Here is a 57671-nt window from a genome sequence, read left to right as displayed (position 1 = left end):
TGAACAAGATTTTGCGGTTCAGTTTAGCGTCGTGTTATTAATGATTATTATTTGGATTGCACTTTACTTTGCTGGAAGTATTGGCAAAGCCTCAAGTATTAAAGAGATGCACGCCCTCAATGATTTTATGTATGGCGTCTTAAAAAAAGCAAAGCCTTAATTGCAGAAACAACCAAAGCTTTTAAACCAACTAACTCAAACCTATTTTTCCAAATAGAATTCTGTTGCAAATATGACACCAAAAAGTTACCTAAGTGTTACCTAAACAACAAGTTATATTTATCAAATTTAGTTATTATATCCAAAGCGTTTAAGCTGATTGGCATTACTACGCCAGTTTTTATTCACTTTCACATATAGTTCGATATGTATTTGTTTTCCGAAGAAAGCCTCTAAATCTTTTCTAGCTTCCATACCAACACGTTTTAAAGCGCTTCCTTTATGACCAATAATAATACCTTTTTGAGTCTCACGCTCTACCATAATGACTGATCGTACTCTAATAATATTTTCTTCTTCAAAAAACTCTTCAGTATCCACTTCTACTGCATAAGGAATCTCCTTTTTGTAATGCATGAGGATTTTTTCACGAATAGTTTCATTGATGAAGAAACGCTCAGGTTTATCTGTTAATTGATCTTTTGGATAGAACGGTGGTGAATCTGGAAGCAAATCAATAATACGATTAAATACTTCTTTGACATTAAAGCCTTCTAGAGCAGAAATTGGATAAATTTCGGCATTAGGTACTTTGCTTGTCCACTCCTGAACTTGAGACTCCAATTGTGCTTGGTCAGATTTATCAATCTTGTTTAATAACAATAATACAGGAATTTTAGAGGCTTTTATTTTATTGAAAAAAGCTTCATCTTTCAAGGCCTGCTCACCTATTTCCACCATATAAATCAGTACATCGGCATCTTCAAAGGCCGATTTCACGAACCCCATCATGGATTCTTGCAATTCATAAGCGGGTTTTATAATACCTGGAGTATCACTTAAAACCATTTGAAAATCATCGCCATTAACAATACCTAAAATACGATGTCTGGTGGTTTGTGCTTTTGAAGTGATAATGGATAATTTTTCTCCTACAAAGGCATTCATTAATGTGGATTTTCCAACATTAGGATTCCCAATAATATTTACAAAACCTGCTTTATGGTTCATAGTGCACTATTTTTTTATGCTGCAAAGTTACAACTTGAAGCGCTTATTCCTTGTAAAATATAGAAACAAAAAAAAAACAGGAAGTCAAACCTCCTGTTTTATATTTATAATTAAGTAAACACTAAAACTACTTAACCTCTAATAATTCGACCTCAAAAATTAAAGTTTCATAAGGTTTAATAGGACCGCCTGGTCTTGGTTTAGCGCCATAAGCTAGATCTTGAGGGATATAAAAAATGTATTTAGAACCTTCAGTCATGAGTTGTAAACCTTCGGTCCAACCATCAATCACATCAGACACTACAAAATCTATAGGCGCTCCCCTTTCCACAGAGCTATCAAACACAGTGCCGTCGATTAAAGTCCCGTGGTAATGCACGGTCACTTTAGAATTTGCCACTGGTTTCACACCAGAACCTTCTTTTAAAACTTTATACTGCAAACCGCTAGCTGTTGTTTCAACACCTTTCTTTGTCTTGTTTTCTTCTAAAAAAGCAATACCAATTTCATTATTTTTTTGAGCCGCTTCATCTAGCTTAGCGTCCTCAAGTTCTTTCTTCTTTTTAAAATAATTTCTAATCGCATTAACGGCATCATCTTGAGATAACAGCACATTTTTAGATTCCATAGCATTTAAAAATCCTTGCATAAACACCTGATTATTGAAGTCGTCAAAACTGGTTTTTACATTTTTTGCGATATCCATACCTATGGCATAGCTCACAGAATCGATTTCGGTTTTTATTTCATTTTGTGCAAAAACACAAGGATTAAAAACCAATATGAGAGCAAGAATTTTAAAATATTTCATGTTTTTAATTTAGGTGAATGACGCAAATGTAAGGAAACTATTTGCAGTAATAAACTCAGGGCACTTCCTTATTTGATACCTATAAAAAATAAAAAAACAGGAAGCAAAGCTTCCTGTTTTAAATATCGTGTTCAGTTAAAAAAACTTACTTTACTTCTAATAACTCAACGTCAAAAATTAATGTTGCGTATGGTTGAATAGGTCCGCCTGGTCTTGGATTTGCACCATAAGCCAAATCTTGCGGTATAAAGAATTTGTATTTGGCACCTTCAGACATTAGTTGTAGGCCTTCAGTCCATCCTTTAATCACCTGTGTTACACCAAACTCTGCAGGCTCTCCTCTATCTACTGAACTATCAAAAACAGTCCCGTCGATTAAAGTACCGTGATAATGTACTTTTACTTTAGAGTCTGTTGTTGGTTTTTCTCCTGTACCTTCTTTTAAAACGATGTATTGTAAACCACTTGCAGTAGTTTGAACACCTTCTTTTGTTTTATTTTCTTCTAAGAAAGCAACACCTTCTTCTTTGTTTTTCTCACTAGCTTCAGCACGTTTAGCCGCTTCTTCTTGTTGTTTCTTTTGAAAGTATGTTCTAACAACAGCTGCTGCCGTTGGCTCATCCAATAAGATATTAGTAGAATCTAAAACATTCATAAACCCTTGAACAAAAAGTTCTTCATCAAAATCATCAAAACTAGCTTTCACATTTTTTCCAACATCCATCCCAATGGCATAACTAACAGAATCTATCTCTGTTTGTATAGGCTTATTAGAAGTTGTCTTTTGATCACAAGATAACACTAGTAAAACTAAAGTTACTAGACTTAAAAATTTCATTACTTTCATTTTAACATTTTTTGTTATTCGAAGCCAAATGTAACAAAATTATAGGGACAAAAAAAAGAATTTACCTGATGTGCTATATGTGTAATAAATTAGTTTAAAATAAAAATTACAAAGCGCGCTTCCTTGAAGACGAACACCTCTAAATTTTATGAATCTACCTATGTAAAACTAGCAAATCAACACCTTAGCATATCCTTAAAAAGGACGCAAATAAGTAGTAGTAAAGCAATTATTAAAATTTAACTTTTCGTAACATAAAGTCACGTTCTTACTGCCGCTATAAGTAATCCCTAATCAACTGATAGCAATACCATTCACTATTTAAGAAACAAATAAGTAAAAACTCAGAATTACGGCATGTCCTACTTAAAAATCACAACTGTTAAAAATTAACATAATATTAGGAGATTTGTTGAAATAACGTATATTTCGGGCATAAACAAAACACCACAGCCTTTCTCAAAGATATTGTTTTAAATATCTTACAAGGCAATAACCCAACTCAACCAACTGGAGTTCTTATACATTTTGAAGCTTATATCCACAAGCTTTGAGTGTCTAATTGGTCCGACTAAACTTATTGTAATGAAAAGAATAATTAAAACTAGTAGCCTACTATTTTTTTTATCATGCTTCACGCTAAGCTGGTCTCAAAGTCAAATTGCTGAAAACCCATATAATATTGTAGACATTTATAATGCCACTAGGCAGAATTATGATGTTGCAGAAATGATCACACCGCTTAGCTCAGACGATATTAAAAACGATGAGAACATTGTTTACAAAAAAACAAACCAACGAAAATTAGAACTAGACGTTTATTCTCCAGCACAAAAGTCTCGAAAACTACGGCCTGCTGTGATCTTAATTCATGGGGGTGGTTGGCTAACTGGGCAAAAAGAAAACCAACGTGTTATGGCACAACACTTAGCGTTAAATGGCTATGTAGGCGTTTCCATATCATACCGACTTAGTTTAGAAGCGAGATATCCTGCAGCCGTATTTGATGTAAAAGATGCTATCAAATGGGTGAGAAAAAATGCCAAAAAATATAAAATTGACCCGGATAAAATTGCGGTATTAGGAGCTGATTCTGGAGGACTTCTAGCTACTTTAGCTGGTACCACAGGTAAACTTGAAGTTTTTAGTACCAAAGGAGATGAATCTGATGAAGTTCAAGCTGTTATCAATTTAGACGGTATCGTCTCGTTAGTGCATCGTAACGCCCCTTTAGAAAACAGCATGGCAAGCATTTGGTTAAATGGGTCGCGCGACAAAAAAGAAAAAGATTGGAGAACAGCTTCTCCATTAACCTATGTGGGAGAAAACACGCCACCTACACTATTTATTAATAGTACTAACCCTGAATTTCAGGCTGGAAAATCAGACATGACTAAATTATTAAAGATATTCCAAACCCATACGGAAACATACACCATACGAAACGCTCCTCCTGCTTTTTGGCTTATGAACCCATGGTTTGACATCACCTTAAACTACTGTGTTGAGTTTCTAAACAAAGTATTTGAGCAGTCATAATATTGGTTGATAGTTATAAGGTGATGGTTTTTGGTTGCCATCATTAATCTTCAAATAAAAAAACTATATCTAATTTGAAACTCAGCGCAGTCCTCGATGAAGCCCTGCGTAATACCTCTATGAAATATAAGTGCAAAAAAAAACTGTTCAGCCTTATGAAAAAGCTAAACAGTTTAAACTAACCAAACATTTTTATGAAAAACGAACCACCATTTTACATTAACACTGCAAAGTTGCACAAAAACTGAAGTGGATTTTATGACAAATGTCATAACCCCTTGAAAACACTGTTAAAAATGCGTTAATTAATAGTTGTGATTACAACAAACATTCATATCTAAAAATCTAAGTTTTCACCTACCAACTTGATGTAAAGTCAATGCAGGTGGTGCTTTAGATCTATAAAAAACACCTTATTTACCTTTGGTTTTTACTCTATTTTCATTTGACAAAAAAGAATAATTATGTTTAAAATAAAGAAAACACCTTTAAACAAGAACCATAGTACTAAATAATCATCAATTAATGACTTAACTGAATAAATTATTAAAAAATTAGATAAGCATACTTATTATAATAATATATCTTTAATTTTGATTGAATAAAACTTTACTAACCATGAAATACACTTTCACACTGCTTGTATTTGCCCTGCTATCAATAAGTGCCTTTTCTCAAACGCCCGTGCTTAACAAGAAAAATGAAGTAGCCTTTGTTGTAACCGATTTAATAGACGGCTCCTTTCAGTTAAAATACGAACGCGTAATAAGCGATCACTTTTCGGTAGATTTAGGTTTAGGATATAAAGGTGAAAAAGGTCTAATAAATCTATCTGGATTAGATACCGAAAAAATTAAAACAAGTGATCTCACCTATACCGGTATTAAAGTGGTTCCTGAGGTACGCTATTATTTAAACAATATTCGTCAAACAGGAATGACTGGGTTTTACCTTGGTGCTTATGTTAAATATTCTCATTTCAAATCAGACCTTGACGGTGAATATGTAGATGACGCAGGCACACCCTTTGATTTAGAATTTGACGCCAATATTGACATCACTTCCGTAGGACTTATGGTTGGTTACAAACTTCCTATTTCTAAACGATTTTCCATAGACTTTTTAATTGCAGGACCAGGATCAGGCTTCTACAATATCTCTATAGAGAACCAAAGAGATCTTCCAGATGAATTTTATGACGACTTAAATGAAGCCTTAGAAAAATATAGCTTATTTGATTATTTAAACGGCGATTTTAGATTTAGTCAAGTTAAAAGAAGATCAGATTTGAGGTTACTTTCTTTTAGATATGGAGTTTCATTAACATACGCATTTTAAAAACAAGCATTAAACATAACCAAAACCATGAAAAAAGTATTCTTAATAGGTTTCACCCTTTTCACCATATCCAGCTCTAGTCATGCTCAGGCTGCACTATTCGCTTTACTGTTTGGTGACAAAGTAGCTACCGAAAATTTTAATGTCAGCCTAGAAGCTGGCGGCACCTTTATGGGCTATTCTAATTTAGAAGATTCCGAACGCTCAAAAATGGGCATTAATTTTGGTATTGGCGGTAATATAAAACTAAACGAAAACTGGTTTATTTGTCCGAATATATACTTCCTAGCAAAACGTAATTTATTTCTGAATCACTTTTCATTAGACTCCGGAAACCCTGCACTCGATGCTAATTTTACCGATATACCCACAAAAATCACCTTAGATTACATTGATGTTCCTATTTTCTTTTCTTATCAAACCAATAACAAAAAATACCGCTTTAGTTTAGCACCTCAATTTTCATTCCTTCAAAAATCCAGAGGTATCTTTGAAAGATCAGAAGGAGATTTTACTCAAAACTTTGATGGGTACACGCGAGATGTAGACTATGGCATGATGGTCGATTTCGCCTACGTTTTAGGAAAAGCTCACAAAGGAAAAGGTCTGATTATCCACCTGAGATATTACCATGGATTTACAGATGTTTTGAATGACCAAATTAGCACCGCTGATAACCGTTCTAATTACCTATCTTTACACCTTAGTTTGCCTTTTATCACCGATGAATTGGCAGCAAAAAATTTAGAACAAGAATCAGAATAATTTAAACAATTAATTCCCTTTTTACAAATGACACAATTCAAAACGCTACTCCTTATCTTGGTGGCAGCATTCTCATTACAAGCATGTAAATCAACAAAAGTACTCAACTCATGGAAAGCAGAAGACTCTATAGTCGAGCTTTTTAAAACAAAAAATATATTAGTTATAAGCCGCACGGCAAACACTCAAAGTCGTATTGCTTTTGAAGTTGAAATAGCCAATGCGCTTAGAGAAAAAGGCCTTAAAAACGTTACCGAAAGCTACACAAGAGCTCCTGAAATTCACCCTGAAGTTGAAATGAGTGAAGAGCGTGTTGCTTTTATTAAGAGCATCTTAGACAGTGAAGGCTATAATGCCATTGTCATCACATCCATAAAAGATAAAAAACAAACCATCACAGAATCTTCAAACGGTGTTTATATGGGGATGGGCTTTGGCTACCCTGGTTACTACGGTGGCTTTTATGACTACTACAGAGCGCCATATGCTTACGGTGGGTATTACGGTTCGTTTGGCGGCTATATCCCAACTTCAACCTCAACTTACGTGAGTACTGATTATGTTTTAGAAACTGTAGCTTATAATTTAGACGAGCCAGCAGACAAACAACTTGTTGCCGTAGTGACTACAGAATTAAATGATCCCAACGATGCTCAAAAGGCAGCTGAAAACTTAGTACCTAAAATCATGTATAGCTTGAGTGAATAAAGCTTAACTTATCATTTTTATAAAAAAAGTCCTTTGAAGTTTAAACCTCAAAGGACTTTTTTTATGTTCCAATTTTCATACAAAAAATGAAAAATTACGTACATTTAAGCTAATTATACCAATTATGATTTAATTATGAAAACAAGAAAGACCCTTCAACTAATAATTCTAGCCTTTGTATTAACGATAGTATCTAGCTGTAGTTCAAAAGTAGAAAAAGAAAACACCGTTTCAACCGAAGCAGAAACACCTAAAGAAGTTAAAGATCCGCTTCCGTCATGGCAAGAAGGCCCAACTAAAGAAGCTATAAAATCTTATGTGACAAATGTAACGGCAAAGGGTAGCTCAAATTTCATTCCCGTCGCGGACCGTATTGGAACTTTTGATAATGATGGTACCTTATGGAGCGAACAACCGGCTTACTTTCAACTTTTCTTCGCCATTTCTAGGATTAAAGCCCTAGCTCCTGAACACCCAGAGTGGAAAAACAAACAACCCTATAAAGCAGTACTTGAAAATGACATGAAAGCCTTGATGGCTTCAGGTGAAAAAGGGCTGCTTGAACTTGTAATGGCCTCACATGCCGGAATGACTGCTAAAGAATTTGAAGGTATTGTAAAAGACTGGATTTCAAAAGACATACATCCTCGTTTTAAAAAACCTTTTAACACCTTGATCTATCAACCCATGCTAGAGCTTTTAGATTATTTACGTGCCAATAATTTTAAAACTTACATTGTTTCTGGAGGTGGTGTAGAGTTTATGCGCCCTTGGGTTCAAGAAGCTTATGGGATCCCAAAAGACCAAGTGGTTGGTAGTAGTATAAAAACTGAATTTGTCATGGAAGACGGTAAAGCAAAAATAATAAGATTACCCGAACTTGATTTTATAGATGACAAAGCAGGAAAGCCTGTTGGAATAAACAAATTCATAGGAAAAAAACCTGTGTTTTCTGCAGGAAATTCAGATGGTGATTTGCAAATGATGCAATATGGTGACTCTAACAAATATCCTTCCTTTCAACTTTATGTGCACCATACTGACGGAGAAAGAGAGTGGGCGTATGACAGAGATTCCCACATTGGACAATTTGATAAAGGACTAGATTATGCTACTGAAAACGGTTGGACCATTATTGATATGAAAAAAGATTGGAAGGTCATTTACCCGTTTCAGTTAAACGAAACTAAAAACTAAAAATAATGACACCATTTGAATCTGTTTCAGCTTTAAAAGAGCAAATGTCAAAATCCATAATCGGACAAGAAAAACTGATTGATACTATAGTACTTGTTCTGCTTGCAGATGGCAATATGCTACTTGAAGGCTTACCTGGTTTGGCTAAAACAAGGGCTATAAATGCCTTAGCTAAAAACTTAGATTGTGGTTTAAGTCGAATACAGTTTACACCTGATTTATTACCATCGGACATTACTGGAACCGAAATCTACCTACCTAATGAAGCCGAGAAATTTATGTTTCAACAAGGGCCTATTTTCAGTAACCTCATTTTAGCCGATGAAATAAACAGGGCTCCTGCAAAAGTACAGTCAGCTCTACTGGAAGCCATGGAAGAGCGCCAAGTTACCGTTTCAGGGAAAACCTATAAAATGGAAGAGTTATTCATGGTTATGGCAACTCAAAACCCTATTGAACAGGAAGGAACTTATCCGTTACCCGAAGCGCAAATGGATCGTTTTTTAGTCCATACCATTATTGGATATCCTGATGATGATGCCGAGCTAGAAATCATGCGCCTTAACAAAAGAGAAGCTGCTCCACACACGGCTAAAACAACTATAAAAACAATTCCGCAGCAAGCCATATTTGATTCTAGAAAAGAAATTTCACAAATTAAAGTTTCCGAAGACATGGAAAAATATATGGTGAGCCTAATTTCTGCAAGTCGATATCCTGAAAAATATGATGCCGAACTCGCTAAACTTATCGATTTCGGGGCAAGTCCGAGAGGAACAATTGCTTTAGATCGTTGTAGCAGAGTACATGCTTGGATGCAAGGTCGTGACTTTGTTACTCCAGAAGATATTCATGGTGTAATAAAAGATGTACTACGACACCGAATCGCTGTGAGCTATAAAGGTAGAGCCGAAAATATTACAGCCGATCAAATTATAGATAAACTTATTGAAGTTGTTGCTGTAGTGGCCTAAAGCCTATATTTATGAAATCACCCAAGCCTATTGATAACGAGAATATTTTTCTTACTCTTGAACATCTTTTGAAGTTCGAGCTAATAAGTTCTATCGTTAATTTCAGCTCTGGCAAACAAAAATCAAATAGTGTATTATCTGGTCGTTATGCTTCCAAGTTGCGAGGCAGAGGATTAGATTTTGAGGAATCTAGGCCTTATGTTTTAGGTGATGATATTAGAAAAATCGACTGGAACGTCACAGCTAAAACTGGTGGCACGCACACTAAAATATTTACAGAAGAAAAAGAAAAACCTGCCTTTATTTATGTTGATCAAACAGCGAGTATGGGTTTTGGTTCCAAGAAAAAAACGAAATCGGTTGTTGCCGGCGAACTGGCTTCAATTTTAGCTCATAAAATAAAAAAGGGTTGCGATCGCGTTGGCGGCATGGTAAATTCTGGAGAAACTTATGAGGTGGTTACACCTAAAAGAGATTCCAGAAATATTATTTATTTTTTACAGAAGATAATTGAAGCCAATCAAAAGATATATGAAGCTGGTCATTTTGAGTTTGAAGACAATTTAACAGAAATTATTTCAAAAATAAACAACATTGTAACACATGATTACGTGGTTTTTATAATTAGTGATTTCCGTAGATATAGTGCTTCAGTAGTATCCTATTTAAGCCAATTGGCGCTCCATAATGATTTGGTACTTATTAAAGTATATGATGACATGGAAGAACAATTTCCAGAGGAAAATTTCACCATAACCAATACAACGCATCAAATAAACCTTAACGGAAAAAACAAAAAACTAAATAAGGCGCTTAAAGATACATTTGAAACTGATTATAAAAATTTTAAAGCGGAATTGGAAAAATACCAAATAAACATTTTTAAAGTCAACACCACAGACCCTATTGAAAATCAACTTATAGACGTATTTAGTAATTATAACAGATAAATGCTACAAGAAAAAAACATAGAATTAAGTCCAATATTGGAGCCCGCTCCTATTCCATTCACCATGGATACTTTAGGCTGGAAAATTGTGTTTTTCCTACTAGTTATCTTCATGCTATATATAGCCTATAAAGTGTACATAAAATACAAATCAAATGCCTATCGTCGAGAAGCTGTTTCTCAAATTATAGCTTTAAAAACGAAAGAAAAAGAAGCAACAAGTACCTTAATCTCTCAAGTGATGTTTTTAATGAAGCAAACCGCTCTACAAACATACAACAGGAAGGAGGTTGCTGCTTTACAAGGTGAAAGCTGGCTTGCTTTTTTAGATAAAAAGTTGAACAAACCATACTTCTTAAACCATCAAGAAGTTATTGCTTCTGCCATTTATAAAAATGAATTTAATAATACAGGTACATTCAATTTTAATGAATTTACCGAAACGTGTATAACTTGGATTAAAAAACATGCCTGATAATTTTCACTTTGCATATCCTTACATGGCCTTCTTGGTTGTACTACCATTTTTGGTATACTGGCTCTTGCCTACTATTAAAAATAGAAGTACAGCCTTAATATACCCTTATTTTAAAGCCAGTGCAAAAGCATCAAAGCAAAAACCTAAAAAAGCATCTCATATTAAAAAACGCTCATGGTTTGCTTCATTTTTTATGTTTGTGATTTGGTTGTTATTAATAATTGCTATGGCTTCACCAGAATTGGTGGGTAAACCTGAAAAAAAGATAAAAACCTCACGTAGCTTTTTAATTCTTGCCGATTTATCTTTCAGTATGGCGAATAAAGACTGGTATATCGACAACAAGCCCGTAACCCGTTGGGAAGCCGTAAAAAACATCATGCAGGATTTTATTGTAAAACGTGAAAGTGATAAAATGGGCCTCATTTTTTTTGCAAGTAACGCCTATATTCAAGCCCCGTTCACTACAGATTTACCAACAGTACAAACCATGTTAGATGAAGCAGACGTTGGTATGGCCGGACAAATGACCAACATAGGGAAAGCCATTGTAAAAGGCATGGATATGTTTGAACGCGATACCATACCCAATAAAGTGATGCTGCTTTTAACCGATGGTGTTGATAGTGGCATGGACATATTACCGCTGGATGCTGCGAATATGGCTAAAAAGGATTCAACCATAATATACACAATTGGTATTGGTGATCCTGGCGATAATTCTTCCGATTTAGATGAACGCACGCTAACAGAAATTTCAGAATTAACCAACGGAAAATATTTTAGAGCAAAAGACACTAAAGAGCTTGAAAAAATATACGCAGAATTAGAAAAACTAGAACCCGTAGAATACGAAGAAGAAAGTTTCACGCCTAAAACACTATTATATTATTATCCTTTAGGTGCCGCTTTAGTTTTAGGATGTGTTCTCGTTTTCCTAAACAATTTAATCGTCATTTTTAAACGCCTTAGAACCTCGTAATGTTAGATAAACTCAAACATATCAATTGGGAAAAATTCCATTTTTTACGAACAGATTACCTATGGTTAGGTATAGGTGCGATCTTAATTTTATGCTTAGGTTTTCTATTTTACAAGGAAAGCTATGCTTGGAAAAAACAAATTGCGAAACATTTAAGACCTTATGTCATTCAAAAAGGTAACTCGTGGAAAATTATTATAATCAGGTTTTCGGTTATTTTAATGTTTGCCATAGGCCTCATTGCTTTTTTAGGTCCGACGTGGAGTCAATTTAAATCTCCGGCAAAAAAGGTGAAATCGCAATTTGCAATCGCTTTAGATTTATCTCAAAGCATGTTAACCACCGATGTTTCTCCTAACCGTTTAGAGCGTGCGAAGTTTAAAATTCACGATTTACTAGAAGCCAACCCTAGAGCCGCAACCAACTTGGTTTTGTTTTCTGGTTCTACACACGTGGCCATTCCTTTTACAACCGATTATAAAATTATAGAAGATCAATTGGATGGCTTAAAGCCTAGAATGATGCCACAAAGCGGCACAGAATTTAGTTTACTATTTAAAAAATTAGACACGCTTTTTACTGATAATAAAGCTGAAGGAAAAATTCTTATTATCACAGATGACTTAGACAACTTACCTATTGAAACCGTGAGTTCGTTTTTGCAACAAAATAATGTAAAATTATACCTCTACCCTTTTGCAACTCAAAGTGGTGGAACCATTCCTTCTCACAAGGAAAAATCAGCACTAAACATAACGAAACTTAATAGTCTCGCTGAGATCGATAAAGTAGAAGTTTTAGAAATCACTTTAGATAACAGTGATGTTAAAGATTTGGCTAAAGCCATTAGTGCTCACATTGTGTTTGAAGACAAATCTGATCAACAAGATGAAAATTGGAAAGATCAAGGCTATTGGCTTCTTTTTCCACTGGCTTTCATTTTTGTGCTAAGCTTCCGTAAAGGTTGGGCTTTAAATCTCATCATTATCATGCTTTGTTTTAGCTCTTGCTCAGATGAAGACAAACAAAATAAGAAAGATTTTAAATTCAAAGATTTATGGTACACTAAACAATACCAAGCGCAACAAGAATACGATGCTGAAAATTACACAAAAGCTGCTATGGAATTTAAAGACCCTATGCATAAAGGTGTTGCTTACTACAAAGCTGGTGATTATTTAAGTGCTGAAACGGCCTTTAAACAAGACACTACAGTTAGTGGTTTGTACAACCTAGGGTTAACATATGCGAAATTAGGACGTTTAGATAAGTCTGCAACTATTTTTGAAAAAGTCATTCAAAAAGACCCTTCCAATAAAAACGCACATTCCAACCTTGCTCATGTGAAAAAAGCTATAACCGCAATGGAAGCTTTAAAACCTGAAGATGTTGACTTAAAAGACAAACCTAGTGCTAAAAATAAGCAAAATAATTCGCCTGAAGATTTGAGCGGTGGCGGACAAAAAGCCACGAAAAAAGATATGCAGAAAAAAAGACTTGAAGAAACTGCAGAAACCGGTAAACGTAAAAGTAAAGAGTTGGATGAACTGCCTGATAATTTCAAATCAGGACAAGGGGAATTGCCTAAAAATATATTGATGCGAAAAGTTGATGATGATCCCGCTCTATTTTTAAGTAAGAAGTTTCGATATCAAATTAAAAAAGGTTTAGTAGAAACTAAAAAAACCAATAATTCATGGTAAAAAAAATTGGTTTACATATCGTTTTTTGTTTATGCTCTTTGGTTAGTTTTAGCCAAAACATTATTAGTTATATTAACACTAATACCAATGAAGCCTATATTGGTCAACCCATTCACTTAACCGTTTCAGTTTATAGTGAAACATGGTTTACTTCAGGAATCGATCTAGGAAACATTCAAATTGATGGCGCCCTAACCGTTTATTTTAGATCGATGAGTGACACTCGAACATTTAACGGGAAACAATACGCAGGGGTTCAATTTTATTACAATGTCTTCCCGACCAAACAAGGCGAAATTACTATACCTAGCTTATCCATACATATAGAATCTCCAAAACCAGGCGGATACCAAGGTATTAAGCGGGTCGTAAAAACCAAAGCCAAAACCTTTCAAGTCAAAGATGTGCCTTTGGGCTATAGTTTAAATAATTGGCTGGTATCAAATTCACTAAATATCAGCGAAAAATGGTCAAAACCCTTAAAAGACATAAAAGTTGGTGATGTCGTGCAACGTACTATAAGTCGATCTGCAGCTGGCACCTTATCAGAATTTATTCCCGCTACTACCTGGGACAGCATTTCTGGAGTTAGTATTTACCCTAAACGACCATCAGTAAACACCCATAAATCGAAAATTTCTGTATCTGCAACGCGTTCGGAAACTGTAAATTATCTTTTTGAAAAGGAAGGCGATGTTATGATTCCCTCTATAGAATATGTGTATTGGAACCCAAATAGTAAACGTTTTTATAGAAAAAAGATAGACTCCGTCATGGTTTCAGTGAAACCGAATGCTGATTTAACCATGTTGGCCAGCATAAAAAAATCATTACAAGAAGAAGTTACTGAAGAAGCTGAAGCAGAAAAAAAGCCGTTTTTAATTCTTGGCTTAACACCGAAAACCTTTATTGAATACGTTGTTTTAGGACTTTTAATACTCTTTGTTCTTATCAAATTAGTAAAGTATGGCTTTATTATATACCAAAGGAAGCATAAGGTATATTTAAAATCTGAGGCTTATGCATTCTCTCAAGTTAAAAAAACCTTGAGACATAAGAATTATTATGCCTTTATTTCAGCAAGTCACATTTGGATAAAAAAATTGGACCCAGATTTTGAATCAATCCAAGACCTTGAAGAACATCCTGTTTTTAATAAAACAAGAGATACCATTCAGGATATAAATGATAAAGCTTTTAGTAATCATGCTTCTAATTTAAACTACAGCCAATTACTTACTCATTTAATTTCAGACAGAAAAGCGTTTTTAAAGTATAAAAAAGCTAAGTTAAACGCTTCGGTTAAAAACAAAAAATGGTTAAATCCTACTGCTACTGATTAGCTTGTAACTTCAACATGATACCTTGTGCTTTCCCAACTTCTCCCGTTTTCTGATAAATTAACGCTAGTAAATACTCATAGTCAGGGTTTCCTGGCTCAACTTTTAACGCCGCATTAATGTATTGCTTTGCGGAAGCTAAATCCTTATCTTCTTGATAATAGTAAGTCGCTAAATTGTACATAGATCGTGCATCTTTTGGATTTAATTTTATAGCTGTTTTTAATTCTGAAACCGCTTCATCATTTTTAGCCATTTCAAAAAACAACAGGCCTTTTAAATAATGTACTCTCCCTTCTTTTGAGTCTATCTTACCCCAAGCATCCAAAGTACTTATGGCATTTTCATAATCTTTATTTAAGGAGTAGGCGGTCGCTAGGTTTGAATATACAGGAGTTAACAAACTATCCTTTTTCAAAGCCATATTATAATGCTTAATCGCTTTACTGTAATCATTCTTCTGAATATAATAATCACCTAACTGCATACGCCCATTAGAAAAATCGGCACTACTTAACAACATGGTTTTATATTCTTCCTTTGCTTTATTTAATCCCGCTTGATCGATTTGAGTTAAGCTTTGATCGTTAATATCATTTAACAACTGGGCAACACCAATACGCACTAATTTAGAAGGATCATAAAGCATTTTATTAGCTACTTCAATTCTAATTTCAGGTGACAATGGTCTAAATTTTACTAATGCACTATAACGTACCAAGGGGAACTTATCGTCTAAAGCGGTGTAAAAAGCGTTGTATTGCGATTGACTTAGAAAAGGCAAGTTATCAATTACAGTAGCTCTGGCTATTTCTGGATATGATAAATCATTTATAAATGCTTCAAGTTTTGCAGTTTCCGAAGCCGTTATTTCACTTTCTGCACTTAATAATAGTGCGTCAGAAAAATGATCTGAACGTTCTTCTCCATACCATTCTACAATTTTATTAGCTGCCCACTCATCCATTTGCTTGGTGTGACAACCTGTACAAGCGTTAGGTGTGCCGTGTTCGACAGATTGATCTGGACGAGGCACTCGAAAACTATGATCTCTTCTAAAATCATTACCCATATACAGCTTACCCGTCATATGGCAATTAATACACTGCGCAGACTGTGTACCCTGTTTGTGGTAATGGTGCTTTTCTGTATCATATTTAGCTGGAACATGACACTGTAAACAAAGCTGATTCCCGTCAAATTTCAATTCCATGGAATGTGGATCATGACAATCTGTACATTTCACACCTTCCATATACATTTTACTTTGAAGAAAAGAGGCGTACACATAATCCTCATCATCTATTTGACCATCACCGTGATAAAAGTTAGTTGATAGTTTTTGAAGTAAATATTGATCCTCAAACGGTATTCCTGGTTCTAAGTTAGGTGTAAGTTTAGATCTTCTTGAATGGCAAGGTGCACAGAGCATTAATTGCTCTTCTTGAGTTTGTCCCTTTATAATTTGATCTGGATAAGACCCGTCTTTACTTGAAGCCCACTTAACATGATTACTCCCTGGTCCGTGACAACTTTCGCAAGTCACATTAATTTCATCATAAGTCGTATGAAATTCATCTGTACCTGGGTTGTAATTCTTTTGCAAATTTGTAGAGTGGCATTCTGCGCACATGGTATTCCAATTTTGCGCCCCTTGAGACCAATGTAACCAATCGTTAGGTACAATAGTATCGCCAGCATATTGATGAAACCATTTATTTTCTACGGAATCCCATGTAACCCTTAAAACTTGTTTTCTCCCCTTATCAAAATCGACTAAATATTGCTGTAACGGTGTAAAGCCAAAGGCATAAGTTATTTCATATTCTTTTTCAGATTTATCGACTTCGACTACAGAAACGAAAAACTTATTTTCACGCTTAAAAAAATGATAAGATACCCCATCAATTTTTACTTTACTATCATTAAAATCACCTAAAATAGTAGAATCATTTGCCACTTGCATGGCTAAATCATGATGAGAACCCTGCCATTTTTTAAACGCATCATTATGGCATTCCACACATGTTTTGGATCCAATATAAGCGGCCTCTTGGTTATGAACCAGCTGACTGTCGTCAACCTTATCTTTATATTCATCTTCCTTACAAGAGAAACATACCAACAACAAAACAAGGAGACACCATAAATATTTAAAACAACTCATAAGCTAGATTAGATACAAACAAACTTAACTAAAACCAACTAAACCCCCTTCTATTTTATAATAATTTCACTCAAAATTCTTATCGTGTTTTTAATTATTATTAAATTGCGGAAATTAGAAAAATTTTAATACCCTATTTGCTTTTTAAGAAGCATGACTATCTTATTAATTAACCATATTATCCCTTCATCAGTATGATTAAATCTCTACTCAAAACTAAAATATCTTGGATTTTTCTTTTAGCCATAAGCTTTTCCGGATTTTCACAAGTAGACACCTTAAAACTTAAAAATGACGTTGTTTTAACCGGAGAAGTCAAACGGTTAAAACAAAACGTTATAACCATAGAAACAGATTACAGCGACAGTGATTTTCACGTAGAATTTGATAAAGTAGCCCATATCCACCTTGTTAAAAACACCCTTATCATTCTTACTAAAGGACGAAGAAGCTTTGGTCATTTATCTACGACCAAAGATGGTAAACTACATATCAAAACTGTGGAAGGTGAAGTTGAAACTTTTGGCATGAATGAAATGGTTGCCTTAAATGAAATTGATGATGGCTTTTGGGAACGCTTTACGGGGTCTATTGACTTAGGATTTAACTTATCTAAAGCCAACAACTTAAGACAATTTTCTGTTGGAGGTGCCTTAAGCTATATAGACAAATCATGGTTAATGGATGGCTCTGTTAATGTTTTGAATTCTTACCAAGATGATGTTGATGATACTAAGCGAACAGATGCCAAGATAGACATTATCAGAATTATTGTTGATGGCAAATGGTACTTAATGGCCAACACCTCTTTTCTTTCTAATACAGAGCAAGCTCTTAAAGGACGTTTAAGTCCGAGTTTAGGAGCTGGTAAATTCATAAAAAACAATAACAAACTTTATTGGGGTATCGGTCTAGGCTTTCTTTATAACATTGAGAACTATGTAGACAGTTCCCTAAATAAAACATCGGCGGAAGCCTTTGTCTCAAGCAATATCAATCTCTTTAATTATGATGATTTAAGCTTAACTGCCGAGGCTAAATTAATACCTAGTTTATCGGAAAAAGGCAGGATAAGATCGGATGTTGATTTCACTATAAAATATGATTTACCTTCAGACTTTTATGTTAAAGGTGGGTTTACATTAAACTACGATAACCAACCGGCTATTGAAGGAAATGACACCGATTATGTCATCACAACAGGTATTGGATGGAGCTTTGACTAAAGCCTAATTTTTAGGCTCCTAATTACGAAAGCGCATGTTTTGTTAAAAAAACATGCACTTTGTCGATTAAAATAGTTTTTAATCCATAATACTCCTATTTTGGTGAGCCAACTAAAAAAACCAAATTAAATTTATGAATTCCCTAAAACTACTTTTATTCTGCCTTTTTATAACTACCCAAGCCTTTGCTAAAATCACCCCAGAAGAAAAAGAAGCCTTAAAAGCCATTTACCTTGCTACAAATGGTGATAACTGGAATGCCTCATGGGATACCGATGGTGATGTTAAAAATTGGTATGGTGTAAAATTAGAAAATGACCATGTTGTTGAAATTAACTTAGAATTCAACAACCTTAAAGGGGAACTTCCTGAAGCCATTGGAAACTTAGTACATCTTAAAAAAATAAACTTAGGGTTTAACAAACTCAAGGGCGTTATTCCTGTAACGATTGAAAATTTAACACAGCTCGAATCATTAGAGCTATTCATGAATGAAATTGAAGGGCCAATTCCAACACAAATTGGGGTTTTAACAAAACTTGAAACTTTAAAATTATACAGCAATAAACTTTCAGGGGAGCTTCCTGTTGAACTCATGCAACTCACTAATTTAAAAGAACTTTTATTAGGAAGCAACATGTTATCAGGAACTATTCCGGTAGAAATTGCAAACCTTACGAAGCTGCAAAAACTAAGTTTAATGAACAACCAATTGGCAGGAGAAATTCCAGTAGAAATGGCAAACTTAATCAATTTAGAAGAGTTGTTATTGTCTTCAAATCAATTTACTGGTGATCTACCTCTTGAATTTATAAACTTAAAAAAGTTAAACACCATTATGGTAAGCCACAACAAACTCAGTCAAGAGTATATTGCTATCTCTGGAAAAAACACTGAGGTTCTAATGGATTTACAATCACAAAATTCTACTGCAAGTATGAATGAGGGCAACGAGCAGTAGTTTATATCTTAATTTAATTAGTAGAAAGCCATTATTTTTAATGGTTTTTTTTTATTTTTAGGTATGATTGAGCACTCATTTACATGTCCGTATTGTTGGGAAAATATTTCCGTTCTAGTAGATACCTCCATCCCAAACCAAAACTACATCGAAGATTGTGAGGTTTGTTGTAATCCTTTTCAGATTTATTTAAAAACAAATAACACAGAATTAATACATTTTCAAGCAGTTAGTATAGAGCAGTAATATTTTTTTAAAATTATGCTTGCAGAACCTAAAAATGATTGTATATTTGCAGTCCGAAACAACAAGGTCGGCATTATGAACCGAAAGTTAAAAGCTAAGTTTTGTTGTTTTTAATTAATACATCGCGGGATAGAGCAGTAGGTAGCTCGTCGGGCTCATAACCCGAAGGTCACTGGTTCGAGTCCAGTTCCCGCTACTAAGAAAAACCCATCACTAGAAATAGCTGATGGGTTTTTTGTTTATTACCTTGAAACCTAATTTCTCCAATACTTTTTAGAGTGATTACGGTCACCAATACACATGTCATGTAGTTCTTCCATAGTCATATGAAAACTATTACCATCTACAGCGGTATCAATACCAGCAATTTCAACTTCCTCAGAGAATTGATGGAAGGTCCACTCAACATCATTCACTCTACCTTTACCTGAGTAAGCTGCAATCCATAATGGATAATCTTCAATATATCCTTTTAAACGAGTGTCATAAAAATGTTTTCCGGTATACACCACAGGCTTAACACCATACTTAGCCTCAGCTAATTTCAACCAGTTTAAAACACCTTCTCTTAATTTTTTATCACCAAATCTACTAGGCTCCTCAATATCTAATATTGGTGGAAAATCACCATCTACTAGGTTTACCGTTTCAGCAAAATTTTCAAATTGTTTAGTAGAATTTTCATTCGGACGGTAATAATGGTAAGCCCCTCTAATATACTCATGTTTTTTGGCATCAACCCAATTGGCATGATAATGAGTATCTTTTCCATCTATACCCATAGTTGATCTAATAAACACAAAATCAATAGGATGCTCTGACTCTTTCATTATATGCCATTTTATTTCACCTTGATAGTGAGAAATATCAATACCGAACAAATAATGAGAATCATGGTGTGAGATATGCTCTAAACTTTCTAAAGCATCAATTTCTTCAGCTGATAAGGTATCACCAACAACTTCAGATTGACTATTCAATTCTAAAGCAAAAACACTAGAAATCAAAGCCACCCCAATAATAAGGGTTGAATAAATAACTGAACGTGTTTTTTTAACAGCTACATGCCTTTCACCCAATTTCTTCCCTGATCTTAATGTTACTAAGAACATTAAAAATACCACCATTAAAACTATAAAAAACCACATTAAAAATTTAACGGGGTCTTCAAATACGGGTAAATCACTTATTAAAGTTTTCATCATTATATCATTTTTCCTTCTCTACAAAATTAGAGCAAACAAGGCTTCAATGATACGACACCACATGTCTTGACTTCACAAAACGAGCTTATAAAAACAGAAAAAAGACCTCAGCTCTAAAGAATGAGCAAAGGCCTTTTTATACTAACCAACCAGTTCAAAGATAACATGGGTTTATGTATTTTATGTTCGCAATGCGTTAAATAATTAGCTTAATGACAAAAAACCTATGAAACGTTTTCAGACATATAAGCCTGGTAATCTTTTGCTAGCTCTGTTTTTTGTTTTTCTGTAAACACCTTTCCTGCCAATTGAAAAAAGGCAAGTTCTTCATCTTCCAAATGGTGTTCTACTTTATGCTTTAAATCTTTAGCTGTTTTTAACCAGGCTGAAGAACTATAGTCTGTATTTTCAAGAGCTTCAAGTAACTCATCAATTTCATGATGTTCTGCAATGCCATGTCGCGCCTTTTCCTGCATCATATCATTAGATATTAGCGGTTTATAAAAATGACGCTCTTCTGCTTCGGCATGCAAATCTAACTCCTGTTTTAATTGCTTGAAGGTAATATCTCTAGATTCAGTATCGCCAGAGGTTGCCACTAAACGTTCTAATAAATTACGTTGCGTATCATGGTCTTTTCTTAAAGCTTCAAATATTGTTGTCATGTGAAATTGGTTTTAGGTTAATAATAAAAAATGAAAAAGCTGCTTGAGTAGTACAAAGTGTCATCCATCTTAATTTGGTTAAGCATCAAACAGAGTTTACTTCTCAAGCAGCATATTAAAATTGGTCACTACTTTATTTTATAATCTTTTTAAATAGCATAAAAACGCCATATTTACTAGCTAGACTTAACCCTGTTTGTACCCAATGGGCTGGTGTAAAAATCGTTTTATACTCTTCTCCTAATGCTTTCAGTTCTTCATAGGCAATGTCACGTTCTAGACTTGAAATTTTCAAATCACGTTCCAATTGCTTCATATTTCTATACGTCTTCATATTAATTAAAAAAAGGTTTTGATAATTTCTTTACAACCATGTCATTAAAATGGCGTCTAAAAAGGTAAGCTATAATAGATACCACCATAAACAAACCACCTACTATTAGAAAACCCAGCGGATAATTTGCTATCATTTTACCAATAAGTAAAGCTAGCCCCATTGCAGCAAGCAAGGTAGCAATCAGCCCAAAACCACCTATCACAACAAGCTTAAAAACCAAGCTTATTGAAACAGTGATTTCCTTAAAAATCTTTAAACGATGAAAGGTATAGGACTCTTTAACGTACCGTTCACTCATATGAACAGCCTTAGTGTTTGTTTCATTTATAGCATCTATCAACCCCATATATTATGATGTTTTTTGCAACTTCTTATTCTTAAGCTTCAATTCGGTAAGCTTTTTTTCTAAAGTATTAATAACATCGTCAGCTTTATGACTAGCATCATGCGCTAAAGCATTAACTTGTTCTTCAAGCGTTTGCTGTTTTGTTTCAGTACTTGACACTACTCTATCTTTTAAATCTATAGTAGTTTTTGCTATAATATCTTTAGCCGAAGCCAATTCAGTTTCCAGTTTCTCTTTGGCTAAAACCGCTTCATCGGCAATGATCTGTCTTGTTTTACTCCCTTTATAAGGAGCAAACAAAATTCCAACAGCAGCCCCAACAAGTGATCCTGCAATTATTCCTAGTGCTGTACTCTCATTATTATTCATACTCATAATGTTTATTTTAATTTTATAGTTAAACAAATTTCTCTTATCACGAAGTTAGCTTTATACAACAGTATTTATTAACGCTATACATGAGAATATTAGCTGATTTAAAAAAACTTAAAAACATTCATGTTTTTAGTAATCGCGTTAAAACAATGGTGTCAAATAGCTATCTTTAAAGTTCAAATTTTGAATAAAATTTCATCATGGCTAAAGAGATAAAAACGAAAAACCCTTACACTAATAAAACCATAGAGACTTACCGCTACTTTACCTCTGAAGAAGTTTCAGAAATTTTATTACAAGCCGATAAAACCTTTCAAATATGGAAAATCAAACCCATTTCAACGCGGACGGATTTAATAGAAAAGGTAGCTGATAACTTATGTGATAATCGTGAACATTTCGCCGCACTCATTTCAAAAGAGATGGGTAAACCTATTACCGAAAGTTTAGCTGAAATTGATAAATGTATCTTTTTATGTGATTTCTATGCTAAAAACTCAGAAGCCTTATTGGCCGATGCCCTCATTGAAACCGATGCTCAGGAAAGTTTTATCTCTTACGACCCGCTTGGTGTTATTTTAGCTATCATGCCTTGGAACTTCCCGTTTTGGCAAGTATTACGATTTGCCATTCCAACATTAACCGCAGGAAACACAGTCATATTAAAACACGCTTCTAATGTAACGGGGTGCGCCTTAGCTATACAAGAGATTTTTGAAAACGTAGGCTACCCTATGGGTTGCTTCACCACCGTTCTAGCTGATCACAATACTGTAGAAGAGTTGATTAAAAACGACCTGGTGAAAGCAGTATCCCTCACAGGCAGCGAAAAAGCGGGTAAAAAAGTCGGCGAAATTGCAGGATCTCAACTAAAAAAACTCGTTTTAGAACTGGGCGGCAACAATGCTTGTATTGTTTTAAATGATGCCGATTTAGACACCCACATAGACACCATGGTTAAAGCCCGCATGCTAAACACTGGGCAAAGTTGTATTGCTGCCAAACGTTTTATTGTTGAAGCCGGTATTTACGAGCAGTTTTTAGAGCAATTCACTGAAAAAGTAGCCAACTTACGCTCAGGTGATCCGCTAGAGGAAGACAGCCAAATTGGAACTTTAGCTCGACCTGATCTAGCCGATATTCTTGAAGAACAAGTAAAAATTTCGATTGAAAAAGGCGCAAATATTCACTACGGAAACGAACGCAATCAGGCCTATTATCAACCAACTATCATCACTGAAGTCACTACCGATATGCCAGTTTTCACAGAAGAAACCTTCGGCCCTGTAGCAGCTATCATAAAAGTAGATGATAAGGAAGAAGCTTATAAATTGGCTAGTCAAACCAGTTTTGGTCTAGGGACTATGATTTTCACAGCTGATGTAGAAGATGCTAAAAAACATATCATTCACATTGAAGATGGCGCCTTTTTTATCAATGAAATGGTTAAATCAGACCCTCGACTGCCTTTTGGAGGCACCAAAAACTCTGGTTATGGTCGTGAGCTATCTAAAGAGGGCCTTTTAGCATTCACCAACAAAAAAACGGTTTATATCAAATAGAAATATAACCGTATTCTGAACATTCATCAAAAAAAAAAAAAAATAAATCATGGCTATAATTGGAAATATTATCAAAGGTGTTATTAATTTAAGAGATGTCATAACTCCTGAAGCAAACCCTGTTGAAGCACAAGAAAAGGTTTTAAAAAAACTCCTTAAAACGGCTAAAAACACTGCTTTTGGCAAATATTATTCGTTTGAAAGCATTTTAGAAAATGACCATCCCAGCAAAGCTTTCGCTGAAAACATTCCTTATCATGATTATGATAAAATGTATCAAAACTGGTGGAAAAAACTCTTAGACGGTGAAAAAGATATCACTTGGCCAGGCAAACCTAATTATTTTGCTTTAAGTTCAGGTACCACAGGGAAAACCAGCAAACGTATTCCTGTAACTGATGCTATGGTTGAAGCCATTCAGCAAGCGGGAATAAAACAGGTCTTCGCGCTTAGTAATTTCGATTTACCTGCCGATTTTTTTGAAAAAGAAATTATGATGCTAGGCAGTTCAACCGACCTAGAGAAAAACAAAGACCACTTAGAAGGTGAAATTAGTGGCATTAGTGCCAGTAAAATCCCAGACTGGTTTCGCGGCTACTATAAACCAGGCGAAAAAATTGCAAAAATTGACGACTGGGATGAGCGCGTTAAGCACATTGCCGAAAATGCCAAAAATTGGGATATTGGCGCTTTAAGTGGCATCCCTTCGTGGCTAGAACTCATGCTTGCTGAAGTAATAAAATATCATAATGTTAAAACGATTCATGATATCTGGCCTAATTTGCAAGTATACACTTCTGGAGGCGTTGCCTTTGGCCCTTATGAAAAAAGTTTCAATGCCTTACTTGAAAAACCAATAACCATTATTGACACTTATTTAGCGTCTGAAGGTTTTATTGCCTATCAAGAACGCCCGGAAACCCATGCCATGAAATTGATTGTTGACAATGGTATTTACTTTGAATTCGTACCTTTTAACCCAGACTACATTAATCAAGATGGCTCAATTAAAGATAGCGCACCTTGTTTAACTTTAGCCGAAGTTGAACTCGATCAAGATTACGTGCTTATCATTTCTACCGTAAGTGGTGCTTGGCGTTATTTAATTGGAGACACCATTGCTTTTACCGATCTTGAACGTGCTGAAATTGTTATCACGGGGCGCACCAAGTTTTTCTTAAACACGGTTGGCTCTCAGCTTTCAGTAAACAAAATGGATGATGCCGTTCAATACTTAGAGGAGCAATTGGATGTAAAAATTCCTGAATACACCCTAGCTGCCAAGCGCTTTGACGATGATTTTTATCACAGTTGGTATTTAGGTTCTGATTTAGAACATGTAGATTCAGAAAAAATTGCTGATTTACTAGACAATTTCTTAGCTGATGCAAATAAAAACTATAAAGTAGCACGCTCTAAAGCTCTAAAAGGCGTTAAAGTAAACGTGGTAAAATCATCTATATTTCATGAGTGGAGTGGCGCCAACAAAAAGAAAGGTGGCCAAGTTAAAATGGAACGTGTGATGAATGAAGAAAAATTTAAAGAATGGGAAGATTTCGTCAAAGAAACTCAGCCCGCTTGATGATCATCAGTTTCTTCTTCTTTAGCTTCTTCCACCATTTCCATGATTTCCTCTGGAGATAGGTAATACTTTTTAATTCTTAGTTTATAATCGTTTTCAATATCGGCATTATTTAAGATGAAGTTTTTTGTGGCTACAATATATTCAGCCATACCGTGAGTTACCGCAAAGGTATCAGCAGCTCTTTCGGCCTCTACAATATGCTTATCTGAAAATATGTAATTCACCCCAAACCTTAATAACTCTGAGTTCCTCATGTTTTGATAGTCCATAACATGGCCTAACTCATGCCCTATCCAACCAATCATTACATCGGATGGAATGTCTTCAGTTTTAAACACCGTGTCTGCAATTTTTATGCGTTCACTAATACGAATCACATACGAGCGGTTTTTTCGACTTTTAAAAAAACTCCCAAAAAGCGGCTGGGCCTGCATGGTCGATTTTTTAATGTGACGCTTAAATTTAAACACAATAGAAACATCACTCAATTCAGGGTAAAAAGACAAAGCTTTACTCACTTCTTTAGCGATACTATGAGGTATAATGTGATTGGTATTTTGAGACATAACTTGATTTGCTTGCAAACATAAAAAAACTATAGCAATTTTAAAAAAAACGCCCGCTAACTGGTTTACAACTTTGTTTTGCCCATACCAATGCATAAAGCCATTCAACATGATTTTGATATTTAAAGATTCCATAGTTGCCTTAAATCTAATCATAATTTAAGGATTTTAAACCATGTGTACACGACATTCTTGAGCACATTTTGTACAAGCCGCTGCACAGGCTTGACAATGTTCGTGATCGTGTTGTTGGCATTGTTGGGCACACCACTCACAAACCTCAGCACATAGCCTACAATACTTTTTAGCAAAAGGGCTATCAGCAATCATAAACTTTATAAATAACATACAAGCTTCTACACAAAGCATACAACAGGTTGACAATCATTTTTACTTTCTTTACCCATCATTTCAGAAAGGCATTTTTGACATTCGGTTAAGCATTTTTGTCAAGCTGCAATACAACTTTCATAACACCGTCCCATATTTTAAGTTTTAATTCATATTCAATTCAACCGTTATTATTTCTAATTAATAGTACTTAAAGATAACTACAGGTATTAAACCGCATTAACGCAAAACTCAAGATTTTTAACGCGTATCGCATTCATTTTCAACACATAAGACTCAGTACGAATGAGTTAATATTCTTATGATAAGCGTTAAGACTATGAGTATTTGTTATGTAAATTAGTTGTACATCAAAGTGATGTCTTAAATATTAATAACATTATAAAACATAGAACAATGGGAGAAATAAAAGATAAAAGAAAGTTCAAACCTAAGAAGGAACAAAAACACCCAACAAACCCTAATGGTCATACTGACATTGAAAATAACACTTTTGATATAGACAAAAACACCATTAAGGAACAACAAAATAAAAAATAACATTAGTATAAAATACTAATTATCAAACTCCCTTAACGGGGAGTTTTCATATATAGAACCTAAAAAATAAAGATATAAAAGACATGACAATTCCAAAAACAGAAGTACCCGCATTAAGCTTACCCTTAACCGATGGCTCAAACTGGGATCTCAAATCTCAAAAATGTAAAAGCTTCATCATTTTAGTATTTTACAGAGGACTACACTGCCCCGTTTGTAAAAAACAATTGCAAGAAATAGAAGAAAAACTTCCAGAATTTGAAGAACGTGGTGTTAATTTAATCGCCATGAGTTGCGACACTCAAGAACGTGCACAACAATCAGCTGAAGACTGGGGAATCTCTAAATTGCCTATAGCATACGGACTATCTATAAAAGAAGCCAGAAATTGGGGCTTATTTATTTCTGAAGCCATTTCAGATAAAGAGCCTGACGAATTCTCTGAGCCTGGATTATTTATCATTCGTCCAGATTTTTCACTCTATGCGAGTTCAATTCAAACCATGCCGTTTGCTAGACCACCTATGGATGACATATTAAATGCTATTGATTTTGTTACTAAAAATGATTACCCAGCACGCGGCGGAAAATAAGAAGTTCCACAACAGTATTTCCGTTCACCTGAAACACACACCTTAATAATTAAAGTTTTAAACCATGAAAAACATGTCAATTTTAGCACGAGATAAAAAACAACTGACTTACATATACAGCTCAAAGTCACACCTAGGAAAACAAGTTCTTGGATACATTCAAGGCATAGACAAGAAAGTTGAAGTTATAGATATTAGCAATGAAAAATTAGGTGACACCATTTGGGTAGAGCTTACCGATGCGCTAAAAAAACCTATAAACAAACTTTTTACCATTGGGGATCAAGACCTTGGTAATACCGAAGATTTTAACTGTGATGATTGGCTTAAAATTTTAAACAACAACACGGAGTTACTTCAGAAACCTATAGCCATTGTCGGCGCAAATGCGAAGCAAATTGAAGGCCGATCGGAAATCCTTCAGTTTTTCGGGGTTGATTCTGCAGGACTTGAAAAAAAACCTAACGGCGAATCACCTACAACATCATCTACAACTGAAGATGAAAAGTTTGTTTAGTTAATGGTTAATGGTTAAAAAAATCCTTCTGAAAACATGATGTTTTCAGAAGGATTTTTTTTTATAACAAGAACTTTCCGCAAGTAAATTCTAAAATTAACTTTTCATTAAACGTTTAATAGGATTTTTATTCGATGAAATGCAAACTCACTACAGATTACGCCTACAGTTTTTAACTTGTTGTTGTATATATTATGAGGCAAAAACCGAATCAGATTAAGATACTACTATAATTTTGTACTGATTTTTTTAAACATCATAATATTTCTTTCCCAAAATTAAATGTTTCGCATAAATAACTTTTAAACAACTATGCATGCATAGAATATATATTTTTGCTGCTGCTTTTTTATTTAAGCCATATCAATGGCTAAAGAACCTACATGTCTTTTAAAAAATTAACACTAAAAAAACCAAATTATTAACTATGAACTTAAAACGAAAATTAACCAGCCTACTAATCATACTCTTATGCTGCTTGGGACATTCTCAGTCCATTGACAATTCTGAGCTAAAGGATTTTCTTAAGAAGCATGTTTCAAATGAAGGGTTTATTAAATATGAAAAATTAGTAAAAAATAAAGAATCTCTAAATGAGATTGTTGTCGGATTGTCTAAGATAACCCCAAATAACAGCTGGACCAAACCAGAAACAAAAGCTTATTGGATTAACGTGTATAATTTTAACATGCTCAAACTGGTATCTGACTACTACCCGTTAAAATCTATAAAATACATTCAAGCACCCTTCAACATTGAATTCATTAATATTAATGGGCAAAAAGTTTCTTTAGACGATATTGAAAATATCATGATAGAAGAAATGGGCGATCCTAGAATGTATTTTGCACTAAACAACACTTCTATGTCCTCACCAAAATTAAGTAGAGAGCCTTACTCTGCAGAAACATTAGAACTACAATTGGAATCTGCCGCTAAGAACTTTATAAATGACTCTAGTAAAAACTATTTTTCAAAAACTACCAATGAAGCTATACTATCACCAATATTTAAGTGGCATGCTTCAGATTTTGAAGACCTAAACTCATTTATAAATAAATACCTAGAAGACAAACAGATTACAAACGACACCAATATAAGCTATTCTAGCTTCGACTGGACTCTAAGCAAAGAATTATATTAACAATAACCAAACTCTATGAAATTTAAAATTACAACTCTGCTTTTATTAGTAGGTCTCTCATCATTTTCCCAAAGCATAATTAAGGGAAAAATTATCGGCGCAGATGGCATGCCATTAACAGGAGTAAACGTTTATTTAAACGATACTTTTATAACAACATCTGATTTTACAGGTGAATTTAGAACAGAATACAATGGCAGTTACCCTATTGATGTTAGCTTTAGTTACATTGAATACAAAGAATTAACAAAAACACTATTTGATTATAAAGACGGAAGAAATTTACTGGTTCAAATGATTAAGGAAAAGACTACCGATTTAACACAGGTCGTAGTAGCCGCTTCTAGAACAACAGAAAAAAAGATTGAAACTCCAGTTACCATTGAAACACTCTCTAAAGAATCTATATTAAACGGGACAAGTCCTAACTTTTATGATGAATTAGTGAATGTCAAGGAAGTACAGCTTAATAGCAACAATTTAGTTAGTAAAACCATTAACACTCGTGGTTTTGCCCAAGGAACCAACACACGTTTCTTACAACTTGCTGATGGTGCTGAATTCACCATTCCAGTTTTCAACTCCTCTATTGGTAACTCATTAGGTGTGAATCAATTAGATGTAGAGAATATAGAAATTCTACCTGGAGCTTCATCGGCATTATATGGTGCTAATGCCTTTAATGGTATTATGTTCATTAACAGTATAAGTCCTTTTGAAAAAACAGGTGTATCAGCATATTATACACGTGGATATACCAATCAAGAAGCAGCTGGCCTTAATGCTTTTAATGATCTTGGATTAAGATGGGCTGCCAAATTAGGAGGCCAAACAGCTATTAAACTTAACTTAAGCTATATCAATGGAACAGATTGGACTGCAAATGACACAAGCAGTAAAAATATTGTTGATATCGGGTTACCTTCAATTCAATATTTTGACGCTGTAAACATTTATGGTGATGAAATTACAGGAAATACTGTTATCGGTCCAGTAAGTAGAACTGGATATAATGATGCTGATTTAAATGATGGTAAAATTGAAAACTTTAATGGTGACATTTCTTTTCACATCAAACCTACTGATGATTCTGAAATTAAATTACAACAAAAAGTATCATATGGTAGTACCAACTTTAGTGGTACAAACACACGTGCCACACTAAAGAACTTCTTGGTTTTACAATCGAGCCTAGCTTATACAACAAAGAATTTCACTTTAAGAACGTATTACACTACAGATAATGCTGGAGATTCTTATGATATGGTAAGAACAGCGATCAACTTAAACAAAAAAGCCAAAACAAATAACCAGTGGTTTCAAGATTTCGATAATGCCCTAGAAGAAATAAGAAACGACAACCCTACTTTTGACAACAACACGTTAATAACTATGGCTCGTGAATTTGCCGATTACAATGACGTAGATGGCTATTCAGGGAACCTACCAACCTCTGTTGGAGGTGTAGCTCGTTTTGAACCTGGAACCGATGAGTTTGATGCAGCGTTCAATGAGGTAAGCACAAGTAATGACCTAACAAATGGATCTAGATTTCAAGATAAATCTTACACTTTACAAAGTGATGTTAATTACAACTTTAGAGACCTTATAAATTTTGCCGAAATTCAATTAGGTGGAACTTTTAAAGAGTACGGCCTAAACTCTAAAGGAACCGTTTTTAATGATGCTAACGACAAGATAACTTACAATGTTTATGGCGTCTATGGTCAGGTTCAAAAGAAATTATTAAACGAACGTTTAAAACTAACTGGTTCTGTGAGATATGATAAACTATCAGAATTAGAAGGCAGTTTCTCTCCTAGAGTATCTGTAAATTATGCATTAGGTAAGAAAAAAACACGTAACCTTAGAGCTTCATTCCAAACTGGATTTAGAAATCCTACGTCAAGTGATTTATACAATGGTGCCAACTATGGTTTCATTAGTTTGGTAGGTTCAGCTAAAGACAATTTAGAAAACTACTCACAGATCATTAATTTTAGTAATCCTTTACTAGGTCCAAACCCACAAACTGTAGATTTAACAGGAAATTATATTTATGATAGCTCTTTTTCTGTTGGTTCGGTACAGCGATTTGCTAACAGCTTTAATCCAGCAAGCAACCCTCAAGATGCCATAGACTTACTTGAAATTAAAAAAGTTGAAGCGGTAAAAGCTGAAAAGGTGGAATCATTCGAACTTGGATATAGAGCAGGTATTGGAAAATTCACTTTTGATTTAAATGCTTATTACAACAAGTATACTGACTTTATATACACCAAAAAGGTCGTTACACCATACTTTATTGATTCTTCTATAGCTCCAGAATATGGAGGAATTGGAGCAGCAATACTTTCACAACAATTTCTAACGCACCAGGTTTACACTAATGCAGAAGTACCAATTGAAACTATTGGCTTAGGATTTGGTATAGAAAGAAAATTTAGAAAATTCTTTATTAACGGATCTTACAACTACACCAAATTGTTAGATTACAACGAAACTATAGATCCAGATTTTGTTCCTGAATTTAACACGCCTGAGCATGCCGCGAAATTCACTTTTGGTTCAGAAAGACTATTTAACAACTTTGGTTTTAACACAAATATCAGATGGAACTCTGAATACGAATGGATTTCTCCTTTTGCTACTGGAACTATATCTGAAGCCGTTGTTTTAGATGCTCAAATTAGTTATACGATTCCTGCAATAAAATCAACCATCAAAGCTTCTGCTAATAATTTATTTGGTGAAGAATACATTCAAGTTATTGGATCAGGAAGCATAGGTCAAACTTATTTCCTTTCTTTAATTTATAATCCATAAGAATAAGAAGCCTTCTCTTTTTAAAGTTATTAAGAGAATAACCATACAAAAAGGTCGTTTGAAACTAGTTTCAAACGACCTTTTTTAGTCTATACGACTATATATATAATCTTAAATAATCTTAAATAATCTTAATCTTAGGCAGAAATTGGCAACTCACGCTGTGCCATTTTATATTCGCTAGGGCTACAGTTATAACTTTCTTTGAAGATTTTAGAAAAATAACTTCTACTAGAAAAACCAATACTATAAACGACTTCAGAAATATTCATATCGGTGTTTTTCAAGTAATCTTCCGCTTTTGTCACACGCACTGTTCTAAGGTGATCAGTTACGGTACGTCCGTGCATTAATTTAAAGCCTTCCTGTAATTTTGATGGTGAAATCGAAAATTCTGAACATAACTGTGCTATAGAAATCTGATCATCAAAATGTGCTTCAATATGTGCTGAAGCCGCTCTAATCGCTTTCATTTCTCTTGTTGTCAATCCGCCTAACTGATTTTCAGTGTTTTTAACATCTTCAGTGTGCTGCTCAATTTCTAGAGCTAAAATAACATGCACCAAACCTTGTAATAAAAGGGTTTTAACCAGACCTTCCTGCTTAATGGCTTTAATTTGCTCTACTTTCTCAGCAATTTTTAGATTTTGAGAACCGATGTAAACATAGTTTTTTAATGATCCATCTTTAAAGAAAGTTTTATACAGCTTGCCTTTTAAGCCTTCTTTTTTAGTATTGCTAGCTTGCTTAGTACTTTGCACCGAAATCAAAGTCACTTTTAAGCGTTCATCCTTTTTAAAATACAATACATTATCATCACCCGACGGACTCGCAATAATTCCTGTTTGAAAACTATTTAACTCATTTTTTTCACCTGCATTCCCAAAGCTATGCGCCATACTTCCGGCAGAACAATAAGCAAAATATATCGGGTTTTTATTGGGTGTATTTATTAGCAGTGTGGTGTTTTCAGAAAAGGTCATATCAAAATCAACATAAGCAATGCCACCAGCTAGTGCAATACCTTGAATGCTTCCTACTGCCATGTCATTGTCTAACTCTAAACGGTATTCTTTGGATTCTTTTTCTACATTACCACCAAAATTATTTTTTAACTGATTGAACATGGCTTCAATGGTGCTGGTATTTAGGTTTGTCGTTTTCATAAGATTATATTTTAAGTTTGATTTTACGTTTATTACCAATTATGATTTAAAAAGCGCCCTAAATAATTTGGAATATATTGGATTCATATGAAAAAAAAATAAAAGCATAGCAGCGCTACGGTTTTATTTTTTATTGAAATATGTGTTTAATAGAAACAAATTATAGGGTTCATTTTAGGTTATAATTGGTATAATAGAGGTTTTAGTTTTCAAGTACTTTAAGTGAAGCTACAACTACAGCGGCAATCAATAAGAGGTGAATAATCAATCCTGCGCTAAAAACAAAAAAGCCAATAGCCCAAAAGATTAAACAAAAAATAATGATGATACCTGTGGTTTTTAACATGGTAACTGAACTTCCTTTTAAATGGTTAAATACTTATTTAAAACTTCCATTACAAAGATCGATAGGAACACCATCAATTGTGTTATGCAACTTTCGGATTGTGTTATACAACTATTGGTTTTGAGATGATTTACTGTTAAAAAACGTTAAGATTGCATTTTAATCACAGCGAAAACAAGTGGCTCTTGATGGTTTAGATTGAATAAAACAAGATACCAAACCCTAGTTTGGGCTTTATATGCGGTGAAGGAGGATTAACAAAAAGAATTAAGCTGGTAAGTAAACAATAAAAGTAGCTCCTTCTCCAGTCAGCCCTTTGGCACAAATAAAACCGTTATGATTTTCAACGATTTTTTTACAAATGGCTAAACCAATACCATTCCCTGAGTATTCTGTTTTTTGATGAAGGCGTTGGAAGACCTCAAAGATTTTTTCGGCATGCTCGGTATCAAAACCAATACCGTTATCTTTAAAGGTAATTTTATGATAGCGTTTTCTTAGGGCTACGAAACCGTCAGGTAATTTTGAAGCACTTACTTTTTTATATTTAATTTCTAGTTTCGGTCTTTGATCAAGACTTTTATATTTTAAAGCATTAGATATTAGGTTAGTAAACAACTGTTCCATTTGAAACACCACCCCTTTTATTTTTGGAAGCTTATTGGTTATCAACTCAGCATCAGTGTCTTTTATACGTGTGGCCAGGTCGTCTTCCGCTTTGCAAAGAATGTCGTTTAAATCAATTTTTTCAAAATCTGTTTTACTGCTATCAATTCTGGAATAGGCTAATAAATTTATAATTAGAGACTGCATACGCGAAACCGCATTAGTCACCTTTCCAAAATAAAATCGTCCCTTTTCAGAAAACTGGTCGCCTTCTCGGTCTTCAATTCTTGAGATGAACAATTGTATTTTACGCAGGGGTTCCTGTAAATCATGACTGGCTACACGATTAAAAGACTCCAGTTCGGCATTGCTTTGTTTTAAACGCAGGTTACTTTTTACCAAACGCACTTCGGCTTCTATACTTTCGGTAACATCTTGCACCACACCAATCATCACTGTTTTCATGTTTTTGGTTACAAATTGTCCGTTGGTTTTAAAATGTTTAATTTCACCTTGTTTGGTCACAATACGGTAGGTATGTTCGGTAGTTTCTATGTTGTTTAGAATATCAGCCAATCTCTTTTCATAAAGTTCCATATCATCAGGGTGAATGAATTCACGATACTTTAGTTCGGTAGACGGAAAAGCTCTAGGTTCATAACCCAACATACTATAAAAGTTATCTGAAAGCTCAGTCACATGTGTATCCATATCCCAAACAAAACTTCCAATTTTAGCCAGACTTTCAGCATCTGATAATATGGAATTTTGAATGGTGAGTGTTTCATTAAGTTTTATTAGGTCATCAGATTTTTCCTTTTCCTCGGTAATATCTCTAGCAGTTACGGTAACACCGTCTCCCAATTTAATGGCCGTAGCACTAAACCAACGCATCTCATCATTAGTATGATAAGGTACTTCATACTGCACAGACCTTTCGTTTTCAACAGCTTCAACCCATTTATCAAAAATACCTGCTTCTACCATCTCTGGAAAAACTTTAGAAATTTTCTTGTTTTTTATTTCCTGTGGAATATCACCAGTAACCGGGCTGATGCGTTCATTAACAAATAGAATTTCAAAGTCAATAATTTTCCCAGCTTCATCCCTAATACTTTTAAAGTGCAACACAATATGCATAATGCTTTTAAAAATATTACTTAAAAACGCACGACTATCTAACAATTCTAAATTCTGCTTTTCTAAGCGTTTTTTAAAGACTAATTGAGCAGTATGGGACTCTTTCTCGAGGGTTGTATTTCTTGCCGTAAGCAAAACACCTTCTGTGAGAGGTGTTGCCAAACAATTAAACCAAACTTTTTTGCCGTCTACAACAACTTCTTTTTCATAATTTACTTTGGTCTGCTCGTGATAAGCTTCTAACAACTCTTTAAACACACCATCTGTCATGAAAAACGGAAAGGTTTCAGATGCCAATTTTCCAGTAATTTCCTCTGGGTCTAAGTCCAAGTAATCGCGGTTACAGTCATTTGCATAAATCACCGTAAAATCAATAACATTATCATTTTCGTCAAAAACAGGTTCAAAATAATTTATAATATTATCTGTTGTAGCAAGAATATTTCTCAAAAAAGCTTCCGATTGTTTCAGTCGGAGTTTGTTTTTATACACCCTTAAAAAAGATAAGACACATATAAAAAGGGCTAAAAAAGCTAAAACCAAAGAAGTGACAGGCGCCATAAATTTATAAGACGCATAGTTGGCTTCACGCTCTTGCATGAGGTACTTTTCATTGGCAAGTAATTGATTTTTAAGCAAGCGAATATCTGCAATGGTTTTATCTATTTTATTTTTTTGAGCTTCTTTAGTTTCAAAAAACACCTGATCATTCGCTATATTGAGCGTATCCAGCACGTGAAGCTGGTTATTCATTTTATTAAACAGAGATTCAAGTGGCTGTAAGCGCGCCTGCTGAGAATCATTTTCTAAAGTGAGTGTTTTTAGAGTATCTAATACTGCCACCCCTTCTGTTTTAAACTTTTTAAGGGCGTGACTTAAATATTCATCCTCTAAGAGCTCATCTCTAAACTCCTCAGAATCGGCACGGGTATAATGCTCTGTAAGGCTACCTATAGCATTATAAACATGTAAAGTTTGAGCAACCACATCAGCCGATTCTTGCATGCGTATAATTTGCTTGTAGGCGGTACTTGCAGTAAATAAAAGCAGAGCAAGGGCTGCTATCAATAAGATAATATAGGTTTTTGTAGAAGTATATACTTTTTTAAAATCCATATAATTTTAAATACGAAATAGGAAGGTGTCTTTATTTAGGTTAGATGTATGGTATTGCCAATTAAGCTGCAATACTTTCTCTACAGCTTCTCGCAATTTACTATAGTTATTGGGCTTATTCACATAAATATTTGCCCCATTTAAAAATGTTTCTTCAATATCGACTTCAGAAGAAGATGTAGAATAAATAGCAACACATAAATCCTTCAAAGCTGTATTGCTACGTATTTCTTTCAAACATTGCAGGCCATTTTTTATAGGCATATTGAGGTCTAAAAAAATTAAATTAGGAAGGTTGCTACCGGCCGTATTTAGATAATCCATAAGCTCTTGACCATGGTTGAATAGCTTTAGGTTGGTCTGAATCGCAATTTCATCTATAGCTTCGCTAAATAACATTCTATCATCGTCGTCATCATCAGCTAGAACAATGTTTAAGGGATTTTCACTCATATACTATAGAAGTGTGTTTAATTGGGTTGTGAATGGTTTATTTTCTTTTTCATAATACGCTGAAACGTACTTGGCGTCAATCCGGTTGTTTTCTTAAACTGCCCCGATAAATGAGCCACACTGCTATAATTTAGCTTGAAGGCTATTTCCGTCAAGGTTAAATTGGTATTACACAGGTATTCTTTTACTAGGTCTACACGTCTTAGAATCGCATAATTTTCTATCGACGAATAGGTGTTTTCAGAAAAAACAGCCGATAAATGTGCGTACGAATAATGTAAATTTTCAGCTAAATAATCGGAAAGCTTTACAGAACTGTGTGCATGATCACGTAACATGCTATCCACAGCACTTTTAATTCGCTCTACCAAAGTCGTTTTCTGATTGTTTTCTATAGAAATCCCATAGCGTTGTAAGGCTTCTGCTAAGGCTTTTTCTTTCTCTGGAGATAGGTCTTCGGTAATGGTAAGCTCGTTAATACTATTTAAAGCATACGATATTCCTAAAGCATTGAGATGCTCTTTTAGAAAAGTCTTACACATGATATTAAAATCGTATTTTACAAAAAACCTCATCTGAGCCCTATCTTTTTCAGGTTGTACTTTGGTGTACGAAAGATATACGAAATTATTCTAATAATTGATTTTTTTATTCAGAATCGGACTTTGGCATAGCATATTCATTAAAGCTTAGGAACGCTTTTGACTTGACAAGACTATTTTTTAATTGCATTTAGACCATAAAAAAACTCACCTCTTTTCTTTTAAAAAGAAAGGAGATGAGCACCCTTATAGATATGCTACTAACCTAGACCTAATGGATTGTTTTAAATAGCTACTATTTAATTATTAATATTTTTACAGTTTGATATATTTGATTGCGGAATTTTATTAAAAAACTCGGTCGTCTCTTGTTCTGCACTTGGACCATAAGCCGTAAGAAGCGTACCTTTTTCGTCTTTATTGGTTTCAATAACATACAGAATTGACATATCTGAAGGGTTACTCATCCCTTCATACCGGTGTTCTGCCACAACTTTTACATCTTCAGGCTGATACGCATTTTTGCTATTGTTATTTATAAGTTTTTCATTTTGAATTCTGAAACTAGCAGTATACCCTTTGTCTTCATAAATTCTAATGTAATCCTTCTCGTTTTTTGCTAATGCCATGACTTTATATTTTTTCAGATTTATTTTATTATATATCTATAAACATAGCTCATTGTGTTAAATGTCATTCCGAGGAATCGAGGGTTCTCATGAATCATTGAAAGATTCTTCAGTCGTAACTCCTTCTGAATGACAAATTCATAATATTTTTAGTTTCATGATCGTTTACAGATAGTCAGATTTATCTTTTATTCTTTAAACACAAGATCACACAAAAATCTAGGATAGATTGACGCAACCCATTTTTTGTTTAACACTATCCAAAACACCAGGTTAATCCTCTTCTTGATCTTTACCAATTTGAAGGCTGTTTTTACCGAAGTCTAAGGTTCTTATTGGGAACGGAATATTAATATCATTGGCATTAAATTGAGATTTTATGAGTTTAATGGCTTTATGTCTGGCTTCATACTCTTGCTTATTTTTCACCAAATCAATCCAAAAACGTGTCATAAAATTTATAGAACTGTCTCCAAATTCCGTAAAGAAAAACTCAACAGATTCCCCTGATTTTTGTTTGAAATTTTCAGAAATCGTTTTAACGACTAAATCTTCCACGTCCTGTAAATCGCTCTCGTAACCAACACCGCAGGTTACCGTAATACGACTGCGTTCACTCAATGAATAGTTTGTAAAGGAATTATCTACAAATTTAGAATTGGGTACGATGGTATAATTATTATCTGGGCGACGTAAAACAATGTTACGCAAGCTAATTTCTGAGACAAAGCCTTTAACTTCACTAGTTTCAATATAGTCGTTTATCCTAATTTTAGGCATAAAAGAAAGCACCAAGCCTCCCACCGTATTACTCAATGTGCCTTGAAGGGCTAAACCTATAGCAAGACCAACCACACCGGCACCAGCAAGTATACTGGTGAGTACTTTATTGAGTTCTAAAACGCCTAGTGCAATAAAAAAACCAATTAAAATCACCGCTAAAAAGACGATTTTAGCCAGAATATCTTGAATGGATTTTTGACTGATACGGTTTAATAAAAACCTAAGCAGTAATTTTCTAACACCGCGAGCAATAAAATAAGTAGCAAACATGATTAGAACCGCCAAAATAAAATTTGGCAATTTTAAAATGATGGTATCTAACCAACCTTCTAGTTTCTCCCATAATTTATTAAAGGCATTCCCCACATCAAATATGTCTTCCATAGTTTTAAAAGTTTAGAACATTCTCGACAGTAGAAAAGTAGCTACTAGCCAAAGGATTAAGCTAAGCACTCCACCAACTACAAGAAAATGTTTGAATTTATAATTTCCTACACTATATATTAAGGTGTTTGTTTGATAACCAACGGGCGTAAAAAAGCTAAAGTTAGATGCAAACAACACCGCTAAAATGAACGGTTTAAAATCTAAGCCCATCCCTTGAGACAAAGCAATAGCAATAGGCGTCATAATAATAGCTGTAGCATTATTACTAATCACACCACTAAGCAGCATGGAGGTTAAAAATAAAACCCCTATTGTTACATAATGAGGCTGGTCGCTTAAAACGCCCAATAATTTTTCTGAAATCCACATATCGGCTCCTTTATTATGCATGGCAACCCCCAGAGGAATCATACCTGCTAATAGGAAAAAGATTTGCCAATTTACCTTTTTGTATACTTTGGCTAAATCTAAATTTCTTGTCACCAACAAAATAAGAGATATGATTACAAAAAACGCAATCTTATCAACCGGAAAAATTTCAAAAATAAACAACAAAACTGTTACCAGAAGCACCACGAACATTAAAATAATTTCTAAAGTCATACGATTTATTTTAACAGCTTAATCCTTAGCTAACACTAAGTGTATTAACAATTTAAAAGATAATAATTTTTCTGATTATTTTAAAAAATTCGTGCAGATTCAATCAATCGTTTCAGTTCAGGACGCTCTAGTGATTTTCTATATAGCGCCTGATGCGGATCCATAATATTGGTATGACTTAAATCACCAATATAAAAGGCATCAAACCCTATGTCCTGAATGAGTTTCTCAACAACATGTTTGCTTTCAGCATCTTGAACGGCATAAGGAATCGCTATTTGATGATGACTTCGGAAAGTTTCAGTTTCTAAATCTTCGGGAGCTATGGTATTGAACGCTTTCACAATTTTAGCAGTAGAAAATTTAACGGCCGTATACTCGGAAGCATTGTAGTTCGCTTTCAAAACCTCATCGGCTATAGCACCATCAAGGTCTGGGTCTGGGTTTGTCGCATCTATAATGATTTTTCCTTCATAAGTCCCAGCATAGCGTTCAGCTAATTTTTCAATGGATTTAAACGGCATGGCTAGCAAGTAAGCATCAGCATTAGCTTCAAACACATCGTTTACACTAAAGACTACTGCATTTTTTTTACCAACCGCATTCAAAACAGATTGAAGGTGGTCTGAGTTTTCAGTTCCAAACAGCACCTCATGCCCTATTTGTTCCCAACATTTCCCTAAACTCCCTGCTAAATTACCGCTTCCTATAATTCCTATCTTCATGATTGCTTTACCTTTCTTGAAAGACACCAAAGTCTTTAAATTAGTTATGCATTAAAGTAAAACCTAATCTGTTCAACCATTAGCTGAATGCAATAAAACTTTAGTCCGATAACAAACAAAGGCAAAACAGTTATCTAAAGCGTATGTTCTTCACCCTTACCATATTCCTTTTTATAAATGCGTACAATGATTAGGAATAAACTAATTAAAAGTGGTCCAAATATCAAGCCGACGAAACCAAATAATGGTAAACCTACAATAACTCCTAAAAGCGTAATTAAAGGGTGTACGTCATCTAACTTCCTAAGCACAAATAATCTAATCAGGTTATCGGTGGATCCCACTATTACAATTCCATATACTAAAACGCCCCAAGCCTGAAAAGTTTCTCCTTGAGATAACATGAGGATAAACACCGGAATAGTACCCAACATACTCCCAACAAAAGGAATCATAGAACCAAAGGTCACAATGGCCGACCAAAAAAACGGGTCTTCAACTCCAAAAATTAAAAATCCAATTAAGGCCACGACACCTTGTGCTAATGCCACTAAAGGAATCCCAATCGCATTAGCTCTTACCATTTGCCGGGTTTCTGTACCTATAATATTTAAACTGGATCCACTAATGGGTATATAATCAAATAAGGATTCGCGTAATTGTTTCCTGTTGGTAAGCATGTAGTATAATAAGAAATACATGATAGAAACCGTAATAAAAGAAGTAAATGTACCACCTACTAAGCCTTGTAAATTTTCTGAAACCCAGCCTGAAATGGCTTCAGTGTCTATTTGAGAGGTTAAATCATAACCAAAACGACTTTCAAAGTCATCTAGTTTTGACTGAACAGCTACCAATACTTTTTCAGAGTTATTAACCGCAGCACCTATTTTATTACCTAGCATCGCAACAATTCCTGCTACAGGTAGTAAAATCACAATAAAAGACAAGAGCATTAACAGACCAGCCGCCCAATTTGGAGACCAACCCTTACCTTTTACGAGTTTAGACATCAATTTTCGTAGTAAAACATGCATGATTATCGCCCCTAACACCCCCGATAAATAGGGCGTCATTTCCTTAAAAATTAAGCCTCCAATAAGTATAATGAGAAGCAAAATAAAAATTTGTCGTATAATTCTAGGTGCGATGGTGTTCATATAGGTTGGTTAGGTATAGTGTTAATTATAGGAATAGTGTTAATTAGTTGTTTCTTAAGGCTTCTATAAGCTCTGATTTATTCATTTTAGAGCGCCCTTCAATATCAACTTTTTTTGCTTGTTCGTAGAGGTTTTCTTTAGTGCGTTCTTCATAAGTTTTGGCTTTTCCGCCTTTCTTTCCGGCGTCAGGGGTATTTGCTATACCTGCCGATTTTTCTTTACTATAACCCTTCTCTCTCAGGGCTTCATATTGTTCTTCATTTTTAATATCCGCTGCCATAATATTCTGCTTTAGATTCTCATAATTGCAAAAATCGATATAAAGTTTTGAGGGCTTTAACCGAAAAGGACAAATCTTTAACTGACTGCAACAAACTCAAAATTAATTTCTTAGAATCAAGATATTATTTTTTCGAGTTAATTATAGCATGACTCTTCAAGTAATTTAGCTGTAGAAATAAAATTAAACTAAAAATTTAGAAATTATGAACAAAGAACAATTAGAAGGTAAATGGAACCAAGTAAAAGGTAACTTCAAACAAAAATATGGCGAACTTACCGATGACGATATTACTTATACTGAAGGTAAATTTGACGAAATGTTAGGTAAACTTCAAGAAAAAACAGGAAAAGAAAAAAAAGAAATCGAGCGAGAAATCGCCGAATGGTAATCCCTCTCAACATTTTGCAAATTAATTAATCCATACCCTCAAAAACCTTGAGGGTATTTTTATGGCTTTTCCGAACTATTGAACGTTTTGAATCTTTGCTTTTTGATTCGGAATCCCTAGCCCATATCTTTGAGCATACACATAGGTAAATTCGGCTCCAAAAAACAAAATTAAACAAGAATAAGACACCCAAAGTAAAATCAAAACAATGGTTCCTGCGGCGCCATAAGTAGAACCTGGATTGGTTTTTCCCAAATAAATTCCTAAAAGAGACTCTCCTAAAACAAAGAGAATAGCTGTAATTAAGCCACCAACCCAAACCGTTTTCCATCGAATCTTCACATCTGGCAAATACCTAAAAATGAGCGCAAACAACACCGCTATAATCGATATTGACACCATAGCATTGAGTAAAAAGGCTATATAAACGCTAAAACTTGGCAACACCACTTGTATATAATTGGTTAAAGCTGAAATTGCCGTTGTTATTAAAAAACTGACCAGCAATAAAAACCCGATAACTAAAATAAAAGCAAAACTTCTGGTGCGATCCCATAACATTTTAGTAAATCCAGACTTACTATCTGGTTCTATATTCCATATTTGATTTAGCGATAATTGCAAATGATAAAAAACCCCAGTAGCACCAAAAAGCAAGGTTGCAATCCCGATGATGGTAGCCATGGTGCTTTTTTCTTCATTTTGCGTTTCCTGCATCATGGTCTTAATAGAATCTGCGGCATCATGACCTAAGGCTCCAGAAATTTCATCAGTGAGCTGTCCTTGTACTATTTCGGCTCCCCAAACGGCTCCCACGGCATTTACAATAATCACTAAAAGTCCGGGCATAGATAGCACAGCATAGTAAGCCACAACCGCACTTAACCTAAAAGGGTCATCGGCATTCCAAGCCTTGTAAGTTTCAACAATTAGGGAGGGTAAATCTTTTATTTTAAAGGAATTTGATTTGGTGGTTTTGGCCATATCTTACAACATACTTTTAATGTCATTAGACCACGACGGGTAAGTAAAAATCATATTTTTGACAGCCTCAGTGGTTAGTTTTAAATTTATGGCCAAAGTAAATAAATTTATAGTTTCTGCCGCTTGCACACTTAAAATATGTGCTCCTAAAATTTCATCGGTATCCGCATTGATTATTATTTTATAACCATAAGCCTTTTCATTACTTCTATTACTATTGAACCATTTTTCAGGGAATTCATGCTTTACAACAATACTATCATAGTTTTTTTTCGCTTCTTTTTCAGTGAGCCCCGCCATGGCTAAATTTGGAATAGTAAACACCGCTGAAGGTACTAGAGGCACTTCAATTTCTTTTTGATTACCATGAATGATGTTTTCTGCAACAATTTTAGCTTCAATGCCTGACAATGGTGTTAAAGGTACACTATGATCAGACACGTCTCCGCAGGCATAAACAGCCTCATTTGTGGTGTTTTGCAAATAAGCATTAACTACAACCCCTATTTCATTATAGACTACCTCACCTTTTTCAAGATTCAAAGCCTTAATCGCAGGAATTCTTCCGGCAGTATTAAACACCAAGCGTGCTTTTACGGAGTGACTTTGGCCGTCTTGGCTATAGTTAACTCGGTGATTTTTACGCAGCTTTTCAATATGCTTTATTTCTGCATTAAAAACAAAACGGATACCTAGTTTTTTTGAAACCGCTACAAGTTCTTCAACCAAATCAGGGTCAAAAGCTTTAAGAGCGCGATCGCCATGCTCAATAATTGTTACTTCACAGCCGTATCTTGCAGCCATATGTGCACATTCTAACCCCACATAGCCCGCACCGATAAAAGTCATGCTTTTCGGCATTTTTTTCAGTTTCAGAAAGTCATCACTAGTTTTAAGAAATTGAGCCCCTTTTAAATTTAGCGGTCTAGGAATTTGCCCCGTAGCAATCACGATCTTTTTAGCGGTCACAGTTTTCCCTTCCACCGAAAGGGTGTTTTCATCTAAAAATTTAGGTGATTGATGATATAAAGTAACCCCGAGATTTTTGAGTATTTTTTCGGTTCCCGCCGGCACCTTATCAGTAAAAGTTTTTTTGAATTTTTGATTGTCAGTCCAATTCAATTCAGGACCATCGGCCACACCTTTGCCTTTTAAGTTATCGGCAAGAGAAAAGACCTCTGTAGGCCCCATTACGATTTTTTTAGGGTCACAACCTCTATTAGCACAGGTGCCTCCGTACTCCCGGTTATCAGCAATAGCAACAGTTAAGCCCGCCTTGATACAGGTTCTAGCGACATAGCGTCCCGCTACCCCACTACCAATAATAAAAACATCGTATGATTTGTACTTCATAAGTTAAAAGTAGTAGAAAACCACAGTTCAGCTTAACCTAAAGCCTTTTATTTTTAACTCGATACCACCCTGTTTGTAAACATCTAACACTATAGTTTCAGTTTAAATTTTTTATTGGTGTTTACTCTGTAGCCTATAGCAAACTTAGCCTTTGTGTTTCCAAAATGGTAATTAGCACCCTCATTTAAATTAGTTGTATACAAGCCGTTTCCGTAGGTTAAGGTTACATAAAAACGTTTATACAGGTAACCTAAACCTGCATGATAATCAATTTTATACAGCATTGGTTTAGATACATTATGACTCCCCGAATCATTATAGGTTTTCTTAGCCATAAGACCAACCCCAGGAGACAAATCTACATTAATAAAAAAGTTAGCCGGTAGTACAAAAACAGTGATTACTCCTACTGAAACCCCTAATCCCAATCCACTAAATCTATTTATATCAAGCACTTGATTGAAGTTATTCTGTTGAGGAACGACACTTTCGTCTGCTGAAAATTTATCATAAACCATGAAGCCCCCAACTCCAAAGGCGATATAGTGCTTTTTTTCCTCTTTCATAAGGCCAGCTCTAAGCATAGCCGTAGAGAAAGTAAGATCCTCGAAGGTGTATAAATAGTTAACCCCCATGGAGAAAGATTCAATATCATCTCTAAACAACTCAGGTTCACCAAAATTATTTTCAACATTAAATCCTCTATAATGCTGAACATACAACCCAACTAAATTACGATCAGCTACAATAACGGCGCCTTGCATATCAAAGCGTTTGGTCGGATTTTCTTGTCCGCCATTTAAATTAAAAGCCAAATCTAAAATTACCTTGCTGGTTCCTAATCCAACTCCAATCCCAGCAGTTCTATTGGGTTTAAAAGACAACTTATCATCTTGATCAATCAAATTAAAGCTTTGACCCTTATAGTTTGTAAACAGTCTAATAGACCAGTTATTCATATCCCTATCAATAAGCAAGGTATCAATAACCTCCTTAGCGCTTAGCGAATCTAACAGTTTTGTTCTTTGGGCTGAAGCCGATCCGGCAACACATAAAAAACAAACAAAGATTAGTAACTTTTTGTGCATTAGGGAAAATTAGATTTCTAAAGTTAAGAGTTTTATTTTTTTCATTTAATGAGCTACTCCAATACATTCATCAAACTAAAATTAGCATCCATTTTTTAAAACCATTTTTTATAAAAACGGTAATGCGTATCTTGGGCTTGAATTAAAAGTGTTTGAACTCAAAATTTCTTAATAAAATTGTATTTTTATTCCTTCTTTAAGAATTTCCGATGGTTATTTTAAAATTCATAACCTGAACATGTATTCAAGAACACTTGCAAAAATATAATAATATACTGTAACCTATAATACGATAAAAATAATAAACATGGCTAAAAAATTGGTAACATTTGGTGAAGTAATGATGCGTTTATCCCCTCCTGGATATTTAAAGTTTTCACAGGCAAATTCTTTTGAACTTGTTTACGGAGGTGGCGAAGCTAATGTAGCCATTTCATGTGCATACCTTGGTATGAAAGCTGCTCATATGACACGATTTCCTGATAATGCTTTAGGAAGAGCCGCTACTCAATTTTTACGTAAAAACTGGTTAAGTAGTGACCAAATTATTTATGGCGATGATAAACTAGGCATGTATTTTCTAGAAAAAGGTGCGGTACACAGACCCAGTGTGGTTGTTTACGAAAGAGAAGGCTCTGCATTTTCTTTAATACAACCAGGTATGATTGATTGGGAAGAAGTGCTTAAAGATGCCGATTGGTTTCACTGGACCGGTATTACTCCTGCCATTTCTGAAGGGGCTGCCCTTTGCTGCCTTGAAGCAATTAAAGCTTGTAATAAAATGGGCATTATGGTGTCTGGCGATATCAATTCTCGAAAAAACATGTGGAAATATGGCCAAACCATGCAAGAAGTGATGCCAAAACTCGTAGCTCACTGTGATATTGTGATTTCTAGTCCGCGTGGTATTAACGAAATGTTTGGTTTGGGTGAAGTTGGCGGCAAACTTAAAGATTCTGCCAAAGAGCTTATGAAAGCCTTTCCTAGAATCAAAAAAGTTGTTGGTAAAAAGCGTAAATCCATTAGTGCTTCTGAGCAGGAAATACAAGGGCGCATGTGGACAGGAAAAAAATACATTAAAACAGAAATACTAAACATTTCTCACGTTATTGATCGTGTAGGAACAGGTGATGCCTTTGCAGCTGGGTTAATTTACGGCTTATTGCATAATGACACCGACATGGAAGCACTTGAATTTGCAACGGCCGCTTGTGCTTTAAAGCACACGGTAATGGGCGATGTGAACATGGTAACTTTAGAGAATATTACAAGTTTAATGAATGGTAATACTTCTGGAGCACTAAAGCGATAAATTAACATCATACTAATACCTCTAATTTAATCAGTGGTAACTTTTAAAGAGGCTGTCTAAAAAGTAAAATTGTCGTCAACCTGAAATGATTCAGAGTGACGTCCTTTAATACTTTTTAGACAGCCTCTTTTTTTTAATAGCACTAAAACAACTTTAGCAATTAAAAACTTAAAGCTATTTTACCACGAATAAAAAATGGTGTTCCGGGGGTAAAGTGAATTTCTTCTACTGGAGCAGGTTCATTATACAATCGGCTTTCGGTAGCAAATTGAGTTTCGTTCCATTCGGTATTAAAAAGATTTTCAACAATAATGCTATAAGTCCAATTTTTACAAGTATAATTCACATTAAAATCGGTAACAAAATAGCCTTCAGCTACAATAGAATTATCTTCATTTGCTGCTCTATCATCAATGTATCGATAGTTTAATCCGCCAGAAAAAGCACCTAAATTATCTACCAAAACACCTCCAACGCTGGTCAAATCAGGCGCTAGGGGAATATAGTCTTCCCCGGAAGGGTCATCGACACTCCTAGCATGCGCATAATTAACATCGGCATATAAATAAAGCCAATCTAATGCTTGGTAACGCGCACCAACATCAACACCTAAGCGCTGAGTTCTTCCGCTAGGCTCAACAATAGCCGCATCGCCTACATACACAAATTCTTGTTCTAAAAACAAATACCATAAACTGGCGTTAATAGCCCAGTTGTTGGTAGGTTTTAAAATGGTTCCTAAATCGGCACCATAAGCTGCAGGTAAAATAGACTCACCTTGATTAGCAATAACCACTCTAGTATCATTTGAATGGAAACCCATGCCTGTTTTTAAAAAGAGTTGCACCTGATCATTCAGTGAATAAATGGTATTTAATTTCGGACTCACACGTACTTTAGTTTCGGCAAGGTCACTGTAAGTTGGTGCCAGTTGATCTTCATATTGAAACTTAAAATAATCTAATCGTAGGGCTGGATTAAACGTCCATTTTCCAGTTTTAAACTCGGTGTTTAAAAAAGCATAGCTATTCACCTCATCAACATCACCAAGGGCTTTATATTCTAAAACGGTTTTTCTATTGAGCGTATGGGACAATTCGACATCATCAACGTTATCATATCTAAACCCAATACCTGCTTGGTATTTAAAATCAACCTTTTCTCCTAATGACATATTTCTACGTTCATAGACCGTACTCGCTCCTGTGGTTAATCGGTTCTCAAATTGTTTAATTTGATCGCCATTCACAGGGTCATCTAAGAAAAAAGTAAAATTAGAGTACAACTCAAAATTGTACTGTGATACATAAGCCGTTGTTTCTAAGGACTGATTTTCATCAATGGCTTTGGTATGATTCACCAAAAGATTGGTTCTACTGGTCTCCCCGCCTTCGGTATCATCTATAGCGCCAAACCTGTCAATACTACCATCGTCTACAGCACGTTGTGGAATTTGTCCTGAAGCATCCCACTTACTATCAAAATGCGATGCAGTTAAGCTTAACTCTTGATTGCCGCTCATTTTATAATTATAACGTCCTAAAACATTAAAACGATGAAAGTTTTGAGGGGAATCGAATGGCCCATCGGTTAAAGATAACTCTGAAGCAATATAAGCACTGCTTTTATCGGTATCCATCACCTTCATCATACCCATCAGGCGGTTGGTATTGAACTGTCCAGCTTCAACTGATAAGTAGTTTTTATCGATAGACTTTTGAATACCCATATTCACATAACCTGCCGTTGTAAAGTTTCCTTTATCGGCATAATAAGGACCTTTTCCAAAATCGATAGCTTCAAGGGTTTCTGGAATAACAAAATGCAAATCAGAGTACCCTTGACCGTGTGCATGTGACACCATATTTACAGGCAACCCGTCTACGGTAAGGTTAATGTCGGTACCATGATCAATATCAAAGCCTCTTAAAAAGATTTGCTCGGCTTTTCCGCCACCAGCATGCTGCCCGATGATTAATCCAGGGACTTTTCTTAAAATCTCTTGTGAGGATTTTACAGGATCTACCTGAACATCTACAGCGACAAATTTACTAAGCAGGTCAATTTCTGCAAGTAACATCACTTGATCTAAAGAAATATTTGTCGGTTTTAATGTAATTACCACAGGTTGCTCCAAATCTCGTTGCTCAACAAGAATGACTTGAGGTTCGTAACCCAGGCAGGAAATATACAAGGTATCATTGGCCTGTGTTTTATTTAAAGTAAATACTCCTGTTGGTGAAGTATGCGTATGTACTTCTGAGGTTTTATTGAAAATACTAACCTCCTCAACAGGTTTATTTTCAGTATTTATAATTTTTCCTGTAATCTGTTGCCCAAAAAACAGGTTTATAGACAGCATAAAACATGCTGATAAAATATATTTCATTTTATTTCATAATTTGATTAGCCTCAAAATTTTGAGGTGTTACTATTTTTATAGTGGTTCGGGTCACCTTTAGCCACAATACAGCAGCCTAATTCGAGATACTTTTTGTTGTTTAAAAATATCTGACAAGGTAAAATGAACTAAATAAGCTTATGAAATTACTTGTGGAGGAGGTGAAAGGGTATCTAAATAAAAATTGTAAGTTAACACAAAAGTAAACCACCTTTTTGTAGCATGTATTTGAAACTCGTCCCTATCTATATTGTATTCGGAAACACGAAAGTGTTTATCTAATTCGATTTTAAGTTGCTTTTTTTGATGGTCTTTATCATCTTCTGAAGCCGACAAAATTAAATCTAAAACATCCAAGACCTCATGTGAGTGGTCAGAAATCATCTTGTTTGTAGCGGTATGAGAATGATCTGCAACCACAGGTTTACTTTTAGTCATATGATGATGCCCGTCCACATCATGCTCATGTGTTGTATGATGATGATGATGACCTGAATGCCCATGTACTTGAACTGAAGCCCAAGTATCTTGAACCGTATGAGAAACCTCATGAAGCACTTTAAACACCGTTATTCTTAGCGGTGAAATCACATAACAAACCGCCATGATAAAAACGATGCTCTTAAAAAGCGTGGAATTTAAAATTGAATGTGATTTCAAGAATTAGAAAGTTTGACGGCTAAAATACGGTTTATTTTAAGACCAAATCCTGATGTCATCCAACTGTTGTTTCAAACACCAGAAAATAAAAAAATCTTAAAAAAATATTTTCAACTAGGGCACACCATAATGCCATCGAGACATACAATTTATTGGGTACTACCTTTATTGATTTTTATTGATTAGACCCCAAATTCACCATTTTTTTGTTTATTATCTTATTGTCTTCGGTTTTTATTTGAACCACTAGTACTTGATTAGGTACATTGTTCAAGTTAATTGTAGCCGTATTGGAATTCACATGATTTTGCTCTACTACTAATCTGCCTAACAAATCAAATACTTTAATAGTACTAATTGCAGCCATCGATGAATTAACATAAGTCGTCTCATTGTTCTGATAAACGGTTATATTGCTTTCGTTGAAATCAGCTGTATTAACACTCAATGTTTTTTGATATCTCAATGTAAATCTATCATTATCGCTTCCTATAGTTGCATTAAACGTGTAGTCGTTAGTTTTTAAATTAGTCTCATTTCCTGTATTACTATCTACCAAATAGATATTTTGACCTCCCGCGAACAAACCATCAACATGATCCAGACTAATAGTATACTGTCCACTCACATCTGTTTTAAACGCCAACGGTACTATATCAGCCCCTTCAAATGGCAAACTTCTACCTTGAATTGCAAATTCTTCATCTACAACCAAAGAGTTTAACGCCGTATCATTATCATTAAAATAAGCACCATCAATACCAGGATCCAATCCCTCAGTAGCACCTGTCATGTAAGCAATAAGCATCTGATTAATTGTTGTAGGACCACTAGAAAGGTTTAACCAAATTCTATGTTTTTCAATACCTGTAGAATTAGTGGTATTATCTGAAGTACGCATTGCATTTGTAAAGTTTAATGCTGAAGACTTGGCTTTAACTATAAAGCCTTGACCAACAGAAACTACATCACCATTAAGCAAAGTACTTCCCGCAGTAGTAGAAGTCGCATACGAAACTGAATTTGAGTCTTCACTTGTTTTTCTCCAAAAATACAATGTTCCAGTAATGTTATTAATATTATCCGTAATAAAACTATCGATACTTAAAGCAGATGGATAAGGGTTACCTACTGCGTTATACGCATTTCCATTTACAGACAATGTGTAAGTTATATTACCATTGTTAGGCGTACCTTCAAAAGTTCCTGTCCAAGGTGCAGCTGTTCCTGGATAGCTTACCCAATTATTTGGCATACCAATTAAATAACTTTTCCCGGTAACAAAGACTGTGGAATTTGAAACTTCAGCATATAAGTCTGAGTTTGTATCATATTCTTGAAATTGATTTGGTGCTGTTAACGGTGAAAAATCACCTAAGCTAAATGTTCCCGAAACGGGTGACGACCATAAGGTATGATCTTGTTGAAATAGTGGTGTACTTTCACTTTCTACTTTTGTAACACCTGAGCCACTATTTGTGTTTGATGTTCCATTCTGGATTAAATTAGCATGGGTTTTTAAAATTAATTCTCCGTTATTTACAATAGCATCTTGCACTGTTAAATTAAATCCTGAATTTGTAGTTAGCGTCGCTCCTGAACTAATTTTCAAACTGTTAATAATGACATCTGAAGTCATTTCTGGTTGAAATGTTCCTGGGTTTATTTCAACATTAGAACTGAATGTTGGAACACCACAAACAGACCAGTTAGCACTATTGTTCCAAGACGTATCGACATTTCCTACCCAAGAGGCAAAGGTTCCACAAGAATTCACATTCATAATCCCCGTTCCGGAAAAATAAGTATCGTCGGTATGAGATGCTAATGACGCACTGCTTCCCCATGAACCTGAAACAACTCCAGATTCGGCTAGTGTTAACGTATTAGCAGCATGTGTAAGCGCTGAACCCAAGTCCATTCTACCTACAGTAATTAAGCAATTATTAGTGATATCAATGGCATTTTCCAGCGATAATCCTAAACTATTATCGAGCTCTAAATTATAAAAAGTTGTACTTCCTGTTATTAACTGATTAGAAGTTCCTGTAAACGACACCGTACCAGCGTTAGGCAAAAACATACCATTATTAGTCCAATCTCCTTCTATAGTAATATCTTTTCCATTAGTATCTAAAGTACCTCCAGAAATAGTTAAATCATTACTCACAATTAAATCGTTGTTGACCAACTGCACTACAGGTTCATTAAAATCATTTACATTTAAATTATAAATTGGAGCCTTACTATCTATCCTAAACGTTTTTCCCGCGTCAGTTGTATTGTTTCCCAGTTGAAGCACTCCACCACTAACAGCACTGGAATTAGATACATTAACATAATCGGCATAATTTGGAGATGGCTTTTTAATAATAATTGTACCTCCATTACATGTAAACGAAGCATTAACCCCCATTTCAAAAGGTGCTCTTGAGTTACTTGTATTTCCTACATTATTTACAGTTACAACACCTCCTGTTTGTGTATATATAACACTAGAATTATTACTATTTGGACTTATTCTACCGGCTACGTTTAGAATTCCGCCTTCAATAATAAGTGTACCATTATTAAGGTAATTAATTCTATTATTACTTCCTGTACCAATATTGGTAGTTCCTCCTGATATTTTCAATAATCCAGAATTAAGCGCCCAAGTAAAATTCCCAGTACTCACTGTACCTCCATTATTCCAAAAACCTCTGGTTGAAGTTAGTGCAATCGCTGATGTAAAAGGGGTAATAGTGGAATCACTTGATAGTTTGAAAGTTCCAGAAGTTAACACCAACGGATTTGAAGCTGCATCAAGTGTTATTAGAGCGTTTACCTCTAGAATAATATCTTGACTACCTTTGGTTACTTTTAATATATAAAAATTTGTTGTAGATGTTCCCGTAATTTCTTGATAGGAAGTGGTGCTTATAAAATCTACAGTACCTATACCACTAGTAAATGTTCCGTTATTCGTCCAATCTTTTGAAACTGATAACGTATAACCCGTTGTTGCATCCATGGCTAAACTCGCTCCAGAATCAATTGTTATAGCACCACAAATAGCACCATCAGCAGTAATTTCAGGTTGATTGGGAGCTGATGATGAAATGACAACATCATCGTCGCTAGTTGGAATGGTTGCAGAAGACCAATTCGTTTGATCAAACCAATCTGAAGACGTTGCTCCAGTCCAGGTTAGCGTATTGCAACTCATATACCCAGCCGTCTTTTGTATCGCTAATGTTCGCTGTCCTTCAGCAGTACCTGTTATCGCACTTACAGCATAATACTCATTATCACTTACACTTTGCCCAGTTAACACAGCACTGCTTCCTGAAAAGCTAATATTAGCAGTAACTTCTTCCATATATTCTGCTCCTAACCTATAAACCTTATAAGCTGTTGCTCCTGGCAATTCAGACCATTTTAAAGAGACAACATCATCGCAGACCTTGATTATTCTAAAATTTTCGGGTATATCACCAATTTGATTAACACCACTAATTGATGATAACGCGTTGCGTTCCACTTTAAATTTAATTGTATTGATACCATGTGAAACATCTGGAGCCAACCATTTGTACACTCTTTTAGTGGCATCATAACCGCTTTCTATTTCAATCCATGTACCACTATTATTAAGCTCGTACGAAAGGTTAAACGTATCTGAACTTCCATAACTATCCCATCTTATATAGTAAGTCTTTCCTGAAGTGAATTTCTGATTTTCCAGTGGAAAAGCTATTTGAAGCTCCTCATACAAATATTCATAAACCACAAAATATTTTTGAGGGCCTAAAGGCACATTATTTCCATTTACATTAATGGTCCAAGAACCTGCTACAGGATTATCTAGCGTGACCTGTTCAATAGTATTCAAATTATCAACCCCTCGGGTGGCTGGAGCGCTAATACTCGCTACGGAAGGACTGCTATCTAAAACCCAAGGGTTGTAGCTTGTAGATGAAGGCGCTGTTAAAGATAAATTTAGATTATTTATAAGTGCTACATCCGCATTAACCGATGCTGCAACATCTGGCCAAACAACCATTACACGTACTTGTTTTACATTGTCTGGAATTGTTATGCTATGATTATTAGTAGCACCATGCGCTACTGTACTAGTCATGTATTGATTCTTATCTAAAATGTTATAGGCTCTACGTAGATTTGGACGCCCATAACCATAAATATAATCGGGACCAGGATTACCTAAGTCATCAGCAGTATTCATTACAACAGCTCTTAATAAGGATGACTCTGGTTCTGTACCACCATTCTTATCTTTATAGGCTTGTGCTAAAACTGCGAATTGCCCAGTAACTTTAGGTGATGAAAAAGAAGTTCCATCAGCGCCTTCGTCAACTAATTGAGGTATAATTCGCCCATCATACATGGGACCACGACTACTAAAACTTTCAATAACATCTTCTGGAGATATAGCCCCAACGGTGATCTGGTTTTTACTTTCTTTAAAGGCCCCTGAGATATTTGCCCAATTAGGAAATGGGTAAGGCGAAATTCCTGTAGAGCTTCCTGAATTTCCAGATGAATAAGAAACCATATGATTTGGCAGGCTTTCAATTCTGAGGTCATGCGCTCTCGCACGAGAATCATATCCTCCCTGAACCACATACGTTCCAATAGAATGGTTGGTATATCTTAAATCATGAGAACTATAAAGGCCTACATAATCAGTATTAATTCGTAAACTAAGTAAGGTAGCCCCCCATGCATTGTTTCTATTTGAAGGATCAAGATTACCTGCTCCTCCCATATTTTGCAAACCGATTATTTTATGATCATTAGATCCACTACTATCTGAAGTTCCTGCCTCGGCAACTCTTCCTTTAAAATCTATATGATCACCTACAATCTCATCTTCACCTAGGCCAATAACCACTCCTGCTCCATTATAATTTAATCCATTATAATCGCTATTCAAATAATTAACACGTGAAGACGTGTTTCTATAATCTAAAGATTCATTAACAAAATCTCTCTGTTTTACGCCAATAAACTGAACATATGGTAAACTTGTAATGGTTTCTAATTCTGACTCGACAAATATGACATCAATTTGATAAGAGTAAGCTCTATGTTCTACAATTTGAACACCCTTAGCTTGTAAATCGGAACGCACATCATTATAATTTAAACCTTTATAATAACTAATGACATATTCCTCTTTAATATTAGAGTTTTTTGCGGTTTCTGAAGCATCCTTGTAATATAGGTTACCTTCTTTTTTGGATTGTGTATCTACCGGCATAATAGAACGCACGACATCTTTGAGTTCATTTATTGGAAAACTTTTATTGATGCTTACATAATAGGTGTTTGCCGATAAATAATCAATTAATAGCATGCCTTGTTTTTCCCAAGACTGTCGCTGCTCGTTAGTTGGTATTTGATAAAACTGAACTAACCGAAAATGTTTACTATCAAACTCGGGGCCTTTTAATTGCTTAAAATCGGAAGCTTTAAATGCGTTTACTTTATATGTGCCATGCTTTGTTTTTAGGTCGTATTTATTTGAATCAATTTGGCCAAAAGTGAATTGACTAAAAACCAAAATGATTAACAACTGCCAAAGTAAAACCGTTTTTTTAGTAATGTGTGTCATCATAAAAAGTATTATTTTGATTAATTAAGTAATATGCAACTAAATTCTAGTGGTCCTATTCGAACTAACTTGCCATAAAAAATATTCTAATACACCATAAAACATCGGATTCATCTTAAAACCAAGCTTCAATAATTTCTTGCTCTATGTTATGTTTGTTTTTATGAATAAATTCATTTTTAATAGCATTATATTCATAGTCGTTAGCCCAAGTTGAGAAGTTATTAGCGACTTCTTTAATGGCCTCACAAATAAATTCAACTTCATTATTAGTCATCGTTGGATGAATGGACATACGCACCCAACCTGGGCGTTCTATTAAACAACCCTCCAGTATTTTCAACTCAATTGATTTTGAAGTAGGTTGATCTACATTTAATAAGTAGTGACCGTAAGTACCAGCACAAGAACATCCGCCTCTAGTTTGCACACCAAAACGATCATTCAATAATTTTACTATTAAATTATAATGCGCATTATCTATATAAAAAGAAAAAACACCCAAGCGATCGGTATGATTAGGAGCCAATATATTTAGGTTTTCTATTTTTGATAATCGCTCAAAAATGATAGTATTTAATTCATGTTCTCTATCTAAAATATTCTGGATTCCCATTTTTTCTTTCAACTTTATTGAAAGTGCTATTCTAATCGCTTGCAAAAAACCTGGTGTTCCGCCGTCTTCACGAGCTTCTATATCATCTATAAAATCATGGTCGCCCCAAGGGTTTGTATAACTTACTGTACCTCCTCCAGGGTTATCTGGAACTAAATTTTTATACAATTTTTTATTAAAAATTAAAACACCCGTTGCTGATGGTCCGCCTAAGAACTTATGCGGTGAAAATGTTATGGCATCTAAATATTCTTCTGCATCACTAGGGTGCATATCTATTTTAACATAAGGTGCTGAACACGCAAAATCTACGAAGCATAAACCATTATTTTGGTGCATTATTTTTGCAATAGCGTGATATGGAGTTTTAATACCTGTAACATTAGAACAGCCTGTAATTGCAGCTATTTTTATAGGGACCTCCCGGTGTTCTTGCAACAACCGTTCGAGACTTTCTAAACAGGGTAAACCTTCGGTATTTGACGGAATCACTTTTACGCGTGCAATGGTTTCCAACCAAGATGTTTGGTTAGAATGATGCTCCATATGTGAAACAAAAATTACGGGTCTTTTCTCTTCTGGAATTTCGGTATGCCCTTTTAGGTTTTCGTTAATTTTAATTCCTAAAATACGCTGAAACTTATTGATAGCCCCCGTCATACCAGTACCCTCTGTCAATAAAACATCATCACTAGAGGCATTAACATGCTTTTTAATAATAGATCTTGCCTCATAATAAGCATGGGTCATCACACTCCCTGTTATAGAAGTTTCTGTATGTGTATTTGCTACAAAAGGACCAATAACATTTGAGATTTGTTCTTCGATAGGCTGATATAACCTTCCACTAGCAGTCCAGTCTGCATAAATGATTTTTTTCACCCCATAAGGTGAGGTAAAAGTTTGATTTAAACCAATTACATTTTTTCTAAATTCTGAAAAATACTGCTCTAAATTTGATTCAGATGCTGATGTTTTATTTGATTTAAAAACACTTTTAAAGTGATTTACAATACTCATTGTTATGTTTTAAAATATTACTATAATAACTTAATCAAAATGACACTTTTTAAACTTCAGCTTTTACATATTTATTAAGTTGACTAACCGGTATTACAATTTTCAATAATAGCTGTAAATCGCCTTTATGTTTGGAATTCCCTCCGGTATAGTTTGCACGTGTGGCACTAACTACACCTACAACTTCTCCAGAATCATTTACCACAGGGCCACCACTAGCACCTAAACCAAATTCTGCTGTAATAGTCATTCTAGGTTGTGACTTTTTAGAATTCAC

At 34.8% G+C, this 57671-nt stretch carries 54 protein-coding genes and 1 tRNA gene (1 of these 55 running past the window's edge); 25 read left to right on the top strand and 30 right to left on the bottom strand.

Translation table 11 applies throughout. From position 1 onward, the window contains the following. Positions 1-160 carry the end of a GTP-binding protein gene (locus tag F6U93_RS09285; protein ID WP_150939102.1) on the top strand. 344 nt of this gene lie to the left of the window's left edge, so 160 of the gene's 504 nt are visible here — the last part of the coding sequence; the start codon falls outside the window, past its left edge; the stop codon is at positions 158-160. A gap of 128 nt (positions 161-288) precedes the next feature. Here the strand turns inward: F6U93_RS09285 and era are convergent, their stop codons facing one another. The 3 genes from era to F6U93_RS09270 all read right to left on the bottom strand — a co-directional run bounded on the left by era (position 289) and on the right by F6U93_RS09270 (position 2819). Continuing rightward, on the bottom strand, positions 289-1170 hold the full coding sequence (era, locus tag F6U93_RS09280) for a GTPase Era (protein WP_150939100.1): 882 nt from the start codon (positions 1168-1170) through the stop codon (positions 289-291). Between the two features lie 127 nt (positions 1171-1297). Then, on the bottom strand, positions 1298-1981 hold the full coding sequence (locus F6U93_RS09275; RefSeq protein WP_191963493.1) for an FKBP-type peptidyl-prolyl cis-trans isomerase: 684 nt from the start codon (positions 1979-1981) through the stop codon (positions 1298-1300). A gap of 145 nt (positions 1982-2126) precedes the next feature. Then, on the bottom strand, positions 2127-2819 hold the full coding sequence (locus F6U93_RS09270) for an FKBP-type peptidyl-prolyl cis-trans isomerase (protein ID WP_191963492.1): 693 nt from the start codon (positions 2817-2819) through the stop codon (positions 2127-2129). Positions 2820-3413: 594 nt separating this feature from the next. On the opposite strand from F6U93_RS09270, the gene F6U93_RS09265 reads away from it, so the two are divergent. The 11 genes from F6U93_RS09265 (at position 3414) to F6U93_RS09215 (ending at position 14804) form a co-directional block, all read left to right on the top strand. Continuing rightward, the gene (locus F6U93_RS09265) at positions 3414-4367 is read left to right on the top strand and encodes an alpha/beta hydrolase (RefSeq protein ID WP_150939093.1); all 954 of its coding nucleotides are present in this window, start codon (positions 3414-3416) and stop codon (positions 4365-4367) included. A 618-nt stretch (positions 4368-4985) separates the two neighbouring features. Beyond that, positions 4986-5705 (top strand): DUF3575 domain-containing protein, encoded by a 720-nt coding sequence (locus F6U93_RS09260; RefSeq protein ID WP_150939091.1) that lies wholly within the window; start codon positions 4986-4988, stop codon positions 5703-5705. Between the two features lie 27 nt (positions 5706-5732). Beyond that, positions 5733-6470, top strand: coding sequence for a porin family protein (locus F6U93_RS09255; protein ID WP_150939089.1), 738 nt, complete (start codon positions 5733-5735; stop codon positions 6468-6470). A 27-nt stretch (positions 6471-6497) separates the two neighbouring features. Continuing rightward, complete coding sequence (locus F6U93_RS09250) at positions 6498-7178, top strand: hypothetical protein (RefSeq protein WP_150939087.1); 681 nt, start codon at positions 6498-6500, stop codon at positions 7176-7178. A gap of 135 nt (positions 7179-7313) precedes the next feature. After that, positions 7314-8375, top strand: coding sequence for an HAD family hydrolase (locus F6U93_RS09245; protein WP_150939085.1), 1062 nt, complete (start codon positions 7314-7316; stop codon positions 8373-8375). A gap of 5 nt (positions 8376-8380) precedes the next feature. Beyond that, complete coding sequence (locus F6U93_RS09240) at positions 8381-9349, top strand: AAA family ATPase (protein ID WP_150939083.1); 969 nt, start codon at positions 8381-8383, stop codon at positions 9347-9349. 11 nt (positions 9350-9360) lie between these two features. Then, complete coding sequence (locus F6U93_RS09235; RefSeq protein ID WP_150939081.1) at positions 9361-10299, top strand: DUF58 domain-containing protein; 939 nt, start codon at positions 9361-9363, stop codon at positions 10297-10299. Beyond that, positions 10300-10773, top strand: a complete 474-nt coding sequence (locus F6U93_RS09230; protein WP_150939079.1) for a DUF4381 domain-containing protein — start codon at positions 10300-10302, stop codon at positions 10771-10773. Next, positions 10766-11758: a VWA domain-containing protein gene (locus F6U93_RS09225; RefSeq protein ID WP_150939076.1), complete on the top strand. Its 993-nt coding sequence runs from the start codon at positions 10766-10768 to the stop codon at positions 11756-11758. The genes F6U93_RS09230 and F6U93_RS09225 overlap by 8 nt, the downstream gene beginning before the upstream one ends. Further along, on the top strand, positions 11758-13461 hold the full coding sequence (locus F6U93_RS09220) for a VWA domain-containing protein (RefSeq protein ID WP_150939074.1): 1704 nt from the start codon (positions 11758-11760) through the stop codon (positions 13459-13461). The genes F6U93_RS09225 and F6U93_RS09220 overlap by 1 nt, the downstream gene beginning before the upstream one ends. Beyond that, positions 13455-14804 carry a BatD family protein gene (locus F6U93_RS09215; RefSeq protein ID WP_150939072.1) on the top strand — a complete coding sequence of 450 codons (1350 nt, stop codon included), beginning with the start codon at positions 13455-13457 and terminating at the stop codon, positions 14802-14804. Before F6U93_RS09220 ends, F6U93_RS09215 begins: the two co-directional genes overlap by 7 nt. On the opposite strand, the gene F6U93_RS09210 is transcribed toward F6U93_RS09215, so the two are convergent. Next, positions 14794-16968 (bottom strand): tetratricopeptide repeat protein, encoded by a 2175-nt coding sequence (locus tag F6U93_RS09210; RefSeq protein ID WP_150939070.1) that lies wholly within the window; start codon positions 16966-16968, stop codon positions 14794-14796. The two genes, F6U93_RS09215 and F6U93_RS09210, sit on opposite strands and share 11 nt — an antisense overlap. A gap of 194 nt (positions 16969-17162) precedes the next feature. On the opposite strand from F6U93_RS09210, the gene F6U93_RS09205 reads away from it, so the two are divergent. The 4 genes from F6U93_RS09205 (at position 17163) to F6U93_RS09190 (ending at position 19597) form a co-directional block, all read left to right on the top strand. Next, positions 17163-18194 (top strand): DUF481 domain-containing protein, encoded by a 1032-nt coding sequence (locus F6U93_RS09205; protein ID WP_150939067.1) that lies wholly within the window; start codon positions 17163-17165, stop codon positions 18192-18194. A gap of 133 nt (positions 18195-18327) precedes the next feature. Then, positions 18328-19155: a Two component regulator three Y domain protein gene (locus tag F6U93_RS09200; protein ID WP_150939065.1), complete on the top strand. Its 828-nt coding sequence runs from the start codon at positions 18328-18330 to the stop codon at positions 19153-19155. 63 nt (positions 19156-19218) lie between these two features. After that, entirely contained in the window at positions 19219-19401 is a 183-nt protein-coding gene (locus tag F6U93_RS09195) for a CPXCG motif-containing cysteine-rich protein (RefSeq protein ID WP_150939063.1), read from the top strand. Positions 19402-19524: 123 nt separating this feature from the next. Next, positions 19525-19597: transfer RNA gene (locus tag F6U93_RS09190), tRNA-Met, on the top strand. A 58-nt stretch (positions 19598-19655) separates the two neighbouring features. On the opposite strand, the gene F6U93_RS09185 is transcribed toward F6U93_RS09190, so the two are convergent. The 5 genes from F6U93_RS09185 to F6U93_RS09165 form a co-directional block, all read right to left on the bottom strand. Beyond that, the gene (locus F6U93_RS09185; RefSeq protein WP_150939061.1) at positions 19656-20606 is read right to left on the bottom strand and encodes a glycoside hydrolase family 25 protein; all 951 of its coding nucleotides are present in this window, start codon (positions 20604-20606) and stop codon (positions 19656-19658) included. A gap of 224 nt (positions 20607-20830) precedes the next feature. Beyond that, positions 20831-21271, bottom strand: a complete 441-nt coding sequence (locus F6U93_RS09180) for a hemerythrin domain-containing protein (RefSeq protein ID WP_150939059.1) — start codon at positions 21269-21271, stop codon at positions 20831-20833. Positions 21272-21404: 133 nt separating this feature from the next. Continuing rightward, a complete protein-coding gene (locus F6U93_RS09175) occupies positions 21405-21605 on the bottom strand; it encodes a hypothetical protein (RefSeq protein ID WP_150939057.1) in 201 nt (66 codons plus the stop codon). A 1-nt stretch (position 21606) separates the two neighbouring features. Continuing rightward, positions 21607-21954: a hypothetical protein gene (locus tag F6U93_RS09170; RefSeq protein ID WP_150939055.1), complete on the bottom strand. Its 348-nt coding sequence runs from the start codon at positions 21952-21954 to the stop codon at positions 21607-21609. 3 nt (positions 21955-21957) lie between these two features. Then, positions 21958-22329: a YtxH domain-containing protein gene (locus tag F6U93_RS09165; protein WP_317132842.1), complete on the bottom strand. Its 372-nt coding sequence runs from the start codon at positions 22327-22329 to the stop codon at positions 21958-21960. A gap of 200 nt (positions 22330-22529) precedes the next feature. Here F6U93_RS09165 and F6U93_RS09160 point away from each other — a divergent pair, with 200 nt between their 5' ends. Both F6U93_RS09160 and F6U93_RS09155 read left to right on the top strand, forming a co-directional pair. Continuing rightward, positions 22530-23891: an NAD-dependent succinate-semialdehyde dehydrogenase gene (locus F6U93_RS09160; RefSeq protein ID WP_150939053.1), complete on the top strand. Its 1362-nt coding sequence runs from the start codon at positions 22530-22532 to the stop codon at positions 23889-23891. A 49-nt stretch (positions 23892-23940) separates the two neighbouring features. Beyond that, on the top strand, positions 23941-25473 hold the full coding sequence (locus F6U93_RS09155; RefSeq protein WP_150939051.1) for a GH3 family domain-containing protein: 1533 nt from the start codon (positions 23941-23943) through the stop codon (positions 25471-25473). On the opposite strand, the gene F6U93_RS09150 is transcribed toward F6U93_RS09155, so the two are convergent. Then, positions 25461-26198 (bottom strand): hypothetical protein, encoded by a 738-nt coding sequence (locus tag F6U93_RS09150; RefSeq protein WP_317132841.1) that lies wholly within the window; start codon positions 26196-26198, stop codon positions 25461-25463. The two genes, F6U93_RS09155 and F6U93_RS09150, sit on opposite strands and share 13 nt — an antisense overlap. 12 nt (positions 26199-26210) lie before the next feature. Then, entirely contained in the window at positions 26211-26372 is a 162-nt protein-coding gene (locus F6U93_RS15005) for a four-helix bundle copper-binding protein (protein WP_225312642.1), read from the bottom strand. A gap of 417 nt (positions 26373-26789) precedes the next feature. On the opposite strand from F6U93_RS15005, the gene F6U93_RS14660 reads away from it, so the two are divergent. The 5 genes from F6U93_RS14660 (at position 26790) to F6U93_RS09125 (ending at position 32013) form a co-directional block, all read left to right on the top strand. Then, on the top strand, positions 26790-26933 hold the full coding sequence (locus tag F6U93_RS14660; protein ID WP_191963491.1) for a hypothetical protein: 144 nt from the start codon (positions 26790-26792) through the stop codon (positions 26931-26933). An 83-nt stretch (positions 26934-27016) separates the two neighbouring features. After that, entirely contained in the window at positions 27017-27526 is a 510-nt protein-coding gene (locus tag F6U93_RS09140) for a peroxiredoxin-like family protein (RefSeq protein ID WP_150939047.1), read from the top strand. Between the two features lie 64 nt (positions 27527-27590). Beyond that, positions 27591-28043 (top strand): hypothetical protein, encoded by a 453-nt coding sequence (locus F6U93_RS09135; RefSeq protein WP_150939046.1) that lies wholly within the window; start codon positions 27591-27593, stop codon positions 28041-28043. A 427-nt stretch (positions 28044-28470) separates the two neighbouring features. After that, complete coding sequence (locus F6U93_RS09130) at positions 28471-29187, top strand: DUF547 domain-containing protein (RefSeq protein ID WP_150939044.1); 717 nt, start codon at positions 28471-28473, stop codon at positions 29185-29187. 15 nt (positions 29188-29202) lie between these two features. Beyond that, entirely contained in the window at positions 29203-32013 is a 2811-nt protein-coding gene (locus F6U93_RS09125; RefSeq protein ID WP_150939042.1) for a TonB-dependent receptor domain-containing protein, read from the top strand. A gap of 137 nt (positions 32014-32150) precedes the next feature. Here the strand turns inward: F6U93_RS09125 and F6U93_RS09120 are convergent, their stop codons facing one another. From F6U93_RS09120 to F6U93_RS09070, 11 genes are all read right to left on the bottom strand, one after another. Continuing rightward, positions 32151-33179 (bottom strand): helix-turn-helix domain-containing protein, encoded by a 1029-nt coding sequence (locus F6U93_RS09120; protein WP_150939039.1) that lies wholly within the window; start codon positions 33177-33179, stop codon positions 32151-32153. A gap of 202 nt (positions 33180-33381) precedes the next feature. Then, a complete protein-coding gene (locus F6U93_RS09115; protein ID WP_150939037.1) occupies positions 33382-33525 on the bottom strand; it encodes a lmo0937 family membrane protein in 144 nt (47 codons plus the stop codon). 267 nt (positions 33526-33792) lie between these two features. Next, positions 33793-36387 (bottom strand): ATP-binding protein, encoded by a 2595-nt coding sequence (locus F6U93_RS09110; RefSeq protein WP_150939035.1) that lies wholly within the window; start codon positions 36385-36387, stop codon positions 33793-33795. 6 nt (positions 36388-36393) lie between these two features. Further along, on the bottom strand, positions 36394-36840 hold the full coding sequence (locus tag F6U93_RS09105; protein WP_150939033.1) for a response regulator: 447 nt from the start codon (positions 36838-36840) through the stop codon (positions 36394-36396). A gap of 17 nt (positions 36841-36857) precedes the next feature. Continuing rightward, the gene (locus tag F6U93_RS09100; RefSeq protein ID WP_225312634.1) at positions 36858-37382 is read right to left on the bottom strand and encodes a helix-turn-helix domain-containing protein; all 525 of its coding nucleotides are present in this window, start codon (positions 37380-37382) and stop codon (positions 36858-36860) included. A gap of 299 nt (positions 37383-37681) precedes the next feature. Beyond that, entirely contained in the window at positions 37682-38011 is a 330-nt protein-coding gene (locus F6U93_RS09095) for a hypothetical protein (protein ID WP_150939030.1), read from the bottom strand. Between the two features lie 273 nt (positions 38012-38284). Continuing rightward, positions 38285-39178 carry a mechanosensitive ion channel family protein gene (locus F6U93_RS09090; protein ID WP_150939021.1) on the bottom strand — a complete coding sequence of 298 codons (894 nt, stop codon included), beginning with the start codon at positions 39176-39178 and terminating at the stop codon, positions 38285-38287. A gap of 12 nt (positions 39179-39190) precedes the next feature. Further along, the gene (locus tag F6U93_RS09085) at positions 39191-39784 is read right to left on the bottom strand and encodes an SLC13 family permease (RefSeq protein ID WP_150939018.1); all 594 of its coding nucleotides are present in this window, start codon (positions 39782-39784) and stop codon (positions 39191-39193) included. Positions 39785-39864: 80 nt separating this feature from the next. Beyond that, positions 39865-40509, bottom strand: coding sequence for an NADPH-dependent F420 reductase (locus F6U93_RS09080; protein ID WP_150939017.1), 645 nt, complete (start codon positions 40507-40509; stop codon positions 39865-39867). 134 nt (positions 40510-40643) lie between these two features. Further along, positions 40644-41669: an AI-2E family transporter gene (locus F6U93_RS09075; RefSeq protein ID WP_150939015.1), complete on the bottom strand. Its 1026-nt coding sequence runs from the start codon at positions 41667-41669 to the stop codon at positions 40644-40646. Positions 41670-41712: 43 nt separating this feature from the next. Beyond that, positions 41713-41949 (bottom strand): DUF7218 family protein, encoded by a 237-nt coding sequence (locus tag F6U93_RS09070; RefSeq protein ID WP_150939013.1) that lies wholly within the window; start codon positions 41947-41949, stop codon positions 41713-41715. 205 nt (positions 41950-42154) lie between these two features. On the opposite strand from F6U93_RS09070, the gene F6U93_RS09065 reads away from it, so the two are divergent. Then, the gene (locus F6U93_RS09065) at positions 42155-42340 is read left to right on the top strand and encodes a CsbD family protein (protein WP_150939012.1); all 186 of its coding nucleotides are present in this window, start codon (positions 42155-42157) and stop codon (positions 42338-42340) included. Between the two features lie 75 nt (positions 42341-42415). On the opposite strand, the gene F6U93_RS09060 is transcribed toward F6U93_RS09065, so the two are convergent. The 3 genes from F6U93_RS09060 to F6U93_RS09050 form a co-directional block, all read right to left on the bottom strand. After that, on the bottom strand, positions 42416-43324 hold the full coding sequence (locus F6U93_RS09060) for a YihY/virulence factor BrkB family protein (protein WP_150939010.1): 909 nt from the start codon (positions 43322-43324) through the stop codon (positions 42416-42418). A gap of 3 nt (positions 43325-43327) precedes the next feature. Further along, positions 43328-44677, bottom strand: coding sequence for a dihydrolipoyl dehydrogenase family protein (locus F6U93_RS09055; RefSeq protein WP_150939008.1), 1350 nt, complete (start codon positions 44675-44677; stop codon positions 43328-43330). Positions 44678-44766: 89 nt separating this feature from the next. After that, the gene (locus tag F6U93_RS09050) at positions 44767-45765 is read right to left on the bottom strand and encodes a DUF4421 family protein (protein ID WP_150939006.1); all 999 of its coding nucleotides are present in this window, start codon (positions 45763-45765) and stop codon (positions 44767-44769) included. 307 nt (positions 45766-46072) lie between these two features. Here F6U93_RS09050 and F6U93_RS09045 point away from each other — a divergent pair, with 307 nt between their 5' ends. Continuing rightward, entirely contained in the window at positions 46073-47077 is a 1005-nt protein-coding gene (locus tag F6U93_RS09045) for a sugar kinase (RefSeq protein WP_150939004.1), read from the top strand. Between the two features lie 160 nt (positions 47078-47237). Here the strand turns inward: F6U93_RS09045 and F6U93_RS09040 are convergent, their stop codons facing one another. The 5 genes from F6U93_RS09040 to F6U93_RS09020 all read right to left on the bottom strand — a co-directional run. After that, positions 47238-49466 carry a TonB-dependent receptor gene (locus tag F6U93_RS09040; RefSeq protein WP_150939002.1) on the bottom strand — a complete coding sequence of 743 codons (2229 nt, stop codon included), beginning with the start codon at positions 49464-49466 and terminating at the stop codon, positions 47238-47240. A 150-nt stretch (positions 49467-49616) separates the two neighbouring features. Continuing rightward, positions 49617-50138, bottom strand: a complete 522-nt coding sequence (locus tag F6U93_RS09035) for a hypothetical protein (RefSeq protein WP_150939000.1) — start codon at positions 50136-50138, stop codon at positions 49617-49619. Between the two features lie 175 nt (positions 50139-50313). Continuing rightward, entirely contained in the window at positions 50314-55761 is a 5448-nt protein-coding gene (locus F6U93_RS09030) for a S8 family serine peptidase (protein ID WP_150938998.1), read from the bottom strand. Between the two features lie 112 nt (positions 55762-55873). Continuing rightward, positions 55874-57394 carry an aminotransferase class V-fold PLP-dependent enzyme gene (locus tag F6U93_RS09025; protein ID WP_150938996.1) on the bottom strand — a complete coding sequence of 507 codons (1521 nt, stop codon included), beginning with the start codon at positions 57392-57394 and terminating at the stop codon, positions 55874-55876. Between the two features lie 49 nt (positions 57395-57443). Continuing rightward, a partial coding sequence (locus tag F6U93_RS09020) for a serine protease (RefSeq protein WP_225312632.1) occupies positions 57444-57671 on the bottom strand: 228 nt, incomplete at its 5' end.

It is taken from the genome of Pseudotamlana haliotis (assembly GCF_008806375.1).
Classification (GTDB): domain Bacteria; phylum Bacteroidota; class Bacteroidia; order Flavobacteriales; family Flavobacteriaceae; genus Pseudotamlana; species Pseudotamlana haliotis.
Note: the sequence above shows the minus strand (reverse complement) of the source record. Positions and strands in the feature narration are given on the sequence as shown.

Coding starts and splice junctions, on each gene's coding strand:
- F6U93_RS09240 (WP_150939083.1), top strand. CDS start 8,381: ATGACACCATTTGAATCTGTTTCAGCTTTAAAAGAGCAAATGTCAAAA.
- F6U93_RS09050 (WP_150939006.1), bottom strand. CDS start 45,765: ATGCACAAAAAGTTACTAATCTTTGTTTGTTTTTTATGTGTTGCCGGA.
- F6U93_RS15005 (WP_225312642.1), bottom strand. CDS start 26,372: ATGATTGCTGATAGCCCTTTTGCTAAAAAGTATTGTAGGCTATGTGCT.
- F6U93_RS09075 (WP_150939015.1), bottom strand. CDS start 41,669: ATGAACACCATCGCACCTAGAATTATACGACAAATTTTTATTTTGCTT.
- F6U93_RS14660 (WP_191963491.1), top strand. CDS start 26,790: ATGGGAGAAATAAAAGATAAAAGAAAGTTCAAACCTAAGAAGGAACAA.
- F6U93_RS09175 (WP_150939057.1), bottom strand. CDS start 21,605: ATGAAGACGTATAGAAATATGAAGCAATTGGAACGTGATTTGAAAATT.
- F6U93_RS09070 (WP_150939013.1), bottom strand. CDS start 41,949: ATGGCAGCGGATATTAAAAATGAAGAACAATATGAAGCCCTGAGAGAG.
- F6U93_RS09245 (WP_150939085.1), top strand. CDS start 7,314: ATGAAAACAAGAAAGACCCTTCAACTAATAATTCTAGCCTTTGTATTA.
- F6U93_RS09065 (WP_150939012.1), top strand. CDS start 42,155: ATGAACAAAGAACAATTAGAAGGTAAATGGAACCAAGTAAAAGGTAAC.
- F6U93_RS09205 (WP_150939067.1), top strand. CDS start 17,163: ATGATTAAATCTCTACTCAAAACTAAAATATCTTGGATTTTTCTTTTA.
- F6U93_RS09270 (WP_191963492.1), bottom strand. CDS start 2,819: ATGAAATTTTTAAGTCTAGTAACTTTAGTTTTACTAGTGTTATCTTGT.
- F6U93_RS09030 (WP_150938998.1), bottom strand. CDS start 55,761: ATGATGACACACATTACTAAAAAAACGGTTTTACTTTGGCAGTTGTTA.
- F6U93_RS09105 (WP_150939033.1), bottom strand. CDS start 36,840: ATGAGTGAAAATCCCTTAAACATTGTTCTAGCTGATGATGACGACGAT.
- F6U93_RS09155 (WP_150939051.1), top strand. CDS start 23,941: ATGGCTATAATTGGAAATATTATCAAAGGTGTTATTAATTTAAGAGAT.
- F6U93_RS09215 (WP_150939072.1), top strand. CDS start 13,455: ATGGTAAAAAAAATTGGTTTACATATCGTTTTTTGTTTATGCTCTTTG.
- F6U93_RS09125 (WP_150939042.1), top strand. CDS start 29,203: ATGAAATTTAAAATTACAACTCTGCTTTTATTAGTAGGTCTCTCATCA.
- F6U93_RS09025 (WP_150938996.1), bottom strand. CDS start 57,394: ATGAGTATTGTAAATCACTTTAAAAGTGTTTTTAAATCAAATAAAACA.
- F6U93_RS09130 (WP_150939044.1), top strand. CDS start 28,471: ATGAACTTAAAACGAAAATTAACCAGCCTACTAATCATACTCTTATGC.
- F6U93_RS09100 (WP_225312634.1), bottom strand. CDS start 37,382: ATGTGTAAGACTTTTCTAAAAGAGCATCTCAATGCTTTAGGAATATCG.
- F6U93_RS09085 (WP_150939018.1), bottom strand. CDS start 39,784: ATGACTTTAGAAATTATTTTAATGTTCGTGGTGCTTCTGGTAACAGTT.
- F6U93_RS09265 (WP_150939093.1), top strand. CDS start 3,414: ATGAAAAGAATAATTAAAACTAGTAGCCTACTATTTTTTTTATCATGC.
- F6U93_RS09185 (WP_150939061.1), bottom strand. CDS start 20,606: ATGATGAAAACTTTAATAAGTGATTTACCCGTATTTGAAGACCCCGTT.
- F6U93_RS09275 (WP_191963493.1), bottom strand. CDS start 1,981: ATGAAATATTTTAAAATTCTTGCTCTCATATTGGTTTTTAATCCTTGT.
- F6U93_RS09060 (WP_150939010.1), bottom strand. CDS start 43,324: ATGGCCAAAACCACCAAATCAAATTCCTTTAAAATAAAAGATTTACCC.
- F6U93_RS09080 (WP_150939017.1), bottom strand. CDS start 40,509: ATGAAGATAGGAATTATAGGAAGCGGTAATTTAGCAGGGAGTTTAGGG.
- F6U93_RS09150 (WP_317132841.1), bottom strand. CDS start 26,198: ATGATTAGATTTAAGGCAACTATGGAATCTTTAAATATCAAAATCATG.
- F6U93_RS09260 (WP_150939091.1), top strand. CDS start 4,986: ATGAAATACACTTTCACACTGCTTGTATTTGCCCTGCTATCAATAAGT.
- F6U93_RS09210 (WP_150939070.1), bottom strand. CDS start 16,968: ATGAGTTGTTTTAAATATTTATGGTGTCTCCTTGTTTTGTTGTTGGTA.
- F6U93_RS09040 (WP_150939002.1), bottom strand. CDS start 49,466: ATGAAATATATTTTATCAGCATGTTTTATGCTGTCTATAAACCTGTTT.
- F6U93_RS09170 (WP_150939055.1), bottom strand. CDS start 21,954: ATGGGGTTGATAGATGCTATAAATGAAACAAACACTAAGGCTGTTCAT.
- F6U93_RS09045 (WP_150939004.1), top strand. CDS start 46,073: ATGGCTAAAAAATTGGTAACATTTGGTGAAGTAATGATGCGTTTATCC.
- era (WP_150939100.1), bottom strand. CDS start 1,170: ATGAACCATAAAGCAGGTTTTGTAAATATTATTGGGAATCCTAATGTT.
- F6U93_RS09055 (WP_150939008.1), bottom strand. CDS start 44,677: ATGAAGTACAAATCATACGATGTTTTTATTATTGGTAGTGGGGTAGCG.
- F6U93_RS09220 (WP_150939074.1), top strand. CDS start 11,758: ATGTTAGATAAACTCAAACATATCAATTGGGAAAAATTCCATTTTTTA.
- F6U93_RS09200 (WP_150939065.1), top strand. CDS start 18,328: ATGAATTCCCTAAAACTACTTTTATTCTGCCTTTTTATAACTACCCAA.
- F6U93_RS09135 (WP_150939046.1), top strand. CDS start 27,591: ATGAAAAACATGTCAATTTTAGCACGAGATAAAAAACAACTGACTTAC.
- F6U93_RS09120 (WP_150939039.1), bottom strand. CDS start 33,179: ATGAAAACGACAAACCTAAATACCAGCACCATTGAAGCCATGTTCAAT.
- F6U93_RS09225 (WP_150939076.1), top strand. CDS start 10,766: ATGCCTGATAATTTTCACTTTGCATATCCTTACATGGCCTTCTTGGTT.
- F6U93_RS09095 (WP_150939030.1), bottom strand. CDS start 38,011: ATGGCATTAGCAAAAAACGAGAAGGATTACATTAGAATTTATGAAGAC.
- F6U93_RS09255 (WP_150939089.1), top strand. CDS start 5,733: ATGAAAAAAGTATTCTTAATAGGTTTCACCCTTTTCACCATATCCAGC.
- F6U93_RS09250 (WP_150939087.1), top strand. CDS start 6,498: ATGACACAATTCAAAACGCTACTCCTTATCTTGGTGGCAGCATTCTCA.
- F6U93_RS09165 (WP_317132842.1), bottom strand. CDS start 22,329: ATGAGTATGAATAATAATGAGAGTACAGCACTAGGAATAATTGCAGGA.
- F6U93_RS09090 (WP_150939021.1), bottom strand. CDS start 39,178: ATGGAAGACATATTTGATGTGGGGAATGCCTTTAATAAATTATGGGAG.
- F6U93_RS09230 (WP_150939079.1), top strand. CDS start 10,300: ATGCTACAAGAAAAAAACATAGAATTAAGTCCAATATTGGAGCCCGCT.
- F6U93_RS09235 (WP_150939081.1), top strand. CDS start 9,361: ATGAAATCACCCAAGCCTATTGATAACGAGAATATTTTTCTTACTCTT.
- F6U93_RS09195 (WP_150939063.1), top strand. CDS start 19,219: ATGATTGAGCACTCATTTACATGTCCGTATTGTTGGGAAAATATTTCC.
- F6U93_RS09180 (WP_150939059.1), bottom strand. CDS start 21,271: ATGACAACAATATTTGAAGCTTTAAGAAAAGACCATGATACGCAACGT.
- F6U93_RS09110 (WP_150939035.1), bottom strand. CDS start 36,387: ATGGATTTTAAAAAAGTATATACTTCTACAAAAACCTATATTATCTTA.
- F6U93_RS09160 (WP_150939053.1), top strand. CDS start 22,530: ATGGCTAAAGAGATAAAAACGAAAAACCCTTACACTAATAAAACCATA.
- F6U93_RS09115 (WP_150939037.1), bottom strand. CDS start 33,525: ATGTTAAAAACCACAGGTATCATCATTATTTTTTGTTTAATCTTTTGG.
- F6U93_RS09140 (WP_150939047.1), top strand. CDS start 27,017: ATGACAATTCCAAAAACAGAAGTACCCGCATTAAGCTTACCCTTAACC.